This window comes from Pseudomonas sp. MF08875, assembly GCF_059862525.1.
This window is the reverse complement of the sequence record NZ_JCBCUW010000008.1, coordinates 1-56,560: the sequence shown is the minus strand read 5'-3', so window position 1 is coordinate 56,560 and position 56,560 is coordinate 1. Positions and strand designations below refer to the sequence as shown.

Annotated in this window: 51 protein-coding genes and 1 pseudogene (1 of these 52 cut by a window edge); 25 read left to right on the top strand and 27 right to left on the bottom strand. The window is 63.2% G+C overall.

Translation table 11 applies throughout. From position 1 onward, the window contains the following. A protein-coding gene (locus AC19YT_RS06480; protein ID WP_500609962.1) for a methyl-accepting chemotaxis protein crosses the window boundary here: on the top strand, positions 1–503 show its 3' end. 1,126 nt of this gene lie to the left of the window's left edge; 503 of the gene's 1,629 nt are visible here — the last part of the coding sequence; the start codon falls outside the window, past its left edge; its stop codon occupies positions 501–503. Here the strand turns inward: AC19YT_RS06480 and AC19YT_RS06475 are convergent. The 4 genes from AC19YT_RS06475 to AC19YT_RS06460 are packed head-to-tail and all read right to left on the bottom strand — an operon-like array spanning position 493 to position 4,010. Beyond that, on the bottom strand, positions 493–1,446 hold the full coding sequence (locus AC19YT_RS06475; protein ID WP_500609961.1) for a lysylphosphatidylglycerol synthase domain-containing protein: 954 nt from the start codon (positions 1,444–1,446) through the stop codon (positions 493–495). The two genes, AC19YT_RS06480 and AC19YT_RS06475, sit on opposite strands and share 11 nt — an antisense overlap. Next, positions 1,443–2,633, bottom strand: coding sequence for a cardiolipin synthase ClsB (gene clsB, locus AC19YT_RS06470; protein WP_095108271.1), 1,191 nt, complete (start codon positions 2,631–2,633; stop codon positions 1,443–1,445). Before clsB ends, AC19YT_RS06475 begins: the two co-directional genes overlap by 4 nt. Continuing rightward, positions 2,630–3,379, bottom strand: a complete 750-nt coding sequence (locus AC19YT_RS06465) for an endonuclease/exonuclease/phosphatase family protein (RefSeq protein WP_500609960.1) — start codon at positions 3,377–3,379, stop codon at positions 2,630–2,632. The genes clsB and AC19YT_RS06465 overlap by 4 nt, the downstream gene beginning before the upstream one ends. A gap of 16 nt (positions 3,380–3,395) precedes the next feature. Beyond that, complete coding sequence (locus AC19YT_RS06460) at positions 3,396–4,010, bottom strand: Yip1 family protein (RefSeq protein WP_095108272.1); 615 nt, start codon at positions 4,008–4,010, stop codon at positions 3,396–3,398. Positions 4,011–4,180: 170 nt separating this feature from the next. Here AC19YT_RS06460 and AC19YT_RS06455 point away from each other — a divergent pair, with 170 nt between their 5' ends. Next, positions 4,181–5,290: a DUF3182 family protein gene (locus tag AC19YT_RS06455; RefSeq protein WP_500609959.1), complete on the top strand. Its 1,110-nt coding sequence runs from the start codon at positions 4,181–4,183 to the stop codon at positions 5,288–5,290. Further along, positions 5,274–6,029, top strand: coding sequence for an alpha/beta hydrolase family protein (locus AC19YT_RS06450; protein WP_500609958.1), 756 nt, complete (start codon positions 5,274–5,276; stop codon positions 6,027–6,029). Before AC19YT_RS06455 ends, AC19YT_RS06450 begins: the two co-directional genes overlap by 17 nt. 89 nt (positions 6,030–6,118) lie before the next feature. Here AC19YT_RS06450 and AC19YT_RS06445 read toward each other — a convergent pair whose 3' ends face one another. From AC19YT_RS06445 to AC19YT_RS06425, 5 genes and pseudogenes are all read right to left on the bottom strand, one after another. Further along, on the bottom strand, positions 6,119–6,775 hold the full coding sequence (locus AC19YT_RS06445; RefSeq protein ID WP_095108275.1) for a glycosyltransferase family 2 protein: 657 nt from the start codon (positions 6,773–6,775) through the stop codon (positions 6,119–6,121). Beyond that, on the bottom strand, positions 6,772–7,371 hold the full coding sequence (locus AC19YT_RS06440; RefSeq protein WP_500609957.1) for a class I SAM-dependent methyltransferase: 600 nt from the start codon (positions 7,369–7,371) through the stop codon (positions 6,772–6,774). The genes AC19YT_RS06445 and AC19YT_RS06440 overlap by 4 nt, the downstream gene beginning before the upstream one ends. Further along, complete coding sequence (locus AC19YT_RS06435; protein WP_095108277.1) at positions 7,368–8,141, bottom strand: PIG-L deacetylase family protein; 774 nt, start codon at positions 8,139–8,141, stop codon at positions 7,368–7,370. The genes AC19YT_RS06440 and AC19YT_RS06435 overlap by 4 nt, the downstream gene beginning before the upstream one ends. Then, positions 8,138–9,181 (bottom strand): acyl-CoA dehydrogenase, encoded by a 1,044-nt coding sequence (locus AC19YT_RS06430; RefSeq protein ID WP_500609956.1) that lies wholly within the window; start codon positions 9,179–9,181, stop codon positions 8,138–8,140. Before AC19YT_RS06430 ends, AC19YT_RS06435 begins: the two co-directional genes overlap by 4 nt. Before the next feature lie 20 nt (positions 9,182–9,201). Then, positions 9,202–9,711, bottom strand: a pseudogene (locus tag AC19YT_RS06425) (DNA polymerase ligase N-terminal domain-containing protein); the annotation flags it as partial. Positions 9,712–9,988: 277 nt separating this feature from the next. Here AC19YT_RS06425 and AC19YT_RS06420 point away from each other — a divergent pair. After that, on the top strand, positions 9,989–10,261 hold the full coding sequence (locus tag AC19YT_RS06420) for a DUF1652 domain-containing protein (protein WP_095108280.1): 273 nt from the start codon (positions 9,989–9,991) through the stop codon (positions 10,259–10,261). A 71-nt stretch (positions 10,262–10,332) separates the two neighbouring features. Here the strand turns inward: AC19YT_RS06420 and AC19YT_RS06415 are convergent, their stop codons facing one another. Continuing rightward, positions 10,333–10,536: a hypothetical protein gene (locus AC19YT_RS06415; RefSeq protein ID WP_095108281.1), complete on the bottom strand. Its 204-nt coding sequence runs from the start codon at positions 10,534–10,536 to the stop codon at positions 10,333–10,335. A 1-nt stretch (position 10,537) separates the two neighbouring features. Then, the gene (locus tag AC19YT_RS06410; RefSeq protein WP_095108282.1) at positions 10,538–10,822 is read right to left on the bottom strand and encodes a hypothetical protein; all 285 of its coding nucleotides are present in this window, start codon (positions 10,820–10,822) and stop codon (positions 10,538–10,540) included. A gap of 376 nt (positions 10,823–11,198) precedes the next feature. On the opposite strand from AC19YT_RS06410, the gene AC19YT_RS06405 reads away from it, so the two are divergent. Together AC19YT_RS06405 and treS are read left to right on the top strand one after the other, a co-directional pair. Further along, positions 11,199–13,184 (top strand): alpha-1,4-glucan--maltose-1-phosphate maltosyltransferase, encoded by a 1,986-nt coding sequence (locus AC19YT_RS06405; RefSeq protein WP_500609955.1) that lies wholly within the window; start codon positions 11,199–11,201, stop codon positions 13,182–13,184. Positions 13,185–13,230: 46 nt separating this feature from the next. Continuing rightward, positions 13,231–16,521: a maltose alpha-D-glucosyltransferase gene (gene treS, locus AC19YT_RS06400; RefSeq protein WP_500609954.1), complete on the top strand. Its 3,291-nt coding sequence runs from the start codon at positions 13,231–13,233 to the stop codon at positions 16,519–16,521. 261 nt (positions 16,522–16,782) lie between these two features. On the opposite strand, the gene AC19YT_RS06395 is transcribed toward treS, so the two are convergent. Next, positions 16,783–19,518: a malto-oligosyltrehalose synthase gene (locus AC19YT_RS06395; protein ID WP_500609953.1), complete on the bottom strand. Its 2,736-nt coding sequence runs from the start codon at positions 19,516–19,518 to the stop codon at positions 16,783–16,785. Beyond that, the gene (gene treZ, locus AC19YT_RS06390; RefSeq protein ID WP_500609952.1) at positions 19,515–21,305 is read right to left on the bottom strand and encodes a malto-oligosyltrehalose trehalohydrolase; all 1,791 of its coding nucleotides are present in this window, start codon (positions 21,303–21,305) and stop codon (positions 19,515–19,517) included. Before treZ ends, AC19YT_RS06395 begins: the two co-directional genes overlap by 4 nt. 349 nt (positions 21,306–21,654) lie before the next feature. Here treZ and AC19YT_RS06385 point away from each other — a divergent pair, with 349 nt between their 5' ends. Further along, positions 21,655–22,839: a porin gene (locus AC19YT_RS06385; protein ID WP_095108287.1), complete on the top strand. Its 1,185-nt coding sequence runs from the start codon at positions 21,655–21,657 to the stop codon at positions 22,837–22,839. A gap of 104 nt (positions 22,840–22,943) precedes the next feature. Here the strand turns inward: AC19YT_RS06385 and AC19YT_RS06380 are convergent, their stop codons facing one another. From AC19YT_RS06380 to AC19YT_RS06365, 4 genes are all read right to left on the bottom strand, one after another. Next, positions 22,944–24,095 (bottom strand): acyl-CoA dehydrogenase family protein, encoded by a 1,152-nt coding sequence (locus AC19YT_RS06380; protein ID WP_095108288.1) that lies wholly within the window; start codon positions 24,093–24,095, stop codon positions 22,944–22,946. A gap of 3 nt (positions 24,096–24,098) precedes the next feature. Beyond that, the gene (locus tag AC19YT_RS06375) at positions 24,099–25,205 is read right to left on the bottom strand and encodes an enoyl-CoA hydratase/isomerase family protein (protein WP_500609951.1); all 1,107 of its coding nucleotides are present in this window, start codon (positions 25,203–25,205) and stop codon (positions 24,099–24,101) included. A 136-nt stretch (positions 25,206–25,341) separates the two neighbouring features. Next, positions 25,342–26,049: an HPP family protein gene (locus AC19YT_RS06370; protein ID WP_500609950.1), complete on the bottom strand. Its 708-nt coding sequence runs from the start codon at positions 26,047–26,049 to the stop codon at positions 25,342–25,344. A 183-nt stretch (positions 26,050–26,232) separates the two neighbouring features. Next, entirely contained in the window at positions 26,233–26,505 is a 273-nt protein-coding gene (locus AC19YT_RS06365; RefSeq protein ID WP_095108291.1) for a type VI secretion system contractile sheath small subunit, read from the bottom strand. Positions 26,506–26,860: 355 nt separating this feature from the next. Between AC19YT_RS06365 and AC19YT_RS06360 the strand changes: the two genes are divergently transcribed. The 12 genes from AC19YT_RS06360 to AC19YT_RS06305 all read left to right on the top strand — a co-directional run bounded on the left by AC19YT_RS06360 (position 26,861) and on the right by AC19YT_RS06305 (position 40,974). Continuing rightward, positions 26,861–27,808 (top strand): site-specific integrase, encoded by a 948-nt coding sequence (locus AC19YT_RS06360; RefSeq protein WP_500597873.1) that lies wholly within the window; start codon positions 26,861–26,863, stop codon positions 27,806–27,808. Between the two features lie 83 nt (positions 27,809–27,891). Beyond that, positions 27,892–29,619, top strand: coding sequence for a sensor histidine kinase (locus tag AC19YT_RS06355; RefSeq protein WP_500609949.1), 1,728 nt, complete (start codon positions 27,892–27,894; stop codon positions 29,617–29,619). A gap of 7 nt (positions 29,620–29,626) precedes the next feature. Next, positions 29,627–30,967, top strand: coding sequence for a sigma-54-dependent transcriptional regulator (locus AC19YT_RS06350; RefSeq protein ID WP_095108292.1), 1,341 nt, complete (start codon positions 29,627–29,629; stop codon positions 30,965–30,967). A 251-nt stretch (positions 30,968–31,218) separates the two neighbouring features. Then, complete coding sequence (locus AC19YT_RS06345; protein WP_095108293.1) at positions 31,219–32,550, top strand: ABC transporter substrate-binding protein; 1,332 nt, start codon at positions 31,219–31,221, stop codon at positions 32,548–32,550. Between the two features lie 36 nt (positions 32,551–32,586). Then, positions 32,587–33,909, top strand: a complete 1,323-nt coding sequence (locus AC19YT_RS06340) for an ABC transporter substrate-binding protein (RefSeq protein ID WP_095108600.1) — start codon at positions 32,587–32,589, stop codon at positions 33,907–33,909. Positions 33,910–33,981: 72 nt separating this feature from the next. Then, positions 33,982–34,881: a branched-chain amino acid ABC transporter permease gene (locus AC19YT_RS06335; protein WP_095108294.1), complete on the top strand. Its 900-nt coding sequence runs from the start codon at positions 33,982–33,984 to the stop codon at positions 34,879–34,881. Position 34,882: 1 nt separating this feature from the next. Beyond that, positions 34,883–35,827: a branched-chain amino acid ABC transporter permease gene (locus AC19YT_RS06330; protein ID WP_500597879.1), complete on the top strand. Its 945-nt coding sequence runs from the start codon at positions 34,883–34,885 to the stop codon at positions 35,825–35,827. Beyond that, positions 35,824–36,594 carry an ABC transporter ATP-binding protein gene (locus tag AC19YT_RS06325; RefSeq protein ID WP_095108296.1) on the top strand — a complete coding sequence of 257 codons (771 nt, stop codon included), beginning with the start codon at positions 35,824–35,826 and terminating at the stop codon, positions 36,592–36,594. Before AC19YT_RS06330 ends, AC19YT_RS06325 begins: the two co-directional genes overlap by 4 nt. Then, positions 36,591–37,238 (top strand): ABC transporter ATP-binding protein, encoded by a 648-nt coding sequence (locus AC19YT_RS06320; RefSeq protein ID WP_095108297.1) that lies wholly within the window; start codon positions 36,591–36,593, stop codon positions 37,236–37,238. The genes AC19YT_RS06325 and AC19YT_RS06320 overlap by 4 nt, the downstream gene beginning before the upstream one ends. Positions 37,239–37,247: 9 nt before the next feature. Next, positions 37,248–38,402, top strand: a complete 1,155-nt coding sequence (locus tag AC19YT_RS06315) for an iron-containing alcohol dehydrogenase (RefSeq protein ID WP_500609948.1) — start codon at positions 37,248–37,250, stop codon at positions 38,400–38,402. Positions 38,403–38,427: 25 nt separating this feature from the next. Beyond that, positions 38,428–39,582 carry an iron-containing alcohol dehydrogenase gene (locus tag AC19YT_RS06310; RefSeq protein WP_500609947.1) on the top strand — a complete coding sequence of 385 codons (1,155 nt, stop codon included), beginning with the start codon at positions 38,428–38,430 and terminating at the stop codon, positions 39,580–39,582. A gap of 129 nt (positions 39,583–39,711) precedes the next feature. Then, positions 39,712–40,974 (top strand): OprD family porin, encoded by a 1,263-nt coding sequence (locus AC19YT_RS06305; protein ID WP_500609946.1) that lies wholly within the window; start codon positions 39,712–39,714, stop codon positions 40,972–40,974. Between the two features lie 21 nt (positions 40,975–40,995). Here the strand turns inward: AC19YT_RS06305 and AC19YT_RS06300 are convergent, their stop codons facing one another. Continuing rightward, a complete protein-coding gene (locus AC19YT_RS06300) occupies positions 40,996–41,868 on the bottom strand; it encodes a phosphatase PAP2 family protein (RefSeq protein ID WP_500610001.1) in 873 nt (290 codons plus the stop codon). Positions 41,869–41,870: 2 nt separating this feature from the next. After that, positions 41,871–42,560 carry a lipopolysaccharide core heptose(II)-phosphate phosphatase PmrG gene (pmrG, locus tag AC19YT_RS06295; protein ID WP_256576547.1) on the bottom strand — a complete coding sequence of 230 codons (690 nt, stop codon included), beginning with the start codon at positions 42,558–42,560 and terminating at the stop codon, positions 41,871–41,873. Positions 42,561–42,926: 366 nt separating this feature from the next. Between pmrG and AC19YT_RS06290 the strand changes: the two genes are divergently transcribed. Further along, positions 42,927–43,505, top strand: coding sequence for a hypothetical protein (locus AC19YT_RS06290; RefSeq protein ID WP_500609945.1), 579 nt, complete (start codon positions 42,927–42,929; stop codon positions 43,503–43,505). 291 nt (positions 43,506–43,796) lie between these two features. Here the strand turns inward: AC19YT_RS06290 and AC19YT_RS06285 are convergent, their stop codons facing one another. Continuing rightward, on the bottom strand, positions 43,797–45,182 hold the full coding sequence (locus tag AC19YT_RS06285) for an MBL fold metallo-hydrolase RNA specificity domain-containing protein (RefSeq protein ID WP_095108359.1): 1,386 nt from the start codon (positions 45,180–45,182) through the stop codon (positions 43,797–43,799). 72 nt (positions 45,183–45,254) lie between these two features. Next, complete coding sequence (locus tag AC19YT_RS06280) at positions 45,255–46,202, bottom strand: universal stress protein (RefSeq protein WP_095108360.1); 948 nt, start codon at positions 46,200–46,202, stop codon at positions 45,255–45,257. Between the two features lie 322 nt (positions 46,203–46,524). On the opposite strand from AC19YT_RS06280, the gene AC19YT_RS06275 reads away from it, so the two are divergent. Continuing rightward, the gene (locus AC19YT_RS06275) at positions 46,525–46,950 is read left to right on the top strand and encodes a potassium channel family protein (protein ID WP_095108361.1); all 426 of its coding nucleotides are present in this window, start codon (positions 46,525–46,527) and stop codon (positions 46,948–46,950) included. Between the two features lie 63 nt (positions 46,951–47,013). Here the strand turns inward: AC19YT_RS06275 and AC19YT_RS06270 are convergent, their stop codons facing one another. Then, on the bottom strand, positions 47,014–47,898 hold the full coding sequence (locus AC19YT_RS06270; RefSeq protein WP_500609944.1) for a universal stress protein: 885 nt from the start codon (positions 47,896–47,898) through the stop codon (positions 47,014–47,016). Between the two features lie 325 nt (positions 47,899–48,223). Here AC19YT_RS06270 and AC19YT_RS06265 point away from each other — a divergent pair, with 325 nt between their 5' ends. Continuing rightward, on the top strand, positions 48,224–48,967 hold the full coding sequence (locus AC19YT_RS06265; protein WP_095108363.1) for a helix-turn-helix domain-containing protein: 744 nt from the start codon (positions 48,224–48,226) through the stop codon (positions 48,965–48,967). Positions 48,968–49,052: 85 nt separating this feature from the next. On the opposite strand, the gene AC19YT_RS06260 is transcribed toward AC19YT_RS06265, so the two are convergent. Further along, positions 49,053–49,964: a universal stress protein gene (locus AC19YT_RS06260; protein ID WP_095108364.1), complete on the bottom strand. Its 912-nt coding sequence runs from the start codon at positions 49,962–49,964 to the stop codon at positions 49,053–49,055. Between the two features lie 225 nt (positions 49,965–50,189). Here AC19YT_RS06260 and AC19YT_RS06255 point away from each other — a divergent pair, with 225 nt between their 5' ends. Continuing rightward, positions 50,190–50,753: a GNAT family N-acetyltransferase gene (locus tag AC19YT_RS06255; RefSeq protein ID WP_500609943.1), complete on the top strand. Its 564-nt coding sequence runs from the start codon at positions 50,190–50,192 to the stop codon at positions 50,751–50,753. Between the two features lie 54 nt (positions 50,754–50,807). Here AC19YT_RS06255 and AC19YT_RS06250 read toward each other — a convergent pair whose 3' ends face one another. From AC19YT_RS06250 to AC19YT_RS06235, 4 genes are all read right to left on the bottom strand, one after another. Next, entirely contained in the window at positions 50,808–51,731 is a 924-nt protein-coding gene (locus tag AC19YT_RS06250; protein ID WP_500609942.1) for a universal stress protein, read from the bottom strand. Between the two features lie 104 nt (positions 51,732–51,835). Further along, positions 51,836–53,074 carry an MgtC/SapB family protein gene (locus tag AC19YT_RS06245; protein ID WP_500600334.1) on the bottom strand — a complete coding sequence of 413 codons (1,239 nt, stop codon included), beginning with the start codon at positions 53,072–53,074 and terminating at the stop codon, positions 51,836–51,838. 45 nt (positions 53,075–53,119) lie between these two features. Beyond that, complete coding sequence (locus AC19YT_RS06240) at positions 53,120–53,362, bottom strand: hypothetical protein (RefSeq protein WP_095108368.1); 243 nt, start codon at positions 53,360–53,362, stop codon at positions 53,120–53,122. A gap of 38 nt (positions 53,363–53,400) precedes the next feature. Then, positions 53,401–54,474, bottom strand: a complete 1,074-nt coding sequence (locus AC19YT_RS06235; RefSeq protein WP_095108369.1) for an NAD(P)-dependent alcohol dehydrogenase — start codon at positions 54,472–54,474, stop codon at positions 53,401–53,403. A 266-nt stretch (positions 54,475–54,740) separates the two neighbouring features. On the opposite strand from AC19YT_RS06235, the gene AC19YT_RS06230 reads away from it, so the two are divergent. Together AC19YT_RS06230 and AC19YT_RS06225 are read left to right on the top strand one after the other, a co-directional pair. Further along, positions 54,741–55,661, top strand: coding sequence for a universal stress protein (locus AC19YT_RS06230; RefSeq protein ID WP_095108370.1), 921 nt, complete (start codon positions 54,741–54,743; stop codon positions 55,659–55,661). Between the two features lie 366 nt (positions 55,662–56,027). Further along, on the top strand, positions 56,028–56,474 hold the full coding sequence (locus AC19YT_RS06225) for a hypothetical protein (protein WP_500609941.1): 447 nt from the start codon (positions 56,028–56,030) through the stop codon (positions 56,472–56,474). Positions 56,475–56,560 lie beyond the last annotated feature (86 nt).

Genomic DNA, 56,560 nt, shown 5'->3' with positions numbered 1-56,560 from the left:
TGGAAGTGATCCGCAGCATCGCCGAGCAGACCAACCTGTTGGCCCTTAACGCCGCCATCGAAGCGGCCCGCGCCGGGGACGCCGGCCGTGGCTTCGCGGTGGTGGCCGATGAAGTGCGGGCCTTGGCCCATCGCACCCAGGTGTCCACCGCGGAAATCGAGCAGATGATCGGCAATATCCGCCTCGACACCGGCCACGCCGTGACCGCGATGCACGACAGCAGCCAACTGGTCCAGGCCACCTTGCAGATCGCCCGTCGCTCCGGCGAGGCGCTGGAGGAGATCACCCAGTCCATCTCGCAGATCAACGAGCGCAACCTGATGATTGCCAGCGCCACCGAAGAACAGGCCCTGGTGGCCCGCGAGGTGGACCGCAACCTGATGGGCATCCGCAGCCTGTCCGAGCAGGTATTGCTGGGCGCCCGTCACACCCAGGTGGCGGGGGATGAACTGGCGCAAATGGCCGGCGAACTGAACCAGACCGTCGCCCGCTTCAAGGTCTAGCCGTCGAATCCGCTTGCCGCTTCTCACTTGTCGCTTGGCGCTCCAAAACCAAATAGGTCAGGGTCGCCAGCGCCAGCGGCAGCAGGTAATACAGGGCGCGGTAGGCGATCAGCGCGGCGATGATGGCGCCCGTTTTCACCTCGCCGCGCAGCAGGGCGACGAACACCATTTCCAGCACCCCAAGGCCCGCCGGGATGTGGGTAATCAGCCCGGCCACGCTGCTTATCATCAGGGTCGCCAACACATTGGGGTAGGCCACGCCGGCCGGCAACAGCGTGTAGATCAGCAAGGCCATCAGCGCCCAGTTGCTGGCCCCCAACACCCCTTGCAGCAGGGCCAGGCGCCAGCTCGGTAAGGTCAGTTCCTGGCTGCGCCAGCGCCACGCGCGCCGCGTGGCGAAACGGCAGGCCATTAGGTACGCCAGGCCCAGCAGCAACAGCGCTACGCCTATCACCCGCAGCAGGGTGCTGCTCACCCCCCAACTGGCGGGTAAGCGCGGCAGGCCCAGGCAAAACAGCACCCCGGCCAGCAGCAGGTAGCCAAACCAGTTGGTTATCAGGCTCAAGGTCAGTACCCGGGTGATATCGGCGGTCTTCAGGCCCTGGCGCGAGTACAGCCGATAACGCAGGGCAATGGCACCGACCCAGGAACTCAGGTTGAGGTTGAACGCGTTGCAGACAAAGGCAATCGGGTACACCCGCCGCACCGGCAAGCCATGGCCCACGTGGTAGCGGCCCAGCACATCGAAACTGCTGAACACGGCGTAGCCCAAGGCACTGAGGCCCAGCCCCAGGAGCAGGGTGGCGGGGCGGTACTGCATCAGGGCCTGGCGCACCTGTTGCCAGTCCAGGGTTTTGATGAGCATGAACATCAGCCCGCACACCGCCACGAACAGGCCTAAGGTCAGGGCCCGGCGCACCCGGCGCCAGCGCTGGGGGCTCATGCTGAGGTGCGGTCCGCGCCGCGTCGGGCCCGTGGCCGGGCGAACAGGGATTTGAGCCGGGGCGAATGGGCCGGCAACCAGCCCACGAAGCGCGGGAAGTGGCGCAAAAAGTGAAAGCCGAGAAAGATCAGCGGCGCCCGCCACCAATAGCCCCGACGCGACAGCTTGCGGCTGACGGCGGTGCACTGCTCCTGGGCCAGTTCCTGCAAATGCGCGTAGAGGTGCTGGTTGAATGCGCCATCGCGGATCAGCACGTTGGCCTCCAGGTTCAACGACAGGCTCAACGGGTCGAGGTTGCTCGAACCCACAGTGGCCCATTGTTCGTCCACCAGGGCTACTTTGCCGTGCAACGGGCGCTGGCAGTATTCGTGGATCTGCACGCCTTCACGCAGCAGGTAGTCGTAGAGCAGGCGCGACAGCAGGCTGACCAGGGGCATGTCCGGCAGGCCCTGGAGGATCAGTTGCACCCGTACCCCGCGCCGGGCGGCGTTGCGCAATTCCCGCAACAAGCGATAGCCCGGGAAGAAGTAGGCATTAGCGATCACCAGCCGTCGCTGGGCGCTGCGAATGGCTTGCAGGTATTGCACCTCGATGGCGGTGCGCGCCCGTTCGTTATCGCGCAGCACCAGGCGCGCCGAAACGCCATCGGCTTGTGCCGGGGGCTCAGGGGCCGTAGCCCCGGCCTGTTGCAGCAGGGCCAGGCTGGCCTGGCGGATGTCGGCCACTACCGGGCCCTGGAGCTTGACCGCGTAATCCTGCTTGGCCATGCCGCCGCGTTCGGCGAGGTGGTCTTCGCCGTAATTGATGCCGCCGACAAAGGCCACTTGCCCGTCGACGACCACAATCTTGCGGTGCATGCGGCGGAACAGGTTGGTACGCATCCCCAGCAGGCGCGGGCGCGGGTCATACAAGTGCACCGTGACCCCGGCCTCGTTGAGGCGCGCCACGTAGTCGCGGCTCAGGTCGGTGCCGAAGCCGTCGACAATGATCTGCACCCGCACGCCACGCCGGGCCGCTGCCATCAGGGCGTGCTGCAACTGCTGGCCGACCTCGTCCTCGAAAATGATGAAGGTTTCCAGCAGCACCTCCGTGCGGGCCTGGCCGATGCTCTCGAACAGGCTGGGGAAATACGCCTCGCCATTGATAAGCAGGTGCACACGGTTGCCGTCGCGCCAGGGATAGCTCACAGGATCACCTCCACACTCAGCGGCAAATGGTCGGACAAATGCGACCACGGGCGTCGGCCCAGCACCCGTGGATCATGCAGTTGCAGGTGGCGCACATAGATGCGGTCCAGGCGCAGCAGCGGCCAGCGCGCCGGGAAGCTGCGGGCCGCAACGCCATGGGCCTGGACGAACGCTTCGCGCAGGCCACAGCAGCCCAGCACGGCGTCGGCCCGTTGGCGCCAGTCATTGAAGTCGCCGGCGACGATCACCGGTTCATTGGCCGGCAGGCTGTCGAGCAACGCGCACAACAGGTGCAGTTGCGCGGTGCGCTGGGTTTCGCTCAGGCCCAGGTGCACGCACACCGCGTGCAGCGGCCGGCCCACGTCCAGCAGCGCATGCAGCAGGCCGCGTTCTTCGCCGCCGGCACTGGAGATGTTCAGGTTGCGATGGCTGCGAATCGGGTATTTGGACAGCAGCGCATTGCCATGGTGGCCCGCCGGGTACACCGCGTTGCGCCCGTAGGCGAACTGCGGCCACACGGTGTCGGCGAGGAACTCGTACTGCGGCGTGCTCGGCCACTCGGGGTGGCGCCCGGCCCACTGGCGGTGCTCGCCGAGCACTTCCTGGAGGAACACCAGGTCCGCCGACACCTCGCGCACTGCGTCACGCAATTGCGGCAGCACGAAGCGCCGGTTGAACTGGCCAAACCCCTTATGGGTGTTGACCGTGAGGATACGCAGGCGCCCGGGCGCGGCCACGGCGTTCATCGCAGGCCCTTGCGGTTCATGGCTGCGTCACCGGGCGAATGTACTCAGGGTTGAGCACGTTGAACCAGAACAGGATCATCCCCACCAGAATGGTCACCAGCACCAACAGGCCCAGGCCCCACACTGAGGCAGCGTAGGGCAAGCCTCGGTCCTGATTGAGCCGCATGAACTTGGGCAAACCGACGAACAGCAGGTAAGTGGCATAGACGCTGGACACCAGCAACGCCGCCACTGCCAGCCAACGGCTGGGGTACAGGCCGCTGATGCCTGCGAGGAAGTAGGGCGTGGCGGTGTAGGCGGCAAAACCGATGCACTGGTTCAGGCTGGGGCGCGCCTCGAAGGCGCGCGACATCCAGCGGATGAAAGCGCCCATCAGCAAGGTCCCCACCAGGGTCGCCAAGTACAGCAGCACCGCCAGTTGCAAGGCGCTGCGCACGCTGACCCGCACGGTTTCGTCTTCGGCCAGGCTCCAGCCGACAAAGGCGATCCCCACGAACAGGCACGCTGCTGGCAGCAGCGCCCAGAGCAGCAGGTGCAGAAGGTAATGGCGCGGATGCTGTTCTTCTTCGGTACGGATTTGTGTCCAGGCTTGTTCGGGTTCGCTAAAGAGTCGAATTACGTGGGGTTTCATGGCTGCCTCCGCGTGTCGATGCCCATCAGGGCCTTAAGCCTATGGAGGGAGGCCGTTGGCAAGGGTTCAAGTTTTTTGCGCCAGCGGTGCGCCATTGATCGGCCTTGGCGAACCAACCGCGGCGCCGGGCGGTCGGCTGCTTTACTTGCCCCTGCAATGGAGTCATGCCCATGCCCCCGCATTCACCGCACAAACGGGTGGTGGCCTATAACGTCAACCCTGCCGCCGCCGAGCACGAAGTGCAAACCAACCTGGCCCAGGCCCGGTGGCTGGCCGAGATTCTCGGTTGGCCTTTCGACGGGCCCTGGCAACCGGCCGCGCAAGGGCACCCGGGCCTGTATTTCGTGCCCACTCAGACCCTCGTCGGCCCCCAGCGCGAACAACTGGCCATCGATGGCGCCGAGGACCTGCTGGGCGGTTATGTGCAGCACGGCTTCATTGCCACCAAGGCGATTTCCCACCCGTTGATAAGTGAAGGCACAGGCGTGCCGGCAGGCTGGAACCCGCAGTTTGCCGAGCGGGTGCGCGACGTGGTGCTGCCCGGGGTGACGGTGTTCGACCTGGGCGACGCCCGCCGCGCCGCCGCCGAGGGCCTGACTCGGGGTGTGCTGCGGGTCAAATTGGTCGAGGCCTGTGGCGGCGAGGGCCAGGCGCTGCTGCGCAATGGCCAGGACCTGAAGCAATGGTTAGCGGGGCTGAGCCCTGCCATCTGCGCCGCCGGTATCGTGCTGGAAGAGAATCTGGAGCAAGCGATCACCCACAGTGTCGGCCAGACCCTGGTGGACGGCCTGCTGATGACCTATTTCGGCGAGCAGTTCCAAACCCGCAACGGCCGCGGCGAGTGCGTCTACGCCGGTTCCAGACTGACTGTGGTGCGCGGCGACTACGTCGATCTGCTGGCTCGCGACCTGGCCGCCGACGTGCGCCGCGCCGTGGAATACGCCCGCACTTACGACACTGCCGCGGCTTTGAGCTTCCCTGGGTTTTTCGCCTCGCGGCGCAACTATGACGTGGTCCAGGGCATCGGCGCCGATGGCCAGCAGAAGGTCGGCGTACTCGAGCAATCCTGGCGCGTTGGCGGTGCCACGGGCGCGGAACTGGCGGCATTGCAGGCCTTTGTCGAGCAGCCAACGCGCAATACCCTGTGCGCCAGCACCCATGAAGTCCACACCGAACAGGACGCCCCCGCACAGGCTCGGGTGCTGTTCCGGGGCCGTGACACCCGTGGCGGCTTTCTTCTCAAATACGCCGAGGTGGATGCCGATGACCGCCAACAGTGAACCGGCCCGCATCCGGGTGGAGCAAGACACCATCGCCGGCACGTTTCTGAGCCCCAAGGCCAAGGTGCCGGGAGTGTTGTTCGTCCACGGCTGGGGCGGTAGCCAGGAGCGTGACCTGAACCGCGCCCGAGGTATCGCCGGCCTGGGCTGCGTATGCCTGACGTTCGATTTGCGCGGCCACGGCGCCTTCAACGACCGCCAGGCCAGCGTCACCCGCGAAGACAACCTGCGCGACCTGCTGGCCGCCTACGATCATTTGCTCTCGCACCCGGCCATCGACACCTCGGCCGTGGCGGTGGTGGGCACCAGCTATGGCGGCTACCTGGCCACGCTCCTGAGCCAGATGCGCAAGGTGCGCTGGTTGGCGTTGCGGGTGCCGGCCATTTACCGCGACGAGGATTGGCACCTGGCCAAGCGCGAACTCAACCGCGAGGATTTGATGCAGTACCGCGCCAGCCACATCGACGCCACCGGCAACCGCGCCTTGCGGGCCTGCGCAGCGTTTCGCGGGGATGTACTGATCGTAGAATCCGAGCACGACGAACACGTGCCCCACGCCACGATCATGAGTTACCGCGCCGCCTTCCAGCAGACTCACTCCCTGACCCACCGCATCATCGACGACGCCGACCACAGCCTCACCAACGAAGTCGCCCAAGAGGCCTACACCTCGATGCTGGTGGACTGGGTGACGGAGATGGTCGTGGGCGAACGGCTGAGCATCAACCCCGCGCCGTGAGCCGAGCTGGCTGATGCGGCACAACCCCCCAGTGGAGCTTGGCCGCTGCCGATTTCAAGACCGCCATCGCGGGCAAGCCAGGCCCACAACTACATTTGGGCCAGGGACTTGAGGTAGTCGCCAAACCCGCCTCGGGCACGGCAGTCGAGGCGGCTGCTGGTGCTCACGCTGTTGGCGGCGGTCCAGACGATGCGTGCCCCGGTCTTTTGCAGGGCCTGGACCAAGTGCACATCCTCATGGGCGGGCAGGGGCGCGAAGCCGCCGGCGCGGCGATAGGCCTTGGCGCACACGCCCAGGTTGGCGCCGTGGATATGGCGGTGGCCGTCTTTGTCGTGATACAGGCCCTGGTAGCGCTGGCGCACCGCCACCGAATGCTCGGCCTGCCACTCATCGACTCGCACCGTACCGCACACGGCGTCGGCCTTGAACGCCAGTTGGTGCAGCAACCAATCGGCGGGCACCGTGCTATCGGCATCGGTGCAGGCCAGCCAGCGGGCGCCGCGCTCGAGCATATAGGCGGCGCCCGCGCCCCGGGCGTAGCCGACGTTGCCACGCTGCACCTCCAGGGTCTGCACGCCACAGGCCAGGGCAATATCCCGGGAGCCGTCGCTACAGGCGTCCAGCACCACCAGTATCTGGACTTCTTCCCCGGCGTCTTCGGCGTGGCGGGCAGCGTTGTTCAAGGCCGCCAGGCAGGTGCCGAGCAGGGCTTGTTCGTTATGGGCAGGGACGACGACGCCGATCATAGGGTGTGCTCGTTCAGGTCGATGGCAGAGGGTTGGCGGCACCACAGTTCCAGCAGAAAGTCGGGTTCTTCATGGCGCACCACCCGGTGCAACGGTAAGTGGCGCGCGAGCAAGGCATGGACCTGGTGCCCGGTTTGCGGGCAATCGGCGATCGGGTGCAACCAGTGGCAGGCCAGCAGGGTCCCGTCCACCGCCAGGCTGGCCACCGCGTGCTCCAGGGTGCGGCGCCAGTGCTCGGTATCCAGGTAGTAGCCCACTTCACTGAGCACGATCAGGTCGAACTGCCCCGGCGGCCAGTCGTCCGGCAGGTAACCGTGGAGCACACGGCAATGGGGCAGGGCGTGCAGGCGCTGGCGGGTAAGGTCGACGGCGGTGGCGCTGGCGTCCAGGCACAGCAAGTGCTCGCTGCGCTCGGCCAGGGCCAAGCTCAGTTCGCCATTGGCGCAGGCCGGCTCGAATACCCGGGGGTAGCGCTGCTGCCCCAGGCTGGCCAGGCACAGGTCGCGTTTGCGCTTTTCGTACCAGCGTTGGCGAAAGGCCCAAGGGTCTGGGCTGTCGTTAAACAGTTGCTCGAAGTAGTCGGCGGGTAGGCTCATAGAAAGATCAGCTCGAAGGGTTGTAACAGGCGCGCCAGCGCCGCGGGGGATAAAACAGGTGCCGCGCCGGTGGTGGCGTCCGGGCTCAGTTGGCTGGTATGCGCCGCGATGGCGTGGCGCTTAAGGGCCAGGCATTGCGGGTCGAGCATCAACTTGCGGGCGCGCAGCCAGGGCAAGCGACGGTCCTCTGGCTCGGCCCAGTGCCAGGCCCATACGGGAATTTCCATTAGCCGCGCATCGCACCGCCGGGCGGCCTCGGCACAGGCGCGACCTACCGCGTCATGGTCGCAATGGGCGTCGTGGCGCCAGGTGGTGAGCACCCGGTCGCCGGGGCGCAACAGGCCTTGCAGTTGTTCGGTCAATGCACCCTCCAGGGCCGGTACCTGCGTATCGGGCAAGCCCAGGCGGCGCCAATCGAGGCCGGGCAGGTGCAGGCCCAGCCGCTCCAGGGCATGGGCACTTTCCAAGGGCCGGGCCTGGCGCAGACGGCTGGCGGGCCAGGTCAGCGAGCACGGGTGGCTGCCTTCGCCATCGGTCACCGAAACCAGCAACAGCTGCTCTTCCTGGCCGGCAAAGCGGCTGAGCAAGCCGCCACACATCAGCACCTCGTCATCGGGGTGCGGTGCAACCACCACCAGCCGCCCGTCGTGCGGCAACAGCAGTTGTGCGGTGATGGTTGGCACCGCTTGCAAGGCGCGCGAGGCCTGCCATTGCGCCAGCGATGTGCCGGGGCCGCGGATCGGGTTGTCCCGGGCGTTGACGCCGCTCATAGGTTCCAGCTCACAGCGCTGGGGCGGGCCTGCTGGCGGCCCAATTCGGCAAGGTCACGCTCGGCGTGGCTTTGGCGAATGAACACTGGCAAGTCGGCGCTCAAACGGGCGAAGTGCGGGTTGCGGCAGAAGGGCGTCGCCCCCAGGGCCCGGCCGACGTGCCGCTGCACCTGCTCGACGGCGCTTTCGACCTGGGCGCGGGTGCGGCGCACGATGAGCTCGGCGTCGGCTTGCGGATGGGCGTCGATCCACGCCGCGCACTCGCGCAATGCGGCGCCGGCACCGCAAAGGGCGGCATCCACGGCGCCCAGGTGCGCCTCGGCGTGGGCATCGGGGGAACGCCCGCCACAGGCTTTACGCAGGTATTCGGCCAGGGCTTGCGCCGCGCCGTACCAGCACGCAGCAATCCCCGCACCGCCATGCCAGAAGCCGCGCCGTTGCAGGTACTCGCCACTGGCGCCAACAGGCTGGCCGATGGCCCCTTGCAGGGCGACGTTGACGCTGGCGGTGCCGGCCATGCCGCGGGCCTGCCAGTCCAGGCTGTGCATGCTCAAGGCCGGTTGGTCGAGGGAAACGGCCACCAGTTGCGGGCGGTCGTCCTGATCCCAAGCGGTGAGCAGCGCGTGGTCGATTTGCAAGGCTCCGGAGCACCAGGCCTTCACGCCTTCGAGCATCACCCTGTCGCCGTCCGCACCGACGATACGCACCCGGGCGCTGGGTGGCTCGGCGGCCCACACGCCCCAGATCCCGGGCTTATCCACTGCGCGAGCGTGCAATTCGGCGAGGATCGCCTTGGCGTCGGTGTGGCCTTCAAAGAGCTTGGCCAGGGCCAGGTCAGTGCCGCCGATCCGCGCCAGGGCCCGCCAACGGGCGAGCGTGTGGCCGCGCCCGGGCAAGGGCAAATCGGCGTGGCCGCAGTCGACGCAGCTCTGCATCATGCGCTGTAACGGGGTGTCGAGCTCCAGGGGCACGGGGCGCGAGGCGAACGCTTCGAGGGAGGCCTGGAGGCGTGGTTCGTCGTCGGCCTGTAGCGAGGTCATCGGTCAATCTCCTTAAGGGCGGGTTGCAGCGCGCGGCCGCTGATAACGCTATTGGGGTGTGCGTGCAGCACATCGAATTCGCTGAGGGGGCGGGCGGCGGCGTCGCGGGCTTTGACCAACAGCCATTGCTCGCTGCTGCCGGGCAGACCGGTGCGGTAGAGGCGCCATTGGCCGGTCAACTTGAGGCCATGCAGGGTGAAGCGCAGTTGGCCTTGGGCGTAGGCGGTGAAGGGGTCGCCCTCGGGCTGCCAAGTGCCACGGTCCCAGACGATCACATCGCCGGCGCCGTACTGTCCGGGGGCGATGCGGCCTTCGAAATCGGCATAGCCCAGGTCGTGGTCAGGCACCTGTACCGCTAGCCGGCGCACGGTGGGGTCCAGGGCGGGGCCCTTGGGGATCGCCCAACTCTTGAGCGTACCGCCCAGCTCCAGGCGCAAGTCGTAATGCAACTGGCGGGCGCCGTGTTTCTGGATGCAGTAACGCAGCCTTTGCGCGGGGGTAGACATGAAAGACCTCGATGATGGACACGGCTCTTAAGCTCTGTGAGACGTGGCCGTTAGCGGAGTTCAATCGGATTCGTAGCAAGCGAGCCTGCCTGCGCAAGGGGGCATAGCGGTCGTCAAAAAGTCCAGGCGCCGCATTGCTGGAACGGGCGCTGCGCACCCAGCGCCGGCGAGCCCGCTTGCTACAGCAGGTGAAGCAGAGGGGCAGGATTTTTTCTGAACTAGTGCCGTTGCCCATGCACCTAAATGTCGTGAGCCTAAATTGTGCACATTGTGTTGTTTTCTGACCTTTTGGAGGGACGACATGACCCACCCTGGAATTTCCCAGTTGGAGTTGCGGCAAATCATCGAGTCGGCTTTTTTGCCCCAGCGTTGTGTGTGCACGTCGCCGGATAACCGCTCGTTCACAGTGCAGTTTTATGCCGAGGACGGCCATAGCGTGGTGTTGACGGTGACGGGGATTGCCATTGATTCATTAACCAGCCAACAGGCGCTGGCCGCGTTGGTGGCGGATTTACGCATGGATTTGAGCCAGCGCTCGGGCGATGAGGCGGGTATGCCGCTGCGCAGTCTTTAGCGCTGCCCTGTGGGAGCTAAGCCTGCTCGCGATGGCGATCTCAAGACCGCCATCGCTGGCACGCCAGGCGTCTACGGCTCCAAGCACCGCTTGCGCCGCTGGCGCAACTCCACCACTTGCCCCGCCGCCGCTGGCTCTTCCAACAACGCCGCCAACACGTGCAACTGCCCGTTAAGCCATTTGATCGAACCTTGCGGGTTGCCAATGTCGAACGGCATCTTGCCGCTGGCAATCAGGGCCATCGCCAGTTGCCAGGCTTTGCTCTGGGCATCCATCTCAAGCCTCCTGTGCAACGGCGCTGCGTTCGCGCAGTTGCACGGCGCGCATGCGCGGCGATTGTTGGATGAGGCGCAAGTGGTCGATGGCTTCGGCGAACTTCAGGTCGGCCTTGCGCCGCAGCGCTTGGTAGTGGGCGAACGCCTCGGCGTCGAGCGTGGGCGCGTCCAGCAGGTCCAGGGCGCACTGGCTCAGGGCGTTGGCCTGGTGGAAGAGGCGGTGGTTCTGTTCCAGGGCAAAGGCCCGGCAGGTGGGGGTGGTGAACAGCGCGTCGTGGGCAAGCATTGCATCCTCCTTACCTTTTCAAGATCCCTTCGCGTGGCGGTGCCAGGGGCGCTTTGGGCGGTGAGTACCGGGCGTTCGGTGCCACGGTTAAAGCTGTGACTGCGGCGGCGCGGGGCGGACTGCAAAAATTAACCTGTGAAAATTGGTTCGGTTGGCGCGGAATTTTCACTCAGTTGAATCGATTATTTCGATTGTTCGCCGGGCCCTGGCGCCATCCGGGCCTTGGCCTGCTAACTGCATCGCCAGGTTCCGCCTGGTCGGCCAAGGGCAATTGCGCTGAACTTTTAACGTGCGCACCGGTTCGGAACTTAGGCGGCTCGGCCAGCGCCTGCATAACCCACCCAAAGCGTCTGCGGGCGTGAAGGAGCGATGTTCGATGGCTGAAGATCAAGCACGTTTTGAACCCTTGTCCCTGTCCGAGGCCTTGTTGCTGCCGCGCATCGCTATCGAAAACGTGATGCCCACCCTGGACGGCGGCCACTTCGCCGCCAAGGCCGTGGCCGGGCAGGAGGTGCAGGTGAGCGCCACGGTATTCGCCGACGGCCATGAACAATTGGCAGTGGTGGTGCGCTGGTGTGGGCCGGGCGCGGGGCCGTGGCAGGGCGCAGCCCTGACGGAGCTGGGCAATAACGCCTGGCAGGGTGGCTTTGCGGTCGGCGAGCCTGGGCTGTACGGCTTTTATATAGAAGCCTGGATCGACCGTTACCTGAGCTTTTGCCATGAGTTGGAAAAAAAAGCCTTCGCCGGGGTGGCCGTGGATCTGGAGCTGCAAGAGGGGCGCGAACACCTGCGCCTGGCCCGGGAACGCAGCAGCGGCGAGGTGGCCGAGCAGTTGGCCAGCGTGCACCAGCGGCTCGGGCAGTCACCTGCCGATGAGCAAGTGGCCCTGCTGCTGCAACCGGCCACCCAAGCCCTGATGGCCCAGGCCGATGTGCAGGCGTACCTGAGCCGTAGCCCGCATTTCGCCTTGGATGTAGAGCGTGAGCGGGCGCAGTTCGCCAGTTGGTATGAGCTGTTTCCCCGCTCCAGCACCGACGACGCCCGCCGCCACGGCACCTTCAACGACGTGCAGCAACGCTTGCCGATGATTCGTGATATGGGCTTCGATGTGCTGTATTTTCCGCCCATCCACCCCATCGGCCGCCTTCACCGCAAAGGCCCGAACAACGCCCTCACGGCCGGCCCCGACGACCCCGGCAGCCCTTACGCCATTGGCAGCGCCGAGGGCGGGCACGAGGCGATCCACCCGCAACTGGGCAGCCGCGAGGATTTTCGCCGGTTGGTGGCCGCTGCCGCCGAGCATGGCCTGGAAATCGCCCTGGATTTCGCCATCCAGTGCTCCCAGGACCACCCCTGGCTCACCGAGCACCCGGGCTGGTTCAACTGGCGCCCGGACGGCAGCATCCGCTACGCCGAGAACCCGCCGAAAAAGTACCAGGACATCGTCAACGTCGACTTCTACGCCGCCGACGCCGTTCCCGGCCTGTGGTTGGCCCTGCGCGACATTGTACTGGGCTGGGTGGCCGAAGGGGTCACGCTGTTTCGCGTCGACAACCCCCACACCAAGCCGCTGCCGTTCTGGCAATGGCTGATCGCCGATGTGCGCGCCCGCGAGCCGCAGGTGATCTTCCTCGCCGAGGCCTTCACCACACCGGCAATGATGGCGCGCCTGGGCAAGGTCGGTTATTCCCAGAGCTACACCTACTTCACCTGGCGCAACACCAAGGCCGAGTTGGCGGCGTACTTCGAAGAGCTCAACCAGTCGCCATGGCGCGAGTGCTACCGGCCGAACTTTTTCGTCAACACCCCGGACATCAACCCGTTTTTCCTGCATGACAGTGGCCGCGCCGGGTTTCTCATCCGCGCCGCGCTGGCAACCATGGGGTCGGGGCTGTGGGGCATGTACAGCGGTTTCGAGCTGTGCGAGGCGGCGCCGGTGCCGGGCAAGGAGGAATACCTGGACTCGGAGAAATATCAGATCCGCCCCCGCGACTACAGTGCGCCGGGCAACATCATCGCCGAGATCGCCCAGCTCAACCGTATCCGCCGCCAGCACCCGGCGCTGCACACGCACCTGGGCCTGGAGCTGTTCAACGCCTGGAACGAGCAGATCCTGTATTTCGGCAAGCGCAGCCCCGACGGCAGCCACTACGTGCTGGTGGCCGTCAGCCTCGACCCGCACAACGCCCAGGAGGCGCATTTCGAGCTGCCGCTGTGGCGCCTGGGCCTGCCCGACGACGCCCACACCCGGGGCGTGGACCTGATGAACGGCCACACCTGGACCTGGTATGGCAAGACCCAGTGGATGCGCATCGAACCCTGGCACCAGCCGTTCGGTATCTGGCGCCTGGAAACCCTTTAGCCCTTCGCCCTCGCACGCTTTTTTCCCCGACCAGCAGGAGTCTTTCATGGCCAGGAAACCCCGTTCGGCAGCCTTTATCAACGACCCGCTCTGGTACAAGGACGCGGTGATCTACCAGGTTCACGTCAAGTCTTACTTCGATTCCAACAACGACGGCATCGGCGACTTCCCCGGGTTGATCGCCAAGCTCGACTACATTGCCGACCTGGGGGTGAACACCATCTGGCTGTTGCCGTTCTACCCCTCGCCACGGCGCGACGACGGCTACGACATCGCCGAATACCGCGGCGTGCACAGCGACTACGGAACCATGGCCGACGCCCGGCGCTTTATCGCCGAAGCCCACAAACGCGGCTTGCGCGTCATCACCGAGCTGGTCATCAACCACACCAGCGACCAGCACCCCTGGTTCCAGCGTGCGCGCAAGGCCAAGCCCGGCTCCAAGGCCCGCGACTTCTACGTGTGGTCCGACACCGACGACAAATACGACGGTACGCGGATCATTTTCCTCGACACAGAAAAGTCCAACTGGACCTGGGACCCGGTGGCCGGCCAGTACTTCTGGCACCGTTTCTATTCCCACCAACCGGACCTCAATTTCGACAACCCCCAGGTGCTCAAAGCCGTGCTGTCGGTGATGCACTACTGGCTGGACATGGGCATCGACGGCCTGCGCCTGGACGCCATTCCGTACCTGATCGAGCGCGACGGCACCCACAACGAAAACCTGCCCGAGACCCACCAGGTGCTCAAGCGCATCCGCGCCGAGATCGACGCCCATTACCCCGACCGCATGCTGCTGGCCGAGGCCAACCAGTGGCCGGAGGACACCCAGTTGTACTTCGGCGACGTCCACGGCGCTGATGGCGACGAATGCCACATGGCCTTCCACTTCCCACTGATGCCGCGCATGTACATGGCCCTGGCCCAGGAAGACCGCTTCCCCATCACCGACATCCTGCGCCAGACCCCGGAGATCCCGGCCAATTGCCAATGGGCGATTTTTTTGCGCAACCACGATGAGCTGACCCTGGAAATGGTCACCGACAAGGAGCGCGACTACCTGTGGAACTTCTACGCCGCCGACCGTCGCGCGCGGATCAACCTGGGCATCCGCCGGCGCCTGGCACCGCTGATGGAGCGTGACCGCCGGCGCATCGAGTTGCTCAACAGCCTGCTGCTGTCGATGCCCGGCACGCCGACTCTGTATTACGGCGATGAAATCGGCATGGGCGACAACATCTACCTGGGCGACCGCGACGGCGTGCGCACGCCGATGCAATGGTCCATCGACCGCAACGGCGGGTTCTCCCGCGCCGACCCGGCCAGCCTGGTGTTGCCGCCGATCATGGACCCGCTCTACGGCTATGCCTCGGTCAACGTCGAGACCCAGGCCGGCGACCCCCATTCGTTGCTCAACTGGACCCGCCGCCTGTTGGCCGTGCGCAAGCAGCAAAAGGCCTTTGGCCGGGGCAGCCTGCACATGCTTTCGCCGAGCAACCGGCGCATCCTCGCCTACACCCGCGAGTACACCGCGCCCGACGGCCACCACGAACTGATCCTGTGCGTGGCCAACGTCTCGCGCACGGCCCAGGCCGCCGAACTGGAACTGTCCGCCTACGCCGGGCGGGTGCCGGTGGAAATGATGGGGGGCAACGCCTTTCCGCCCATCGGCCAGTTGCCGTTCCTGTTGACCCTGGCGCCTTACGGCTTCTATTGGTTCCTGCTCGCCGACCAGTCACGCATGCCCAGTTGGCACGTGGAGCCGGCGCAAAGCCTGCCGGAGTTGCTGACCCTGGTGCTGAAAAAGCGCCTGGAGGAACTCCTCGACGCCCCGGCCCGCGACACCCTGGAGCAACAGGTGCTGCCCCAATGGTTGGCCAACCGGCGCTGGTTCGCCGGCAAGGACAGCGCGGTAGGCGCGGTGCGCATTGCCTACGGCGTGCGCTTCGGCGACCCGCACCACCCGGTGCTGCTCAGCGAAATCGAAGTGGGCGATGCCCGCTATCAACTGCCGTTCGGTTTGTTGGCCGAAGACCGGATCAACAGCGCCTTGCCCCAGCAACTGGCCTTGAGCCGGGTACGCCGTGGCCCGCAAGTGGGGCTGATTACCGATGCCTTTGCCCTGGACACCTTTGTTTTGGCGGTGATCCAAGCGTTGCAGGCGCGCACCGTGCTGACCCCCCAAGGCGCCGGGCAGATTGCGTTCGAGCCGGGGCCGGGGCTGGCTGAACTGGGCCTGGATGGCGAGGCCTCGGTGCGCTACCTCTCGGCGCAGCAGTCCAACAGCTCGGTGGTGGTGGGTGAATGCCTGGTGCTCAAACTGATCCGCCAGGTCAGCGCCGGGGTACATCCGGAGCTGGAGATGAGTGCGTTCCTCACGGCAGCAGGCTTTGCCCATATCTCGCCGCTGCTGGGCTCGGTGGTGCGCCGCGATGACCAGGGCCAGGAGCACTTGCTGATGATCGCCCAGGGTTACCTGAGCAATCAGGGCGACGCCTGGACCTGGACCCAGAACAACCTGGAGCGGGCGATCCGCGATGAGTTGGCCGACGCGGTGTCCGAGCACGAACAGCACTTCAACGCCTTGGGCGAACTGGCCGACTTTGCCGCGATGTTCGGCCAGCGCCTGGGGCAGATGCACAGCGTACTGGCGGCGCCCAGCGACAACCCGGACTTCACCGCCCGGCCCTTGAGCGCCAAGGACACCCAGGCCCTGGCCACTCAAGTGCGCCAGCAACTGGAACAGGCCTTGGACCTGCTGGAACAGCACCGCGACAGCCTGGAGGCGGCGGACCAAGCACGGGTCACGCGCCTGCTCAAGGGGCGCAAGGCGGCGTTGGCGCGCATCGACACACTGGCCCGGGCGGTCAAGGGCGGCCTCAGCCTGCGGGTGCACGGCGACCTGCACCTGGGGCAGGTCCTGGTGATTCACGGCGATGCCTACCTGATCGACTTCGAGGGCGAGCCAGCACGGCCACTGGCCGAACGCCGGGCGCGGCACAGCCCGTACAAGGACGTCAGCGGGGTGCTGCGTTCCTTCGACTACGCCGCGGCCATGGCCCTGAACAGTGTGCAGGGCGTGGATGCCTCACCGGCTGCCGAGACTGCCCGTGAGCGGGTGGCGCAGCGTTACCTCAAAGACTCGCAACAGGCCTTCCTCGACGCCTACCGCCTCGCTACCCAGGACCTGGCCCATGGCTGGGAAGCGGCAGGCGAAGACGCGGCCCTGGCCCTGTTCACCCTGGAAAAAGCCGCCTACGAAGTCACCTATGAAGCCCGCAACCGCCCCGACTGGCTCAGCGTTCCCCTGCGGGGGTTGGCCGCGTTGCTCTAAGTTTGGGCTGCCCGACACACCGCCATCGCGAGCAGGGCTCGCTCCCACGGGTTCTGCTGTGGCCAGTCCGCTGCCTTCCCTGTGGGAGCGGGCCTTGCCCGCGATGAGGCCAGTCCAGGCAATGCAGCTATCGCGGCTGGAATGCTGCCATCGCGAGCAGGGCTCGCTCCCACGGGTTCTGCTGTGGCCAGTCCGCTTCCACGTCTGGTGTGGCCGGCCCGCTGCTCCTGCAGGGGAGGGGGTATTGGGGGCAGCGGTTACTCAAACGGCGATCAACAGGTTCACCGGCATCTGCGTTAGCACCTGGCTGACCGGCAAAAGCTCGCCTTGGGCTATTAGGCGGGTGGCCCACAAGCCTTTCCAGCGCGAGTCCCGCAGGGCGGGCGGTAGGTGGATGCAGGTTTCGCCCCAACTCGCCGGCGGGATGTGGGGCTGATCGCCTAGCCACCCGGCCACCCAGCGTGGCACCACCACCAACGCCCATTGCCCTTGCCAGTGGCGGGCGAAGGCGACGATGTGTTCGGCGCGGGGGCCTTGCACCCTGAGAGGTTGGTAGTCGCCACGACGAAACAGTTCGCTGTAGTGCCGGCGCACACCCAGGCTTTGGGCGATCAGGGCCTGTTTGATGCCCCCGTCGCGCCAGTCGCGCAGCAGGGTGGTGATGTCCGCTGGCTGGGCGCTGGCCTGGCGACGCAGGGCGAAGTCCACTGGGCGGCGGTTGTCCGGGTCCACCAGGGAGAAATCCCAGCGCTCGTTACCCTGGTACAGGTCGGGCACGCCGGGGCAGGTGTTGCGCAACAGCACCTGGGCCAGGCCATTGACGGCCCCGGCCGGGGCGATGGTCTCAACGGCGCGGGCCAGCGCCTGGCGCAGCGGCGCGCCTTGGGGGCTGTGGAGCAGGGCATCGAGAAAGTCCTGGCAGGCCTGTTCATAGTCGGGGTTGGGGGCGTTCCAACTGCTGTGCAGTTTGGCTTCGCGCAGGGCCTTGATCTGCCATTGGCCGAGGCGCTCGCGGTAAGCGGCCACGGCGCGGGTGTCGGCCAGGTCCAGCTGCAGCGGCCAACTGCCCAGCAGCGTCTGGTAAAGCATCAGCTCATCGCCGGGCGCCGGGCCCAGTTCCGTGCGCAGGGGCGCGGCCAGCGTGCGCCAGTGGGCCAGTTGCTCGGCGTACCAGTCGCTGCGTTCACTGAGCACCGCCAAGCGGGCGCGGGTGTCTTCGCCGCGCTTGTGGTCGTGGGTGGCGCTGGTGAGCAGGCTGTCGGGGAACTGGTGCAGGCGCTGCTGGCAGGCCTGGTGAAAATCCTCAATCGAGGCGCTGAAGCGCTCGCTGGTGAAGCCCACGTCATTGCGCGACAGCAGCACCGCCGAGCGATAGAACGCGGTGTCTTCCACCGCCTTGGCGGCGGTGGGCGCGGTCAGTTGGGCAAACCGCACGCAGGCATGGCGCAGCAGCTTGCGCGAGCGGCCGGCCGGGCGCTCGCGCCAGGGCTGGCCGCCGAGCCAGTGCTCCAGGTAATCGAGCACCGGCCAGTCGCCTTCGCCGAGGGTCTGGCGCGCACCGTCCAGGGCCTGCTGGAAGAAACGTTGATCCTGGGCGCTACGGCCACGGGCGCTGACGTAGGGGCGGTACACGGTGTAATGCACGATCAGCGCCTGCAACGCCCGGCGGATCGCGCCCAGGGTCAGGTCGCGGCTCATCAGGTCGTCCCGGGCCACTTGCAGCAGGGCTTGGGCCACGCTCTCGAAGTCGCCGCCGAGGCTGCCATTGAGCACCTGTTGGCGGGCCAGTTGCACTTCTTCGGCAAAATCCGCCGCTCGCCCGCTGTGCTCGCTCCAGAGGCGGGCCAGGGGTTCGGCGCCCGCCGGGTGGTGTTGCAGCAGCGATAACTGGTTCATGAACTCATAACCGGTGGTGCCATCCACGCACCAATCCGCGGGTAGTTGTTCGTGGTCGCCAAGGATTTTTTCCACGTAGATCGGCACATGCCGCCCTGGCACCAGGGCATCGACGCGTCGGCGCAGTTTGCGGCAGTACCCGCGGGGGTCAGCGAGGCCGTCGATGTGGTCGATGCGCAGGCCATCGATCAAGCCTTCGCCGAGCAACTGGAACAGCTTGGCGTGGGTGGCCTCGAACACCGCCGGGCGCTCCACCCGCAGGCCGCCCAGTTCGTTGATGTCGAAAAACCGCCGCCAGTTGATGTCATCGGCGGCGGTGCGCCAACTGGCGAGGCGATAGTGCTGGCGTTCGAGCACGCGGTGCAGGCGCGCAAAGCCCTCGGGGGTGCGCGAATCGAAGCGTTGCAGGTGGCCGAGGATCGCCTCGGCGGCCGCCGGTGCGTGGGCGGCGTGGGCCAGTTCCTCGCGCAGTTGCGCGGCGCGGGCGTGGGCGTCGGGGTGCCCGGCCAGTGCCGCGAAAGCCTCGCCCAGGTGCGCCAGGGTGGCGGGTAACAGGGTGGGGTAGTCGTCGGGGCAGATGGGGAAGCGGTGCTGGTAATGGCTGACATAGAAACCGCCATTGGCGGGGTCGAAGCGCAGCACCACGTCCCCTTGCTGCAAGGCCGCACCGTAGTCGCTGCCCAGGAAGGGCACGAGCAATTGGCCGGAGAGCAAGGGGTCGGGGGAGTGCCACTGGATATCGAAGAATTCACTGTAGGGGCTGCGCCGGCCCCACTCCAGCAGGTCGAGCCACCAGGGGTTATCGGCACCGCCGACCGCCATGTGGTTGGAGACGATGTCCAGCACCAGGCCCATTTCATGCTCGCGCAGGGCGGCAACGAGGCGGCGCAACGCCGCTTCGCCCCCCAGGCGCGGATCGACCCGGGTCGGGTCGACCACGTCGTAGCCGTGCATGGACCCGGCCCTGGCGCTGAGCAAGGGTGAGGCATACACATGGCTGATGCCCAGGTCGGCGAAGTAGGGCACCAGCGCGGTGGCGTCGTCGAGTTGGAAGCCTTCATGAAATTGCAGGCGCACGGTGGCGCGCAGGGGCGTGTTCACCAGGTGGGGTCCTCCGGTAGCGGGGCGGCAAGGGTGGCGATGGCGCTGTGGGCGGGCAACTGCGCCAAGGGCGGTTGCGCGGTGCTGTGGGCCAGCACTCGGGCATGGGGGGCGCTGCGTCGGGTGACCGGCGCCACGCCCAGGTTAAGGTCGATTTGCAGCACGCTGCCGTCCCCCAGGCGCCAGCGCGCACTGACCGCGCCTGTGCCCAGTACCACCGCGCCCAGGGCCTGGGTGCCCGGCAGGTGCGGGGTCAGGTGCTGTTGGCGCACCTTGAGCAGGTGGTGGTGCCAGGCCAGCATGGCCTGTTGTTCGGCGCTGGCCGGCGCGCCGGGGCGCGACGCCTCGAACGTGGCACGGGCGTTGGGGTCGGGAATGGCGGCGCGGCGCTGGGGGTCGGCAAAGGCCGGGAACCCGGCGAACTCATTGCGCCGGCCGTCACGCACGGCGTCGGCCAGTTGCGCGTGGTGGTCGGTGAAAAACAGGAAGGGTTCGCTGGCGGCCCATTCATCGCCCATGAACAGCAAAGGGATCATCGGCGAGAGCAGCAGCAACAGGGTCGCCGCCCGCAATGCCGGTGGCGGGCACAGCTGTGAGAGGCGCTCGCCGAGGGCGCGGTTGCCGACCTGGTCGTGGTTCTGCAAGAACAGTACGAAGGCGCTGGGGGGCAGGTGCCCACTGGGTTCGCCCCGGGGCCGACCGTGGCGGTCGGGCTGGCCCTGGAAGGCGAAACCCTGGCTCAGGCAACGGGCCAGGTGTTCGGTGGGCCGTTCGGCAAAGTCGGCGTAGTAGGCCTCGGTTTCCCCGGTGAGCAGCACATGCAGGGCGTTGTGGCCATCGTCGTTCCATTGGCCGTCGAAGCTCAACGCTTGCAAGGTCGGGTCAAGCAGGCTGGCCTGGTTGAATTCGTTTTCCAGGGTCAGCCACACCTGGCGCGCCGGGTCCAGGTGCTGGCGTACCTCGCGCGCCAAGTCGTGCAGGAAAGTGCTGTCGTCGATGGCATGCACCGCGTCCAGGCGCAGGCCGTCGAAGCGGTAGTCCTGCAGCCACATGCGCGCGTTATCGATGAAAAACTCGCGCACCGGGCCTTGCCGGTAGTCGATGGCCGCGCCCCAAGGGGTGTGTTTGTCCTCGCGGAAAAACGCCTTGGCGTACTGGCCCAGGTAATTACCGTCGGGGCCGAAGTGGTTGTAGACCACATCCAGCAGCACCATCAGGCCATGGCCGTGGGCGGCGTCGATCAGGGCCTTGAGGTCGTCGGGGCTGCCGTAGGCGGCGTGGGGCGCGTAGAGCAGCACGCCGTCGTAGCCCCAATTGCGGGTGCCGGGAAATTGCGCCAAAGGCATCAGCTCAATAGCGGTCACGCCCAACGCGGCCAGGCGCGGCAGGTGTTCCACCACCGCGCCATAGCCACCGAGGGCGCCGACATGCAGCTCGTAGATCACCGCTTCATGCCAGGGCCGCCCGCGCCACTGCGGGTGCTGCCAGCGGTAGGCGTCAGGGTCGATTACCAGGCTGTAGCCGTGTACATCCGTGGCCTGGGCGCGGGCGGCAGGGTCAGGCACGGGGTGTTGCTCGTCGATCACAAAGCGGTAGCGGCTGCCCACACCCCAAGGTGCGTCCAGCTCATACCAGCCGTGGGCTGCGGGCAGCATCGGCAAGCGTTCGCCGCTGTCGCGTTGCAGGCTGACACTGCGGGCGTCGGGGGCCCAGAGGGCAAAACGGGTGTGGGTCGGGCTCAAGGGCCAGGCGCCATGGCGCGGGCCCTGGGGTGACCTTGATGGCATGGGTCGATACCTCCAGGTCGCAAGGGGCGGGGCGCTTGCCCCGTACCTTTAACCTGACCCGGAGGCTTTTCAGAAGTTTCGAGTTTTTCGGGCGGCCTAACCCTAGGCAAGGCCTGCGGGGGGTGTGTTGGCAACGCAGCGTAAGCAAAACCCCAGGCAAGGGTGCCTACACCCTACGACCCACCCAGCCTTACACCCAAAGTGGCGCCCCCGGTCTTACGCCGCTGTGGCCGCTCCACCCGCGCCAGGCCAAAGTAGCGGCCTTTCGCCGCCAAGGCAGCATGGGAGCCCCCTGCGGCCCTTCTGATAATTGCCTCCGACAACTCGTCCCCCGTTTGCGGAGCGCGCCATGTACAACAATAAGAAATTGCGGCACCCCATCTTGCCGGTGTTTATCGCCAGCCTGTCCACCCTGGGCCTGAGTTCGGCGGCGCACGCCGAAATCATGCTGTACGACAAAGACCAGACCACGTTTTCCACCGACGGCTACATCAACGCCTTTTACGTCAACAGCGACGTGGACCGCGCCGGCGAGCAGTACGACCGCCGTCAGTCACGGGTAAAAATGGGCTTTTTGCCCAACTACCTGGGCTTCAACATGGGCAAGCAGGTCGATGACCTCAAGCTCGGCGCACGGGCGTCTTTCTGGGTGACCATCAACGACAGCGAAACCAACGGCACCGACACCGCCATCGACGTGCGCCAGTTCTACGGCACCGTGGCCAATCCCGAATGGGGCGAGGTATTGATCGGTAAAGACTTTGGCCTGTTCGCCCGCTCCAACATCCTGCTCGACGAAATGCTCGCCGGCTACGGCCAGGTCAGCGACAGCCTGGGCCTGGTGGACGGCGGCGGGGTGTCGTTCGGCAACATCGGCACCGGTTACCCGTACCCGTTCCCCACCTCGCAAATCACCTACCGCACGCCAGTGATGCAAGGCCTGCGCGTGGCCGTGGGCATCATGGACCCGGTGGACACCAACGACGACAGCGCCCTGGGCAAGGCCTACCAGGAAAACCCGCGCACCGAGAGCGAGATCACGTACCAGTTCGACCTCGGCGGGGCGAAGATCTACAGCTGGCTCAACGGCAGCTACCAGACCTCTGACAACACCGACCCGAGCGTGCAGTCGGTCACCTCCAAAGGCGTCGGCTACGGCGTGCAGGCGAAAATGGGCGGCTTGTCCTTGACCGGTTCGGGGTTCCAGGCCAAGGGCATCAACCCGTTCTATACCAACAACGCTGGCGAGGCGACGCTGCGCGAGGTGGACAGCGACGGCTACCTGCTGCAAGGCTCGTACAAACTGGGCAAGAACCGCTTGGCGCTGTCTTACGGCAAGACCAAGGATGACGGCAACGGCGTGGTCGGCACCGGCGCCGACTACGAAACCCGCGGCATCGCGCTGTTCCACGAGATCAACGCCAACCTGCAACTGGTCGCCGAATACAACCAGTTTGAAATCAACGGCCACGACAACGACCTGCAAAACGAAGACACCGACACCTTCGCCGTAGGTGCCGTGCTGACCTGGTAAGCGCAACTGAACCGGCCCCGCCGTGCGCATCGCGGCGGGGCCGGTTTTTTTGTAGTGGAGGGGAAGCCACAAGCCACAAACTTGTAGCTCGCAGCTGTGCCCCCCTATATCGAGTAGTGGCGCAGTTCGCGCGCAATGACCATGCGCTGGATTTCGCTGGAGCCCTCGTAGATTTGGGTGATGCGGGCGTCGCGGTAGTAGCGCTCTACGGGGTAGTCCTCCAGGTAACCGTAGCCGCCGTGGATCTGCATCGCCGATGAGCAGACTTTTTCCGCCATTTCCGAGGCGAACAGTTTGGCTTGGGAGGCCTCGGACAGGCACGGCTGGCCGGCGCTGCGCAGGCGTGCGGCATGGAGGATCAGCAAGCGGGCGGCGTTGAGGCGGGTGTGCATGTCGGCCAATAGGTTGGCGATGCTCTGGTGTTCGATGATGGCTTTGTCGAACTGCACCCGTTGGCGCGAATAGGCCAGCGCGGCTTCAAAGGCTGCGCGGGCGATGCCCAGGGCCTGGGCGGCGATGCCGATGCGCCCGCCTTCAAGGTTGGACAGGGCAATGGCCAGGCCTTTGCCCCGTTCGCCCAGCAGGTTGGCTTCGGGGAGGGTGCAGTTGCTAAGAGTCACGGCGCAGGTGTCGGAGGCGCGGATGCCCATTTTGTGTTCGGTGCGGTCGACGATGAAGCCCGGGGTGTCGGTGGGCACGAGGAAGGCCGAGAGGCCTTTTTTACCCAACTCTGGGTCGGTGACGGCAAAGACGATGGCCAGTTTGGCGCGCTTGCCGTTGCTGACAAACTGCTTGGCGCCGTTGATGACCCACTGGCCGTCACGCAGTTCGGCGCGGGTGCGCAGGTTGTGGGCTTCGGAACCGGCCTGGGGCTCGGTGAGGCAGAAGCAGCCGATGGTCTGGCCGCTGGCCAGGCCGGGCAGCCAGGCTTCTTTCTGGGCTTGGCTGCCGTAGTTGAGCACCGGCCCGCAACCCACCGAGTTATGGATGCTCATCAGCGCTCCGGTGGCGCCATCACCGGCGGAGATTTCCTCCACCGCCAGGGCGTACGCCACGTAGTCAACGTAGGTGCCACCCCATTCCTCGGGCACCACCATGCCCAAAAGGCCCAGTTCGCCCATCTTCGCCACCAGGGCGTCATCGATCCACCCGGCCTTTTCCCAGGCCTGGGCATGGGGGGCGATTTCACCGCGGGCAAAGTCGCGGGCCATGTCGCGGATCATCACTTGTTCTTCGCTCAATTCCAGGTCGTGCATGGCTCAGCTCCCTCGTTGGTCAAAACCATGGAAGAACGCCGCCACCCGCTGGCCATCGAGGCCTTGCAAGGTGGGCGGGTTCCAGCGTGGGCGCTTGTCTTTGTCGATCAGCAGGGCGCGCACGCCTTCGATCAGGTCGCCGCGCTCGAACCATTGGCGGTCCAGGTGCAGTTCCAGGGCAAAGCAGTCTTCCAGGCTCAAATGGCGGCCACGACGCAGCATTTCCAGGGTCACGGCCATGGCCAGTGGCGAGCGGCTTTCCAGCAGGGTGGCGGTGGCCAGGGCCCACTCGTGGCTGTCGCCGACGGTGACGGCGCGCAGTTGCTCGACGATGGCGGGCATGTCGGGCAGGGCGAAGAAGTGGTCGATGGCGGTACGCAGCGCCAGCAGAGGCGCGTCGGGCAGGGTTTGCACCGCCAGGGTGGCGAGCAGGCCTTGCAGGTCTTTGAGGGGGTTGGCGTGCCAGATCAGGCTGTCGAGGCAGCCATCCAGCAGTTCCAGTTGGCTGCTTTGCAGGTACCAGTCAGCCAAACCGCAATACAAGGCGTCGGCGGCGCGGATCTGCACGCCGCTGACGCCCAGGTAAACACCCAGTTCACCGGGAATGCGCGGCAGGAAGTAGCTGCCGCCCACATCCGGGAAGTAGCCGATGGCCACTTCCGGCATCGCCAGGCGGCTGCGCTCGGTCACCACCCGCAGATCGGCGCCTTGCACCAAGCCCATACCGCCGCCCAGGACGAAACCGTCCATCAGGGCCAGGATGGGTTTGCAGTAGTGGTGGATCGCCAGGTCGAGGGCGTATTCCTCGACGAAAAAGTCTTCGTGCAGGGTGTCGCCCGCCTTGAAGCTGTCATACAGCGAACGGATATCGCCGCCGGCGCAAAAGGCCTTTTCGCCGGCGCCGCGCAGCACCACCGCGTACACGGCCGGGTCGTGGGCCCAGGCGTCGAGTTGGCGGTGCAGGCTGCGCACCATGTCCAGGGTGATGGCATTGAGGCCGGCGGGGCGGTTGAGGGTCAGGTGACCGATATGGTTGCGCACCTGCGCCAGTACCTGGGGTTGGGGGGTGTCCAGGGCTTCCCGGACCTGGGACGGAACCTCAGCAGTCATCACTAACTCCCTGCTTTTATTGTTTTTTATAGAAGTGTTCGCGGGCGAACGATCCCGGATCGTAACAGTGCAAATTTGCCTTGTACAACCGTGATAAGTGCAGGTCAGCTGTGCATTTTTGCAGGGTGAGCGGCGTTCAGAGGCGCTTGGCCAGCACCTCGCCGACGCTGCGCCGGCGGGCATGGCGCTCGCTGGCGTGGATCAGTTGCTCCAGGTCTTCGGGGGTGACGTCGAAGAATTCCTGCATGTCCTGCAGGGCGTTGTGCAGGTCGGCGGCGGTGATGGCGGCCGGGTCCACGGGCGCATGGTCGGCAGGCACCATGGCCACCGGTTCAGCGTGGCTTTTGGGATAGCGCACCCGCGTCAGGTTGTTGTAGGCCAGGGCGCTGAGCACCATGCACAGGGCACCAAGCATCACCGGGCCGAGGGCCAGCCAATCGAGGGCGACGGTGGCGGGGTCGGCCACCACCATAATCAGGCTCAGGGCACCGGCCGGCGGATGCAGGCAGCGCAGGGCACACATCAGCAGCAGCGCCAAGCCCGCGGCGAGGCAAGCGCTGCCCAGGCTGCGGCCCAACGCATGAGCAACCAACAACGCCACCACGCCGGCGCAGGCGTAGCCGCCCAGAATCGCCCAGGGCTGGGCCAACGCGCCGGACGACACGGCGAACAGCAGCACCGCCGAGGCGCCCAAGGGGCCGATCAGGTGCAGCGCCACGTCTGGGCCAAACACCTGGGCACAGGCCCAGACGCTGAACAGCGTACCCAAGGCCATGCCGATGGCGGCGCGGGTCCATTCGGTGGGGCGGGTGTTGAGGGCAGCGGGGAACCAACGAGCGAGCATGGCGAGGACGATCCGGTACACGGGGCAGGGCAAAAAAAGGGTTGCCAGGCAAACCGGGCAACCCTTGGGAAATGTTCCAACTATTGGGGGAGGAACGGCGCGCAGTGTGCCAATCTGCCGCACCTGTGACTAATTCATATTAATGCTGCTTAAGTGCAGTTTTTTTGCATTTGCGCCGTCGCTTCAACGGTAGACCGGCAGCGGCGGGGCGACTTGCTTGCCCAGCACTCGCTCGCGGCTCTCACTGCTCAGCAGCGCGCGCTCGAGGTTTTCGCGCAGTTCGGTACGTTCGCCCAAGGGCCCTTTGAGCGCCACCAGGGCGTCGCGCAGGGCACGCAGGCGCTGCAACTGTGGCAGGGGCACGCTGAGTTCCGTGTAGCCGTCCGCCAGCGCGGGCCGGTCCAAGGTCAGGGGAGAGGGATTTGCACAGCGATCGAGGAACAGTTCTTCAGACATTGGAGCGCCTACGTTTGACTGAGAAGGAACGGGCGGCAGACGGTATTCACAAAAAAGGCAACCTGGTTTTTTGTAAGTCGCTTTTGCCGGCCAATTATGGGCCGGTGAACAGCCACTCATAGATGGCAGTTACCGATATCCTCGTAAGATTTTTCTCTGAAGGATTAACCGCGTGGGAAACCTGCAAACTGTCTGGAATCACCGTCTGACAGGCATTTGGCGCGGCCCATAAAGTGTTGAAAAACGAATATGGATCAATACTTTGTTTACATAATCTGAAATGCTTACGGGTTCATTTACAGAGGCCGGGACCACGTATCACGGCCGCGCATTTTTCATTTAAGGCCTGCTCCGCTTGACTGACTTACTTCAACCCCACTGCCTCCCTGCCGGTGCCCACGAAGCCAACCCGCTGACGCTGTACCTGGCGCGCCTGGCGCCCTCGAGCCAACTGACCATGCGTTACGTGCTGCAAGACGCCGCTGATCGCTTGGGTTTTGATGAACTCAATATCGACGAAATCCCCTGGCACCAGTTGCAACCGGCGGATGTGGTCGCCCTGGTGGCGGCGCTGCGCGAGGACGGCTATGCGCCCAACACCTCGTCGCTGTACGTCAACGCCGTGCGCGGGGTGATGAACGAAGCCTGGCGCCTGAGCCTGATAAGCCAGGACCACCTGCTCAAGATGCGTTCGGTCAAGGCCATGGGTGGTACGCGCCTGGCCCAGGGGCGCAACCTCAAGCGCAGCCTGATCCAGGAACTGATGGCCGTGTGCGCCGCCGACCCGCGCCCCCAGGGCCTGCGCGATGCAGCGGTGATCGCGATCCTGTATGGCTCGGGCATGCGCAAGTCCGAATCGGTGAACCTGGAACTGGGCCAGCTCGATTTCAGCGAACGCAGCCTGCGGGTCACCGCCAAGGGCAACAAGCAACTGGTCAAGTACGCGCCCACCTGGGCCTTCGCCAAACTGACGGCGTGGCTGGAGTTTCGCCGCTCCCAACTGCCCGAGGGCCAGGCCGACGACCCCTTCCTGTTCAACCGTATCCGCCGGGGCAGCCACATCACCCGCGAGCGCATCACCAAACACGCGATCTACTACATCGCCCGCCAGCGCGGCGCCCAGGTGGGGGTGAAGATCATGCCCCACGACTTTCGCCGCTCGTTCATCACCCGGGTGATCGAGGAGCATGACCTGTCCATCGCGCAAAAACTGGCGCACCACACCAACATCCAGACCACCGCCAACTACGACGTGCGCGACGATAACGAACGGCGCCGGGCCATCGACCGTTTTGATCTGTAGGGTCCGCAACCGGGGATAGGCATGGACAGAGGCGAGCCGCCGTCCCTATGCTGGCGCGACTTTATAAAAACAATCAAAACGCCATGACTCGCATTTCTCTGCTTCACGGGCTCGGCCATTGGCTGGCCCGCCCCCATCGCAGCCTGGTAGCGCGCTACACCTTGCTCTCGGTACTGGTGATTAGCATCGCCCTGGTGACCCTGGCGGTGCTCTATGAACAACTGGCCAAGGACTTGCTCAACCGCTTGACCGGCGAGCGTCTCGACGCCCAGGCATTGTCCACGGCCAACCGCTTGTCGTCGTTCCTCGACGACCGCTTCTACCAGCTCTCGGCCTTGTCCAACCACCCGAACATGCCGGGTTTTATCGCCACGCCATCGGGCTCGGGCAGTGATGTGGAGTCGCTGCTCAAACTCGAAGCGGACTCCCCATTCCTCTACGGCGTGCTGTTTTTCGACGAGCATGACCGTTTGCTCAACGTACTGCCGGGGCAAGCGGCCTCCGGCGAGCCGTACTGGACGCGGCGCGACTGGTCGATCAGCGGCCTGCCGGTGGCGCGGGTCGGCGATGTCGAAGTGATCGGGCCCTTGCTGGCCGGCCCGGGGCGCTCCGGTGGCTTTCTGATCCGCAAGACCATCCGCAACGGCCGTACCGACCACCGCGTGCGCATTGCCTTGCACCTGCGCCTGGCCTCGCTGACCGAGTTGCTGGTGAGCGCCGGCATGAGCGGTGTGGTGGCACCCCTGCTGCGGGTGCCGGGCGGGGCGTTCATCGACCCCACCGGGCGCCAGGTGCAAGCGCCGAAGCAGTGGCGCGACGGCCCGCAGATCATTGCGGGCTGGCAACTGGTGTTCAGCGTGCAACCGGGGGCCATCCTCAAACCGCTGAACGATGCGCGCTGGTGGCTGTATTGGGTGGCGGCGGGCTTTATCGCCTTCATTGTGGTGGTGTTCTTTACCCTGTCGCGGCAGTTGCGCGCACGGGTCAGCACCCTGTTGCAGGGCGCCCAGCAGTTGTCCATGGGGGACCTGAGCTACCGCCTCGCCGAGCAACCGCGGGACGATGAAATCAGCCATGTGGCGCGGGCCTTCAATGTGATGGCCGAGCGCCTGGCCGATGTGCTGGACCGCACCGTGCGCACGGAAAACCTCGCGGTGCTCGGCACCTTCGCCACCGGCGTGGCCCATGAAGTGCGTAACCCCTTGGCCACCATGAAAACCACCGTACAAGCCTTGCTACGCCGCGAGGAAGAACCGGAGCGGCGCCACTTGCTGACGGATTTGGGCAAGGAAATCGACCGTTTGAGCCACGTCACCAGCGACCTGCTGGAATATGGCCGGCCACACCCGGCCCAGCCCCGGGCTGTTGCGGTTGAACCCCTGTTCGAGCAGGTGGCGCGGCGGGTGGCGGCCGACATGCAGGCCCGCGGCGTGACCCTGCACTGTCGCGCCGAGGCGGGCCTTGAGCTGTATGTGGACCCAGACCAAGTCCAGCAGATTTTGCTCAACCTGTGCCTCAACGCCTTGCAGGCCAGCCAGCCCGGCGACGGCGTGCAATTGCACGCCCAGGCGCGGGGCGAGCGGGTGCGGGTCACGGTGATCGACCAGGGCTGCGGCATCCCGGCGGGCGACTTGCAACAGATCCGCCAACCGTTTTTCACTTCCAAGGCGCGCGGCACCGGGCTGGGGCTGAGCATCTGCCAGCAACTACTGGAGGCCAACGGTGCGCCCATGGACATTATCAGCACACTGGGCGCGGGCACTGCGGTGACCCTGGATTTCTGCGCCCCACCTGGGAAAGAGGCGAAGTGACCCCCCGATGTCTGACATTCACGTACTAATCGTCGACGACGAAGAAGCGCTGGTGCGCTCCTTGAGCTACGCCCTGCGCGCCGAAGGTATGCGCATCAGTGCCGCCAACAGCGGCGAGGCGGCCCTGGAGTTGCTCAGCGGCGAGCACACTGATATCGATATCGTCCTGCTGGACTTGGGCCTGCCGGGCATCGATGGCATCGCCACCCTCGAAGGCCTGCGCCAACGCCACGCGCACCTGCCGGTCATCATGATCTCGGCCCATGGCGATACCCGCGCTGCCGTGCAAGCGGTGAAAAGCGGCGCCACCGATTACCTGACCAAACCTTTCGAGCTCGATGAGCTGCTGGCGGTGATCGCCACCACCCTGGCCCTGGTGCACGTGCCAGCAGCCCCCGGGCAGGGCGAAGCCAGCGCTGAACTGGCCGCCGGCCTGCTCGGCCACAGCCCGGCGATGCGCGCGCTCCATGAGGCGGTGCAGCGCATCGCGCGCAGTTCGGCCACGCGCATCCTGCTGCTGGGGGAGTCGGGCACCGGCAAGACCCTGGTGGCCCAGGCCCTGCACAACCACAGCGCGCGGGCCGCCCAGGGTTTTGTCGAGGTTAACTGCGCGGCGCTGCCGGAGCAGTTGATCGAGGCCGAGTTGTTCGGTTCGGAAAAGGGCGCCTACACCGGCGCCCATCAAAAGCGCGCCGGGCTGGTCAGCCAGGCCAATGGCGGCACCTTGTTTCTCGATGAAATCGGCGAGTTGCCCCTGGCCCTGCAAGCCAAGCTGCTGCACTTTCTGGAGAACGGCAGTTACCGCGCCGTAGGCGCCAACGCCGCCAGCCACGCCGATGTGCGGGTGGTGGCAGCGACCAACCGTGACCTGGCCGAGGACGTGCGCCTGGGGCGGTTTCGCGAAGACCTGTTCTACCGCTTGAACGTCATCACCCTGGACATTCCCGCCCTGCGCGAGCGCGGCGAGGATGTGCTGCTACTGGCCCAGCACTTTGCCCGCCGCCAGGCTGCGGAGGAGGGCGTGGAGCCGATCCGCTTCGCCGCCGACAGCGCCACCGCGCTGGTGCACCACCGCTGGCCGGGCAACGTGCGTGAGCTGAAAAACCTGGTGGAGCGCCTGACGATCCTCAGCCCCGGGCAGCTCATCAGCCCCGACCTGCTGCCGCTGCCCCCGCTGGGCGCCCAGGACGCCCCCCAAGTGTTGGGCGACCAACTGGAGCGCGCCGAGCGCGACCTGGTCAGCGATGCCCTGAGCCGCACCGCCGGCCACAAGGGCCTGGCCGCCAACCTGCTGGGGATTTCCCGGCACGCCCTCAAGCGCCGCTTGCAGCGCCTGGGCCTGGGTTGAGCGCAAACCGCTCAACCGCGCGCAAGGGTTGAGCGCTTAGCGCTCAACGGCGTGCTCGCGTGGCCATAAACCTCTGTGGCAGCGAGCCTGCTCGCGATCGGGAACATCACCCCCCACAGCCCTGATGCCCTCGCGAGCGGGCTCGCTCCCCCCGGCCGTCATGGCTGTGCCAGCATCCTGGCACAGCCCTTGCTCTATCCCTTCCTGCTAGCTAACAAGAGGCGTCGCGAACGCCCTAAAGGAAAAGCCTTATGTCCCTGCCACGTCCATGGTTTCACTGCGCCCTTGCCCTGGGCGGCCTGTTGCTGAGCGTTGCCTCGGTGGCCCAGGTCGGCCGGGTTGAGCTGGGCGCGGCCGCGTCCCAGGCCGACTTGACCATGGGTTGCCTATACCCGATGACCGAGCGCGCAGCGATCTACGGCCAGGACAGCATCGCCGGGGTGCAAGTGGCGTTGATCGAATTGCAGGCCATGCGCGAGGCGGGCGACAAGGTGCCGCGCCTGCGGGTGATTATCGATGACGACCAGTCCAAGGCCTCCTATGGCGTAGGCCTGGCGAAGAACTTCATCCACCAGGATGGCGTGCAAGTGTTGTGCGGCATGGTGTCGTCGGGCGTGGGCCTGGCGGTCAGCGAGTTGGCCAAGCGCGAGCAGGTGCTGATGATTGGCACTGACCACGCGTCCTCGCGCATGACCCTGGAAAACGGCCACCCCTGGTATTTTCGCGTCACCAACGACACTTGGACCTCCATGGCCGCCGGCGCCCGCTACCTGCAGGCCCTGCAAAAGGAAACCGGGTGGAAACGCCTGGCCTTTATCGGCCCCGACTACGAATACGGTCACGTCTCGCGCGACGACCTGCACGAAGCCTTCGCCCGACTCGGCGTGGCGTTCGAGGACGTCACCGAGCTGTGGCCGCGCCTGTATGAGCCGGATTACTCGGCCTACATTGCCGCCCTCGAGCAGGCCAAGCCCGACGTGATCGTCTCGGCCCTGTGGGGCGGGGATTTCCACGCCTTTGTCACGCAAGCAGCGGGCACGCGGCTATTCGAGACCTCGCGCCTGGCCAACTTCGATACGGGCGGCAACTACGATTTTCTCGTCTCGCTGGGCGACAAGGCGCCGCCGGGGCTGATCCTCTCGGCCCGCCACCACAACAACTGGCCCGACACGCCGCGCAACCGCTCCTTCGTCCAGCGCTTCCAGGCCCTCAACGGCCGCTACCCGACCTACGCCGCCCAAGGCGCCTACACCGGTGTGATGGTGTTGGCCAAAGCCTTCGAGAAGGCCGGTGGTAGCACCGACACCCAGGCCCTGATCCACGCCCTCGAAGGCCTGGAAATCGCCTTGCCGGAAGACCCGCCCGGGTTCGTCTCACGCATCGACCCGCGCACCCACCAGCTCCAGCAAACCCAAGCCATCGGCACCCCGGTGGCCAACAGCCAGTTCCCCCCGGCCCAGGTCATGCTGGGCAACTGGGCCGTGTATTCGGCGCAAGAGCTGCAAATGGACAGCGCCACGATCAACCGCCGCTTGGCCACGCACGCCGCTGGCAAGCCGCGCCCCGAGGGCCGAGCCCCTTAACCACCCCTGTGTCTTGAATCGAGAATGGAAAAAGCCATGCACAACTATAAAAAAAGCGCACGCAAACACCCCTTGGCCCTGGCGATCACCGCCGCTGGCCTGGCCTTGAGCCTGAGCACCACGGCCCTGGCCGCGGAAAACGGCAAGTTCCGCATCGGCGTCGTGACCTTCCTGTCCGGCCCGGCGGCGGGGCCGTTCGGCGAGCCGTCGGCCAACGCGGCAAAAATCCTCGTGGAAGGGCTGAACCAGGGCAAGTTGCCCGCGCCCTACAACACCCTGGGCATCAATGGCGCCGAAATCGAAGTGGTGCTGATCGACGAAGCGGGCGGGGCGGCCAAGCAGGTAGAGGAATTCCGCAACCTGGTGCAGCGCCAGAAGGTCGATGCGGTGGTGGGCTACATCTCGTCCGGCGATTGCCTGGCCATCGCCCCAGTGGCTGAAGAATTGGGGGCGATGACCGTGTTCTACGATTGCGGCACTTCCCAGTTGTTCAAGGAGGACAAGACCCCGCAATTCGTCTTCCGTACCAGCCTTGATGCTGCCGTGGACAACATTGGCGCCGCCCGTTACCTGACCAAGACCCGCCCTGACGCGCAGAAAGTCGCCGGCATCCAGCAGAACTACGCCTGGGGCCAGGACAGCTGGAACGACTTCACCCACTCCATGGAGCAGTTGATGCCCAAGGCCAAGGTGGTCGAATCGCAAATGCCGAAAGTCTTCCAGGGCCAGTACGGCGCCGAGATTTCCGCGTTGTCGGTCAAGCGCCCGGACATCATCCACTCCAGCTTCTGGGGCGGCGACATGGAAGCCTTGGTGCTGCAAGCCAACGCCCGTGGCCTGCTGGAAGACGCCACCGCCGTGCTCACCTGCGGTGAGTCGGCCCTGGCGCGCTACAAGGACCAGGCCCCGGACGGCATGATTATCGGCGGCCGTGGCCCGTTCGGTGCCTTCGCCCCGGAAAACGACCTCAACCGCTGGTTCAAGGACAAGTACCAGGCCACCTACAACACCGCGCCGACCTACCCGGCGAGCAAAATGGCCCAGGCCATCCTTGGCCTCAAACACGCCGCGGAAAACGCCAAGGCGCAGCCGGGCAAGGTGCCAGCACCGCTGGAAATCGCCAAGGCGTTCAAGGGCGCGACCTTTGAGTCGGTGTCCGGCACCGTGCAAATGGCCCGCGCCGGTGGCCACCAGGCCATGCAAGGTATCGCCTACGGCGAATACCACTACGACAAGGCCGCCAAGCAGGGCAGCGTGCAGAACGTCATCGCCTTCTCCGGCGAGTGCGTGACCCCGCCAGACGGCACCACCGCGCTGGAATGGATCAAGGCCGGGTTCCCGGGCGCGCAGTGCAACTGAACCGCCCCGCGTGATTGAGCCACTGTGGCGGGCCTGCGGGCGCCGCCACCTTTTTGCCAAGGTAGGACCTCTATGATGAGTCTCTTCGCGGTGCTGATCGACGGCACCATCTATGCCTCGTGGCTGTTTCTGGTCGCGGCCGGGCTCACGGTGATTTACGGGGTCATGCGCATCCTGAACATGGCCCACGGCAGCTTCTACGCCATTGGCGCCTACACCGCCGCCTCGCTGGTGGGCTGGTATTTCAACAATGGCATCGGCCCGGTGTGGGCCGGTTACCTGTTGATGCTCGGCTGCGCCCTGGTGGCAGGCCTGATCGTGGGCCTGATTATCGAGCGCGGCCTGCTCAAGTTCATGTATGGCCGCGATGAAGTACTGATGGTCATCATCACCTACGCGCTGCTGCTGGTGTTGGAAGACACCATGAAGATGATCTGGGGCGTGAACCCCTATTTCGCCTACCAGCCCTACGCCGAAATGGGCCGCAGCGCCCTGGCCGGGCTCAAGGTGTCCAATTACGACCTGATGCTGGTGGGCGTCTCGGCGGTGCTGGGCCTGGGCCTGTGGCTGTGGCTGGAACGCACGCACCAGGGCAAGGTTTTGCGGGCGGTGATCCACGACCGTGAAGTGGCCATGGCCATGGGCGTGAACGTGCGGCGCATGTTCACCCTGGTGTTTGTGCTGGGCACCATGCTCGGCACCCTGGCCGGCGCCTTGACCGCCCCGGCGATTTCCGTGGTGCCGGGCATTGGCGTGGAAATCATCGTGCTGGCCTTCGCCGTGGTCGTGGTCGGCGGCATGGGCAGTATCGAAGGCGCGGCCGTGGGCGCGTTGCTGGTGGGCTTGAGCCGGGCGGCGGCGGTGCATTACGCCCCCGAGTTCGAGCTCTTTGTGATTTACGGCGTCATGGCGCTGGTGCTGGCGGTACGCCCCCAGGGCCTGTTCGGCCGCGTCGTTGCGAGGAAGATCTGATATGCGCCTGGATAAAACCGAACTGATTTTGCTGGGCGTTGCCGTGGCCCTGGCCGCCGGCGGCTGGATCGCGCCGCAGTGGCTGGTGTTTTTGCTGACCATGGCGCTGGCCAAGGCCATGGTGGTGCAGGGCGTGGTGATGCAGATGCGCGCCGGCCTGGTGACCTTTGGCCAGGGCCTGTTCTTTTGCGTCGGCGGCTACGCCGTGGGCATGAGCGGGCACTTCTTGAACATCAGCGACCTGGCCGTGCTGCTGGCCATCGGCGTGGGGGCGGCGGTGTTGCTGGCCATGCTCCTGGGCCTGTTGATGACCCGCTACCGCGAGATCTTCTTTGCCATGCTGTCGCTGGCATTCTCGATGATTCTCTACGGCGTGCTGGTCAAGAGCTCGGGCCTGGGCAGCACCGACGGCTTCAACGTCAAGGCCTGGACCCTGTTCGGCTGGTCGCCGGCCCATGGCCAGGCGCCTTTGGCGCTGTTCGTCATCATCGTCGCCACCTCCGCGGTGCTCGCGGTGTTGCTGCACCGCTATGGCCGCAGCAGTGCCGGGATGATGTGCGAAGCGATCCGCGAGAACGAAGTGCGGGTCGAATACCTGGGCCAGTCGCCCCGCTGGGTGCTGTACATGAACTACGTCGCCGCGGCCGCGGTGTCGGCCCTGGGCGGTGGCTTCATGGCCCTGTCGGCCGGGCATATCGACCCGGAAATGGCGTACTGGATCACCTCCGGCGAGTTCGTCTTCATTGCCTTGCTCGGCGGCACCGCCCACGTGGCGGCACCCTTTATCGCCGCCATCGTGTTCGCGGTGGTGCGTACCTACGCCATCGAACTGGTGCCCCATAGCTGGCAGATGATTCTGGGCTTCACCCTGCTGGCCATCATTGTCTTTCTGCCCAAGGGCTTATGGAGCCTGTTTACCGGTCAAGCCAGGAGGGCCAAGGCATGAACTGCATTCTTGAAACGCGGGGCCTGTGCAAGTCGTTCGGCGCCGTCACGGCGGCCAAGGACGTCAACGTGCGCATCACCCAGGGCGAAGTGGTGGGGGTGATCGGCTCTAACGGCGCCGGCAAAACCACCTTCATCAACATGGTCACCGGCTACCTCAAACCCAGCGGTGGCGAGATCCTGTTCAACGGCGATTCGATCATCGGCCGCACGCCCCGGGCCATCACCCGCGCCGGCATGGCGCGCTCGTTCCAAGTGGCGCAGTTGTTCCCGCAACTGAGCGTGCTGGACAACCTGTTGATTGCCGTGTCCGCCGCCGAGAGCCCGTTCCCGGCCTTGCTTGCGCCGATGCGCAGCGCACCGCGCATTGCCCGCGCCGACGCGATCCTCGCCGAGTTCGGCATCAGCCAGTGGCGCGACACCCTGGTCACTGCGGTGCCGCAAGGGGTGCGCAAGCTGATCGACATCGCCATGGCGCTGATCGGCGACCCGCAAATGCTGCTGCTGGACGAGCCCACCAGCGGCGTCAGCGCCGAAGAAAAAACCGCGCTGATGGACACCGTGATGAAAGTGGTGGCCGAGCACCGGGTGACGGTGTTGTTCGTCGAACACGATATGGACGTGGTACGCCGCTATGTCTCGCGCATCCTCGCCTTCTACAGCGGCGAAGTGCTGGCCGACGGCGCCCCCGAAGAGGTGCTGGCCAACGCGCGGGTGCAGGAATTCGTCACTGGCGGCCCCAAGGCCCACAAGGAGGTGCAGCAATGAGCCTGGAAATCCGCAACCTGAACGTGGCCATCGACGGGGTGCCGATCCTGCACGACGTGTCGCTGTACGTGGGCCCGGGGCAAATGGTCGGCCTGATCGGCCATAACGGCGCCGGCAAGACCACCCTGATCCGCGCCATCATGGGGCTGCTGCCCGCCGATTCGGGGTCGATCTTCTTCAATTGGCAGGATTTGTGCGCGCAACCGGCGTTTACCCGCGCCACCGCCGGCATCAGCTACCTGCCCGAAGACCGTCGCCTGATCCCGTCGCTGACGGTGGAGGAAAACATCCTGCTGCCGGTGTGGGCCAACAAGTTGGCCGACAGCGCGCAGCGCCTGGAATGGGTCTATAGCTTGATTCCCGAGATCGCCCAGTTCCGCGACCGCAAGGCCATGCAACTGTCGGGCGGCCAGCAGAAACTGGTGGCCCTGGCGCGGGCTTTGATGCCGGGCAACAAGCTGTTGATCCTGGACGAGCCTTTCGAGGGCGTGGCGCCGGTGCTGTCCCGGCGCTTGAGCGAGGTGATCGCCAAACTGGGCCAAGAGGGCCTGTGTGTGCTGATCTCCGAATCCGATGACACTCACTCTGCCGACCTGGTCGATGCCGTGTTTCGCATCGAACGCGGCAGCGTAACCGCAGGGTAGGGCGCAAGCATGTCGACATTTAACTTTGAAACCACGCCCCGGGTGATTTGCGAAATCGACGGCGCCTTGCGCCTCGGTACGCTGTGCCGGGAACTCAAGGCCGAGCGGGTGCTGCTGGTGAGCGACCCGGGCCTGCTGCGCGCCGGTTTGCTCGACGCGCCGTTGCAGGCGCTGTGTGAGGCCGGCGTGGAGGCAACGCTGTACAGCGACGTACAAGCCGACCCGCCCGCGGCCTCGGTGCAGGATGCCGTGGACGCGGCGCGCAACTGCCGCGCCCAAGCGGTGATCGGCTTGGGCGGCGGCAGCTCCCTGGACACCGCCAAACTCGTCGCCCTGCTGTGTGGCCGCGAGCAGGCACTGGAGGCGATCTACGGCATCAACCTGGCCCAAGGCCCGCGCTTGCCGCTGATCCAGGTGCCGACCACGGCGGGCACCGGCTCGGAGGTCACGGCGGTGGCGATCGTCACCACCCCCAGCCACGAGAAAAAAGGCGTGGTTAGCCCCTTGCTGTACCCGGACATCGCCTTGCTCGATGCGCGCCTGACCGTGGGCCTGCCGGCCGCCGTGAGCGCCATGACCGGGGTGGACGCCATGGTCCACGCCATTGAGGCGTACACCAGCGTGCACAAGAAAAACGTGCTTTCCGATGGCCTCGCCGTGCAGGCCCTGCGCCTGCTGGCGGGCAACCTCGACCGGGTGCTGGCCGAGCCCGGCGACCTGGCGGCACGCTCGGACATGCTCCTGGGCTCGATGCTGGCGGGCATGGCGTTCGCCAACTCGCCGGTGGCGGCGGTGCATGCCCTGGCTTATCCGCTGGGCGGGCAGTTCCATGTGCCCCACGGCCTGAGCAACGCCCTGGTGCTGGTGCCGGTACTCAATTTCAACCGGCCGGCGGCCGAGGCGTTGTACGCCGAGCTGGCCACGGCGGTGTTGCCGGGCCAGCGCTTCGCCAGCCCGGCCCTGGCCTGCGACGCCTTTATCGGCTTTATCACCGCACTGGTGGCGCGCATGCCGTTTGCCCAGCGTTTGCAGGAGGTGGGCGTGAGCGCCGAGGACCTGGATCGCCTGACCGACGACGCGATGAAGGTCGAGCGCTTGCTCATCAACAACCCGCGCCCGGTGCGCCGCGAAGACGCCCGCGCCATCTACGCCTCGGTGTTGTGACCCCAGGCCCTTGAGAGGAATGAGCATGAATTACGAATTCAGAAGCGTGCCCCGTGTGGTCTGCGAGGCCGGTGCGTTAAGTAGCGTCGGCACCCTGCTAGCGGGCCTCGGCGCGCAACGGGTGATGTTGGTGTGCGACCCGGGCATCGTCGCCCTGGGCTTTGCCGCCCAGGCGCAAACGGCGCTGGCCGCGGCCGGTTGTGCGGTGACGGTGTACGACCAAGTCGTGCCGGACCCTTCGGCCACGGTGGTCAAGCAAGCCGCCGAGCAAGCGCGCTCGTTCCAGGCCGATGCGGTGCTGGGCCTGGGTGGCGGCAGTTCCCTGGACGCGGCCAAACTGGTGGCCTTGCTGATCCGCAGCGAGCAACCCCTGGAAGACCTTTACGGCACCGACAAGGCCCTGGGCCAACGGGTGCCGCTGGTGCTGGTGCCAACCACGGCGGGCACCGGTTCGGAAGTGACCTGGGTGTCGGTCATCACTGACGAGCAGCAACGTAAACAAGCGGTGTATTCGCCGCAATTGATGCCCGACATCGCCGTGCTCGACCCCGAGCTGACTCTCGGCCTGCCGCCCAAAGTCACCGCGGCCACGGGCCTGGACGCCATGGTCCACGCCATCGAGGCCTACACCAGCCGCACCCGCAAGAACCCCATCGCCGATGGTTTGGCCATAGCCGCTTTGGCGCTGCTGGGCGCCAACCTGCGCAAGGTGTTGGCCGATGGCCGCGACGTCGCCGCGCGCACCGCGATGCTGCAAGGCTCGCTGATGGCCGGCATGGCATTCGTCAATGCCTCGGTGGCGGCGATCCACGGTTTGGCTTATCCGCTGGGCGCGCGCTTCCACATTCCCCACGGCCACGCCAATGCCCTGGTGATGGCGCCGGTGTTGCGCTTCAACCTGCACGCGGCCCAGCGCCAATATGCCGAATTGGCGGCGTACCTGTTGCCCGGGGAGCATTTCGAGCATGAAGCGCACGCGGCGCTCGCTTTTGTCCAGGCCATCGAGGCCCTGGTGGCCGACAGTGGCCTGGAGCTGCGCCTGTCCAACCTTGGCGTGGACGAAGCGGCGTTGCCGCTGATGGCCACCGAGGTGGTGGTGGGCATCCGCCGCCTTATCGACAGCAACCCCACGGACATGACCGAGCACGATGTAGAAGCCATCTACCGCGGCATCTACTGACCCACGCTATGGCGCCCGCGCCGCAACGCGGTACGCGGGCGTATCGGCTTTACCCCTGGCTTTTTACGGATCGTCCGCAACTGCGCAGGGCAGGGTTTTACCTGCGTTTTAACCAAGAGAATAAAAACAATGAAAGGTCGTACCTGCTCCAACGCTCAACTGGCCCTCAGCAGCCTGGCCCTGGCCATCACGGCACTGCCCGCCGCGGCCCAGGAAAGCGCCGGGTTCTTCGAGGACGCCAAGGCCAGCCTCACGGCGCGCAATTTCTACATCAACCGTAATTTCACCAACCCGGCGTATTCCCAGGGCAAGGCCGAGGAATGGACCCAGAGTTTCATCCTCGACGCCAAGTCCGGCTTCACCCAGGGCACCGTGGGTTTTGGCGTGGATGTGCTAGGCCTGTACGCCCTCAAGCTCGACGGCGGGCGGGGCACCACCAACACCCATTTACTGCCGGTACACGACGACGGCCGTCCGGCCGATGACTTCGGGCGCCTTGGAGTGGCGCTCAAGGCGCGGCTGTCCAAGACCGAGCTGAAAGTCGGCGAGTGGATGCCGGTGCTGCCGATCCTGCGTTCCGACGACGGCCGCTCCCTGCCGCAGACCATGCGCGGGGCACAGGTTACGTCCCAGGAAATCGACGGCTTGACCCTTTACGGTGGCCAGTTCCGTGGCAACAGCCCGCGCAACGACGCGAGCATGGACGATATGTCGATGACCGGTTTGGGCGGGGTCACCTCCGATCGCTTCAATTTCGCCGGTGGTGAATACACGTTCAACGACAAACGCACGATGCTCGGCCTGTGGAATGCCGAGCTAAAAGACATCTACAACCAACAGTTCATCAACCTGGTGCACAGCCAAGCCGTCGGTGCCTGGACCCTGGGCGCCAACCTGGGCTACTTCATCGGCAAGGAAAGCGGCAGCGAGCGGGCAGGGGAGTTGGACAACAAAACCGCCTCGGCCATGCTCTCGGCCAAGTACGGTAGCAGCACCTTCTATGTGGGCTTGCAAAAGGTCAGTGGCGACAACGCCTGGATGCGTGTCAACGGCACCAGCGGCGGCACCCTGGCCAACGACAGCTACAACTCAAGCTACGACAACGCCAAAGAACGCTCCTGGCAATTGCGCCACGACTACAACTTCGCCGGCGTCGGCGTGCCGGGCCTGACCCTGATGAACCGCTACATCAGCGGCGACAACGTGCACACTGCCACCGTCAGCGACGGCAAGGAGTGGGGCCGGGAGAGTGAACTGGCCTACGTGATCCAAAGCGGCAGCCTGAAAAACCTCACGCTGAAATGGCGCAACAGCACGTTGCGCCGCGATTACAGCAGCCTGGAGTTCGACGAAAACCGCCTGATCGTCAGCTACGCCTTCTCGGCGCTCTGATACTGCACGCCCGCATCCGCTTCAGTTCTTGGCACTGAGGCGGGTGCGGGGGCACGACTCAGCCCAGCCATTGAGAAGGTGGTTGTTTTTCAGGGCGAAGCAGGGCGTGCCTGGAACACTTCGCATAGGCGCTTGCAATGCCAACCGCCCATAGAAAAACAGCGCCGTCAGCCAGGTGGTCAACCAAACGAAAAACCCCGCCCAAAAGGTGTGGGACATGTAGTGCCAACCTTGCAGTACCCGGGTGGTGCCGTAAAAAAAGCCCAGTAGCAGCACCGCCATTAGCAACTTGCGCGCATGGGCCCAGCGGTGGCGCAGGGCAACGAAATACAGGGCCAGCAAGGTAAACCCGCTGGACGCATGGCCGCCCGGCCAGCAGCGACCAGCCCCGGCCTTGTCCAACCACGTGAAATTCTCGAACCATTCCTTGCGCAACTCAGTGCCACCGTAGAGCGTGGTTTCCACCGGGCAGTACACGCTGGTGTGGCTTTTGAGGTAATGGATAACCAGGGTGCACAGGGCAAAAGCGACGACGACGAACAGCAAGTCGCGGCGGTGCCGGGTGGTAAAGCGCAGCAACGGGGCGATGCGGGTTTTCTCCAGAAAGCGGCTGGGCCGACGGCTGGCAAGGCGTGGCCAGACAAACGACAGCAACGAACCGATCAGCGCCCATTCGCCGGTCCAATCCGGCAGGACCCTGGGCCATTTATGGGTGACGATCTCGAACCAACGGCTTTGGCGCATCAGGAATTGGCCACTGGCAGGGTCAACCAACAGGTTGCTGATAGCGCGGTCCAACTCCGTCAGGTCAAACACTAGGAACACCGCCATCGCCAGCAACATCGGCAGGCCCAGGTTGAATAGATAGAAGCGCGAACGGGACGGTGCCTGCATGTTCATTGCCCGGCGCCGGCGGCAAGTGTGCGCCACTGGTTGGCGTTCATCTGGCCGAGGATGCGCGCTTTGCCCTGGCTGCCCATGGAGATGAACAGGGCGCTGGCATAGGCGCTTGAACGCTCGCCGCCAGGGACGTTCAACTGACGCTCGACATAGTCGATGCAACCACTGTGGGTCACCAGCACCAGGTTGTGGCCTTCGGTTTTGTGCTTGAAAGCCGTGTCGGCGAAATCCCGGTCGCATCGGTTCAACCAGTCCTGGGTGGCAACGGCATCGCCGAACATAAAATGCGCCGTCTGCTGCGTGCGCACCGTAGGGCTGCTCAGCACTTGCGCCTGCTCCAGGCCCAAGCGCTGAATGCCTTGGCCTACGTCGGCCGCGGCCTGACTTCCTTCGACTGTAATACCACCGGGGTCGCCCAGGCAGGGGTTCGGCGAGCGGTCGCAACGCTCGGCATGGCGGATCAGGACAATCACCGCACCTTTGGCCCAATCGGCGTAAATCCCGCGGCTGAGCATTTGCTGTTCATTGCCCACATTCATGATGAGAGTCCTCGACGAAAGCCAGGTGGTCAGCGCGACCAGGGCCAGCAGGGTAAACAGGCCAATGGCCAGCGCTTTTGCGCCGGGCCGGCGGCGCCACTTAGGGCGGGATGCAAACACGGGGGTTTCGATAGCGCCTTGCAGCATGCTGTCACTCCGACAGGCAGGACGGGAATGTGAGCACTGTAGGAGCGGGGGTGTGGGGGGAGGGTGAAGGGGAAGTGAAAAAAACCTTATGGAGCGGGGGTTGTTGCAGTGTCTATTTATAACTCAACTAAAGAACCATTTAGTTTAGTTATAATCATCAGCTATTAAGGAGGAGGGTAGCGCATTAAATGAACTAGGGGTCGTTCATCCTTGGTCGCTATCTTCCAAGCATGTGCGTTATCTTGCAAAGCTGCAGCAGACACGTGTAATCGGTAACAAGCCACGTAAATCAAGGGCTCCAGCGTTGCGAAGCTCCTGGCTTTGGTGTCTAAGAACTGAACAAAAATGAGTGAAAGGACTGTTGTAATGACAAATTTGTCGCCCTGGATGGTTGAAAGCGCTTATCGCTATTTGAAGGCTGCGAAGCACCTTAGACGTGGCCATGACATGCTGGACATTGCGCAGATCAATGCTGCAATTGGCATGGAAATCCTGCTCAAAAGCTTCGTATCAAAGCCCAATGGCAACCTTGGCCAGGTCAATGAAACTTACGAACTGGACATGGGCGCAATAAAAACTGCGCATGAGCATTTGAAAGCGACAGACAGAATTCCGGCTTATCGGAAAGACAAAGGGCCTAATAAGCACGATCTGCTTACGTTGTTTCATGCGATACCTGAACCGATCAGGCAACGTATCCGGCTTGATCGTCACGAGCATTGGATCGAGAAGGATCGGGAAGTTTTCACTAATGCGCGTTATCGATATGAAGCCGGAGCTCCTGGAGGTTACGACGATATTTTGATCGGTGTCTTGGACGAACTGATTGAGGACGTTGTGCATTGGTATCGTGAGCTGGGTAGCAAAGATGTGTTCATCGTGTGTTACGGAATGACGCCGGCCGATTTTCAGCCCAAGCCAGGCAAGGAGCCTAAACCGTCATGAGCCTGGCTTCAAATCTGACCGCCAGAGCCCCCCAGCTCCGCATAGGATGGTTCGCATAATGTATATTATGTTAAACCATATGCTATGTCAGATATGTTCATAAGCCTCCTAAGCTGCTGATTCGACAAACCCGTGTAATGAGGTGGCCGCCAATGAAGCTGGTTCAATGTCGTTTCTCGTCCGGTCAGCGCGTGCCACTGCTTGTGCAGGATGGTCCAGCGGCGCCATTGCCCATACTCATTCCGTTCATCTACGTCCAACTCAAACTCAGACATCGCGCTTACAGCACTGCTACGGCTCATCTACGCGCGATTCAATGCTGGAGAGTTCGACGCTATCGCGATACTCCGGCACTGAAACCGACCACCCCAACTCCAGACTGATACGCCGGCGCAGCACATCCGACGCGTTAGGTTCCCCGTGGACGACAAAGGTATGTTTTGGAGGTCGCTTGAACCCACGCAGCCACTGCATGATTTCATCGGCGTCGGCGTGTGCGGACAGTGTTTGCATTGGAACTACCTCGGCACCGATTGGCACTTCTTTGCCGTGGATACGAACCGAAGACGCTCCCGCAACAATTTGCGCGCCACGGGTGCCACCGGCTTGGAAGCCAGGCATCAGCAGCGTGTTAATCGGATTGGGAGCCAGTGCCTTGAGGTGATGGACCACCCGCCCTCCTGTCGCCATGCCGCTGGCGGCGATAATCACCGCTGGGGTGCGTTGCTGATCAAGCGCTCTCGAATCATCTACGGTGCGTACGAATTGCGCCACATGGCACATACCTTCGCAGTCTTCCATGGATAATCTGTGCTCGCTCCGAAAGCGCTGGTACAGAATCGTGACATCAGTGGCCATCGGGCTGTTGAGGTAGATTGGGATATCGGGAATCGCCCGTTTGCGCTTCAACTGATACAGGTGATACATCAGCAACTGAGCGCGCCCAACCGCGAACGATGGTACGAGGGTGATCCCTCGGCGTAGCGCCGTGCGGGTGATGACCTCGGCCAATTGCGCCTGTGGCGACTCGTCCGGATGTTGGCGATCACCGTAGGTAGACTCCACCAACAGATAATCCGCTTGTTCTACAGCTTCCGGAGCGAACATCAAAGGATCGTCAGGCCGCCCCAAATCCCCTGAAAACACCAACGTCTGGCCGCCAGCAATCACCTCCACCGTCGCGGCCCCCAGGATATGCCCGGCACAACGAAGTTGAATGGTCATATCCGAGGCAATTTTCAACTTGTGGTGCAACTCCACCGGCCGCAACAGTTTTAGTGCTCGCTCGGCATCTTGCTCAGTGTAAAGCGGCAACGCCGGGCTGTGCTTTGAGAAGCCATGCCGATTGGCAAACTCAGCCTCCTCTTCCTGCAGTCGGCCACTGTCCAGCAGCAGAATTTTCACCAGCTCACAGGTAGCGGGCGTGGCGTAGACCGGGCCGCGATACCCATTGCGCACCAGGACAGGTAAATAGCCGCTGTGGTCGAGATGGGCATGGGTCAGGACAATGGCGTCGAGATCGCTGACCGGAAGCTGGAACGGGTCCCGATTGTGTAATCGCAGTTGTTTGTAGCCTTGGAACAGACCGCAATCGATCAGCACATGTTGGTTGCGATGGTCCAGCAAGTACTTGCTACCCGTCACCGTACCCGCGGCACCTAGAAATGTGATTCGCATGGCCGTTTTCCTTGCGCATTCAGGGGGAGCGCTATTGATCGCTCCTTTTGGCTCACGGCAAGTTGATTTTTATCAACTGCAAGCTCTACGGCGTTGCTTTAAATCGGGCAAGGCTAATGGCTTGACGATCATCAAGCTGCACGGTGCCCGGTTCAACACGCTTTCGGCGGTATCGCCGATAAACCGCTCAGGCCCATGGTGATAAGCCGTGCCCAGCACTACCATGTCGAAAGCATGCTGTTGAGCGAACAGTGCAATAACCTTGTCGGGGGAGCCCGTCAATAAATGTCGGTGGGCATCCTTGATGCAGTAGCGCTCGGCAAGCACATCGAAAGCCTCTTGTTGGGCATCCTCGATAGCGTCTCTCAAATTCTCATCAAGACTGCCTGTCGGTACACTCATCGGCGCATCGCCTATCTCTGACCAACGACTGACGTTAAGCAAGTGCAACTGCGCACCGCAACTGGCCGCCAGAGTAGAGGCCAGGTCGAGTATTCGGTCATTCAATCCCTGAGTGAGCTCCTCCAGATGGGACAGATCGATCGCCGCGAGAATTTTCAAGGGCTTGGGATTTTGGGCGCTGGTCACCAGGTGCAGGTGGGTCGGACACTCGCGTAGCAATCGCCAGTCCACAGGCCGATGAAAGGCGCGGTCCAGAGCCGGCACATAATGGGTGTCCTTGATCACCAGGTCCGGAAGAAAGTCGTTCACGTATTCCAGCAGGTTTGTCAGGTTCGACCTGGCCCAGACCACTTCGGTGGTCACCTGTATGCCGCTGCATCGTTGAAACCGGGCCTGCTGCTCCAGCCAATGACGGTGAACCTGCAGATAGCCTTCTCGTGCCTGTGCCATCGCGTCATGGTCAAGCAGACCGGCTACCGCCAGGGCCTGGACATAATCGAACGCGACAATGTGCAATAAGGCACCGGTTGCACCCGCCAAGGCATGTGCACGCTCAAACGCCGGGGTCAGGGTCATTTCGCTGGGGGCTATCAATAGAATGCGTTTGAGTTTGAGCATCACATACCTCGCCCTGAAACCTGCCTGAGTGCAAACCCGCCTGGTTGTCGAGCCTTGGGTCAAACGTTTGTTACTCGAGCGAACTCATGACTGCAGCCAGCAACAAGTCCTGTCGACTTGTTGCGACCGGAAAGCGGCAGTTCGATTATTTGGCGTTATGCCGAGGGGGGATCTGACTTTTATCAACTATTCAACAGCTATCGTTAACGGAGCGACTGGCTTTCGATGACTTAAACCCTTGTTGATTCAGCTCAACGATTTTCCGGCTTCCTCGCGCAGAACTACGCAGATGCACTGCCTCCCCTATCGCTGGAGATTTGCCATGCTGGCAGTCACGCTGATCAATACGCTGGTGGTGGTCATCGCCGTAGTGATCCACTACGAATGCCTGTTACGCCTGAATGACTGGCTGCCCCGGCTCAAGGTGTGGAACCGCTTCAGAATCGTGGTTGGCGTATTCGGCGCCCTCCTGGCCCACGCCATAGAGGTCTGGTGCTTTGCGCTGGTCTATTACCTGATGGTGCACTCAGGGGGATGGGGCAGCCTGACGGGCAACTTCGACGGTTCGCTGATGGACTGCGTTTACTTTTCCTTTACGACGTACACGACCATCGGCTTCGGCGATATTTCGCCTGTGGGCAACCTCAAATACTTGACCGGCCTGCAAGCCCTTACCGGGCTGGTGCTCATCACATGGACCGCATCCTTCCTGTTTCTGGAAATGCAAAAGTACTGGAAGCGCAAATAATCCCCTTTCTGACTCGTATCAGACTCAACTGACGGTCTGGATCAAGTCTGGTACGCACAGGATCTAGACCGCCAGAACGCAGCAGGGCACCTGATACAGAATATGCTCTGTCGTGCTGCCCAGAAGCTTGTCCACACCATGGGACTGGACTCTGCCCATCACGATCACATCCACATTGTGTTCATCGGCAAACTCACTCAACGCCTTCACCGGGTTTCCCTCAATGAAATGCCGACGATCGGAGGGCACTCCGAACCGATCTGCCAACTCAATGAACGACGTTTCCAGGTCTCTGCGAAGCGCGTGGGTCAGGTCAGCGAGGGTCAGGCCGCCTATGTCCGCCAGAAAAGCGGCCGAGATATCGCAGGCATACAGCAAATGCAGCTCGGCGTTGCACTGCATCGCAAGGCTGCAAGCCTGCTTGATGATTCGGTCGTTCAGTTCATTGTCGGTAGACTCGACATCCGATACCTCGACCGCTGCTACTACCTTGCGAGGCAAAACGAAGCTGCTCCCGCCCACCAGAAACACCGGCACTGGACAGTGACGCAACAAATGCCAATCCAACGGGGTGAAGAAGGCCCGCTTGAGCGCGGACTCATGCTGAACCTCCTTGACCAACACGTCGGGTTGCATGTCCGTGACGTGTTCAATGATGTCTTGCTTGATGTCCTCGGCCCAGGCCACCTCGGTGGTCACCTCTATCCCCCTGCCACGCAAATTTTCGGCCTGAGCCTCAAGCCAGCCGCGATGGTCCTGCAGGTACCGCTCCCGACCCGATTCTCGATCGCCCTCTTCAAGCAGCGATAACCATTTGGACGAAGGGCTCAGCGCCGCGATATGCAAACTTGCACCGCTGGCCTTGGCCAGCGCCGCTGCATGATTAATGGCTGAGGAATGGCGCAACGCCGGGTTGATGATCAGTAACAGGCGTTGATACTGGCTCATGAAAAATCTCCCGTGGGGTGGATATTCGGCTCAGCCTGGACGTCATGTGCCTGCAGTTGCTCGGCACTCAGATAATCGCTCATGAACTTCTCCTCTAGAGGATCAGGCCACCAACAGGTTTTTTCGATTCTGAGCGCCTGCAGCGCTCATGACTTGATTTGCATCAAATCTCAAAGACTGCATATGAATTGAATTGCGCATGGGAGCCAGCCGACAGAACGGTTTTCTACCCGTTTGTCTGTTACGTCCACAATAGGTCGGAAAAAACAGTGGTTTGGGCTATTAGCACCTATGCTAAGCCCATCCATACGGGGGCATTTAGATCATGTCTGAAGCCAGGCCGTTTCAAAGTCAAAACCTAAAGTCTGCATGTTCCAACTGCAGCGTCTTGGAGCTGTGCCTGCCGCTTGGCCTGACCGGTCCGGAAATCGAACGTCTCGACACACTGATCGTGCAACGATTCAAGGTCAAAAAGGGCGCGGCGCTTTATCGCGCAGGCGACCCGTTGCGTTCGCTGTATGCGGTGCGAATCGGTTCGTTCAAGACTAGCGTGCTGTCGGTCGATGGTCGCGAGCAAGTCACGGGGTTCCAGATCCCCGGCGAAACGCTTGGTCTGGACGCCATCAGCACCGATCTGCATGCGTGTAATGCCGTTGCTTTGGAAGATAGCGAGGTCTGCCCCATCCATTTTGCTCACCTGGAAAAACTTGCCCGAGAACTGCCTTCGTTGCAGCACAACCTGAACAAAATCCTCAGCCGGGAAATCGTTCGCGATCACGACATGCTGATGATGCTGGGCAACATGAACTCGGATGAACGCCTGGCCGCTTTTCTCCTCAATTGGTCGCAGCGCTTGAAGGCCCGTGGTTATTCGTCCAGCAGTTTTGTGCTGAAAATGCGTCGGGAGGAAATTGGCTCCTATCTGGGCCTGCGCCTGGAAACCATCTGTCGAGGCATTGCGCACCTGCGTGACCAGGGACTGGTGGAAATAAGCGGCCGCGACGTCAACATCCTGAACATGGGCGGGCTCAAGCAACTGATCGTGGGCTGCAATCGCAACCTCCGTTGACACCTCCAACCTGGAGAATCTACATGCGTGCCATGGTTCTGGATGGCGCTGTTGCGCACAGGTCAGTTCAACGACGCGACAATGCTCATTCCCTGACACGCGACCTGACCACCAACAGACTGCCCGGCACAGAGTACAACGCCCGCTCTGTATTGCTGCCGATCAACCGATCGAGCCCCACCCGATGCGCAGTACCCATCACCACGACATCGGCCAGGTATTGCTCGACAAACTCACTGATCACCGGCACCGGCAGTCCCATGACGAAATGCCGTCGCTCCGGTGGCACCCCGTGACGCTCCGCCAGTGCAACAAACGCCTGGTGCAAGGATTGACGCAGTTCTTCGCTCAGATCCACGCCCCAACCGCCCCCGGCCAATGGCGCGTCGCTGTTGAAAGCAGGCGATAGGTCATAGGCGTAAAGCAGGTGCAACGGCGTATCGCATTGCAGGGCCAGGACGTTGGCCGTCTGAATGATGGTGTCGTTCAAACCGCTCAATTGTGTCGACGGATCGAACGGATCCACTGCCGCCACGATTCGGTGCGGCAAGCTGTAACGAACGTGGTTGACCAGATGCACGGGGATCGGGCATTCACGCAACAAGTGACAATCGAGCGGGGTGATGAACACTCGCTTGAGCACAGGTTCAAGGGTTACATCCTTGATCAACAGGTCGGGTTTGAGATCCTCGACCGTCTTCAAGATATCCAGCAGTGCATGGGTGGTGAAGACGGCCTTGACCGTCACCTCCAGCCCCAGGTCGCTGAGTCGATCGAGCTCTTCGGCCTCCCAGCGGCGGTAGCGACGCAAATACCGCTGTTGCTCTGCGTCATCGACTTTTTCTTGCCATAAATGCACCACCGGTGCCGGTTCGACAAAGGCCCGCACATCCAGTACGGCCCCGGCTGCCTTGGCCAAGGCGACGGCACGTAGCTGGGCGGGAGATTGATGCAGGGTTTGGTCAGCGATCAGCAGAAAACGTTGATATTGCCCCATCACACACCTCCGTCCGACTCCGGTCGTACAGTGCCGGGATGTTTTCAAGACTGCGCTCTATCAGCTGGCGCGGTTTGATTTACATCAAGCCCACGCAAACCGGTGCCGCCGGCACAGCTGTCTGATCCAGATCAGATTCAAACGTGGCCAGCGGAGTAGAAAAGAACTCAAACGCGAATTTTTTGCCGCATGCCAATCTTGCAAACCGCACTGGAGGAACACCCCATGCTTACCGTCAAAGACCACAACGATCGGGCCGCGGCCACCTATGCCGCGGTCGACGGCCAATACTGGATAGAAGCGCTCAGGGACGGTCGCCACGTTTTGATCCGACCACTGGCGCAGAAGGATCGCGACCGTGAATACGCCTTCATCAAACGGCTGTCTCCCGAATCCAGTCATATGCGCTTTCTCGCGCAGATCAGCGAACCCGGCGCTGCGATGCTCAATCAGTTGATGGACACGGACAACAAACAGCGTGTGGCCTACATCGCCCTGGTCCATGACAACGGGCAACTGGTCGAGATCGGTATCAGCCGTTACGCGGCCACCCGTGAGCAGGAGTGTGAATGTGCCGTCACGGTCGCCGATGAATGGACGCAGCTGGGTCTGGGCGCATTGCTGATGGACCACCTGATCAAGGCAGCCCGCAAAAACGGCTTTCGCCAGATGTATTCAGTGGACTCGTCCAGCAATGCCCCCATGCGCGACCTGGCCAAGGCGCTCGGATTCGAAACGCACAATGATCCCGACGACAGCCATCAGGTGATTCATCGACTTTACCTGTAGAAAATCGCCCCCGCGATGTTCCCGCCAATGGCTCATCGCGGGGCGATCCAGCCCTCAGGATTGCAGCTTTCTTCCTGGCTTGATCGCCAGCACACTGCACGGCGCCCGATGCAGGAGTTGCTCGGCGGTGGTTCCGATTAATTTGCTCAAGCCCCTGTGCTGCACCGTGCCCATGACAACGACATCGGTACGGTGGTCCGAGACGAATTCACAGATACTCGGCACGGGTACCCCCTCAATGAACTGACGACGTTCCGGAGGCACGCCGTGACGTTCAGCGATGGAGGCAAATGTCTCATGCTGTGCCGTTCCCCGCATCTCATAAACGCCGGTGGCCAGCGGCAATGCGCCAAAGCCCATGTCTTGGACGTATATAGCCGTCCAGTCATACACATGCAGCAACTCAAGACTGGCATCACAGACCGCCGCCAGTTTCGCCGCTGCCTCGATAATCTGGTCGTTGAACACACGGTCCTGATCTTCATCGCGCAACACATCAATGATGGCCAGCACGTTGCGTGGTCGGGCATTCAACGCAGTCGTCACCAGATGCACCGGTACAGGACAATCGCGTAGCAGCTGCCAATCCAGCGGAGTAAAAAATACTCGCTTGAACGCTGACTCTTCCTGGGCGTCCTTGATGATCAACATCAGCGGCATCTCATTGATGAAGTTCAGAATCTCCTCATAAGGATGCTGTACCCACACCACCTCGCTGGTGACCTCGACACCCTGCTTGCTCATCAATCCAGCCTGCTCCACAAGCCATTGGCGATGGGTTTGCAAATAGCCGTCCCGAGCTCGCTTGAATTGTTCCGGGGCGAACAGCCCGGCCACCGCCAGGGCCTGGGAATAGTCGAACGCCACGATATGCAACGGAAATTGCATCGCGAGCGCCAGCGCAGCAGCCCGGTCAAATGCCGGTGTCCGAGCCATGGCTGAAGGAGCGATCAAGAGTAAACGTTGAGATTGCGACATGGGGCACCTCAGCACACGGCCATTTCAATCCGAGAGTAGAACCACAGATTGATTACTCCTTGTTCCGACCACTTGATTTTTATCAGTTGCGCGCGCGATATCCATCAGAACAGCCCCATTCCTGCCCATAACGCCAGGGTCAGCAACACCTGGCCCGGGATCACGTAAGCGGCGAAGCGGCGCCCGCCGCTGACCCACGCCACCACGCATTTGCTGACGGAGTTGCTGCTGATCGCAATCAGTACAGGCCCGACAATGGCATCAAAGGGTAACTGACCAGACTTGGCCAAGGTGGCAATCGACGCTGTGGAAGCATGTGCGTCGGCAAATCCGCTGAACGTTGCCGTCAACATTACCCCCAGCTGGCCGAAATGGCTGAGCATCACAGACGAAACAAAGGTAATGCCGGTCATGGTCAATGTGACGATCAGGGCCAGCTTGAGGTTGAACGCCCCACCGACTTTAATCGGCTGGTTGGCCTCGATCGCTGACTTGGGAAACATCAGGCATCCCCCATACAACACCGTGGCGGCGGCTCCCGACATCAATGGCCCCCACATATGGCGCAGCAAACCGGGATCGACCGCCCCCAGGATCAAGCCGACCTGCGTAACGGTGGCCATATTGGACAGGATCGCGGCCGCGCTCAGAACCTTGATATTGTTGGGCTGCCGGGCGACGAGATGACCCATGGCAGCGATCGTCACAGTGCTGGAAGCGAAACCGGAGGCAATGGCGCTGATCGCATATCCGTAGCGGGTCCCCAGGGCCCGAACGGCGATATGCCCAACTGCCCCCACTGCCATCAGCAATACGGTCAGACTGCAAATAGTGCGTAGATTGATGGCCGCGTAGGGACCGATAAAACGGTCCGGTGCCAAGGGGAGCACGACAAGCGCAGCCGTCAGCAGGATAAGGCCGTTGCCTAACTCCGCATCAGTCAATTGGCTGCGGGCAAAGTAGTGAAGCTTCTCCCGATAGGTCAGCAATCCTGCCATCACCACACCGACAGCAATCGCCAGCTCGGGGTTTGTGGCACACAACGCCCCCAATACCAACACCGTAAATAATGCTGCTTCGCTAGTCACCCCGGGGTCGTTGCTCAGGCTTCGCCAATAAGCCACGGTGACGAGCAACCCCAGAGCGATGGCCAGGATGCCCACCAGCAAACCACCACCGACCTGCATCGCCACATAACCCAGCAACGCCGTAATGGCGAACGTCCGTAAACCGGCACAAGCGCGGGTTTCACCCTGATCCTTGTGCCGTTCGCGCTCAAGACCGATGAGCATGCCAATCCCCAGCGCTGCGGCTGCTCCTGTCAGCCCAATGGCTCCGTTCATTGGATCGTCAACTGGTTGAACTGCGCCCCACACTGGTCCACGTTGTTACTCCACGCGGTCGACGTAGACACGCTTGCCATTGAAGTAAGCCGTTTGACGGTCAGGCATCGGTCTTGTGTCGTCTGCCCGGCCGGTACCACTTGGCCAGACATGTGGCGCCTCGATACGCGCCTTGAGTTGGCCAACAAACGCCGGTGCTTCTCCCAGCGTGTAGACGTTCACTTGCAAGGCATCCATGCACACGACCCAGCAATGGCTTGCCGGTCTCTCCTTGATATCAATGATCATAGAGACCTCCGTACAGCTTCGAGTAAACGAGGACACCCTCACGGGGTGATCGCGACCTTCATCACGCCATCCCGTTGGTGCGCAAACAATTCATAAGCCGCTTCAATATCATCGAGTTTGAAACGGTGGGTCACCAGCGGCGACAGGTCCACTCCACCGCTTTGCACCACTGCCATCAAGCGACGCATGCGCTCTTTCCCGCCCGGACACAGAGTGGTGACAATGCTGTAGTCCCCCAGCCCTGCAGCAAAGGCGTCCAGGGGAATGCGCAGATCGCTGGAGTAAACACCGAGGCTGGACAGTCGACCACCCGGACGTAGTACGCGCAGGGCAGATTCGAAAGTACCCTGGGTACCCAGCGCCTCGATGGACACATCGACACCGCGGCCATCAGTAAGCGCCATGATCTGCTCGACTACGTTACCGTCCTTGAAGTTGACCACATGGGTCGCACCCAATTGTCGTGCGACAGTCATCCGCTCGGCCACGGCATCCACGCCGATGATCGTCGTCGCGCCTTTGAGGCGCGCACCCGCGACCGCACACAGGCCGATGGGGCCAAGGGCAAACACGGCAACGGTATCGCCGATATTCACCTCACCTCGTTCGGCCCCCGAAAACCCGGTAGACATGATGTCCGGGCACATCAGAACTTGCTCGTCACTGAGTTCATCAGGAATCGGGCATAAATTGGCAAGGGCGTCCGGCACCAGCACGTACTCGGCCTGGCAGCCATCGATGATGTTGCCGAACTTCCAGCCGCCGGTTGCGCGAAAGCCATGGCGGGTGTCTGGTCCTTCCTGGGAGCCGCAGCCACACAGGCAGGCATAACTTTGCCCGCTGGGCGTGATGGCACCGGCAATCACCCGTTGCCCTTCGATAAAACCGCGCACCTGCGATCCCAGCCGCTCAATGACGCCCACCGGCTCGTGGCCCACGGTCAACCCTTTGGCCACAGGGTATTCACCGCGCAAGATGTGTACGTCAGTGCCACAAATAGTTGTGGTGGTGATACGGATCAATGCGTCCAGCGGTCCGACTTCAGGGACGGGCTTGTCTTCCAGTACGATTCGGTTCTTTTCGACAAAAACAGCCGCTCTCATGGTTGCCATGGTGACCCCTCCTTTTACTTATGTAAGCCAAAGTCTGCAGGAGCCCAAAGACTGCGCCTGGGTATCGGACGAAAGATTGATAATGGTCAACAATTTCGTCACTGGACGAAGCCGGGACAACCGCACGTCGGGCAACACCCTCCATTCCCTTCCATTTGACAAAGATCAAACCCGGCGCCCTGAACAGCGGCAGGCTAGATTCAAGGCTTCACTGCCCAATAACACCGCAGCCATCGGGGCAAGCGATTACCTACCGGAGATCTGTCATGTCCGATCAATTACGCTTCATGCTGGTCGTTTCGCCGTTGATGGAAAACAGCCCCGCCTTCGACCGGGCCGCTGCCTTGGCCAAGGCCTCAGGTGCTGCCCTGCACATCGTGGCGTTCGATTATCTTGAAGGGCTGGCGACTGCAGGATTGGTCAATGGACAGGCACTGGAACAGATGCGGCTGGGCTATGTCGAGCGCCATCGTCAGTGGCTCGAAGACCAGGCCCGCCCCCTGCGCAAGATCGGTGTGCACGTCACCACGGAAGTCGTCTGGGTCGAAAGGCCTTTGCAGGAAATCCTCATACATCTCAAAGAACAGCCGATGGCCGTATTGATCAAGGCACTGGAACACGAATCGCTGTTGTCACGCCTGATGTTTACGCCATTGGATATCCACCTGCTACGTGAATGCCCGGTGCCCCTGCATTTTGTCAGTCATTCGCACAACACTTTACCGCGCAAGATCGTCGCCGCCGTTGACCCTTTTCATTCTGATGAGCAATACGAAGGCTTCAACGACCGTATTCTGCGCGAGGCCTCCAAACTGGCGAGCACCTGTAATGCAGAACTGGACGTGATCTACGCCCATGACCTTTCCAGCATCAGTGCGGACGAGTTCGGTTTCAGCAATGGATCGGCGTTTTTCTCCTCGGGAAAAGCCAAGTCGCTGTTCAAGGCGCAGGCTGATGCGTTTCGCGACCTTTCTGAACGCAATGGTATCCCGCCGGAACACCAGCACATGATCATGGGCAATCCGGCCAAGGTGCTGTCCAGCTATGCGCAGGCCTATGACACCGATGTGATTGTAATGGGACGCGTTGGACACCGCAGCATGGAGCGGTTGGTTGGCAGTACGGTAGAACATCTGCTGTACAAGTTACCCTGCAGCGTGTGGGTAGTTTCCCCGGAAAAAATCTGAACGATGGATAAAGCGCGTTTCAACAAAATAGGTAACGGGAGAATGAGGAATGAACGCTCAAATGACCGGGGTTACCTATTGACTCTGAGGAGGGTGTGGGCTAGGAAATGCGGGGCTTTCGGGGGGATCGGTTTTCAAGGGCTGGTCACAATCGCCGACTGTCGGCGTTGATAATATCTCTGATAAAGCGGCGCGCCGCCGCCGGCATTCCCAAAGGCGAGTTTTATTGGCCGGCGGTGGAAGCCCCCACCCCCGGGCGTCCTGCCGTATGAACAAAAACCCCACAAGTCGCAGTCTGTATCGACAGCAGATACAATCCGCCGCCTGCAGCTGAACGCAAACCCTACACGCCGAACTGAGGAAGCTATGAAGATTGGTCAAATAACACCGAGTAGAGCCGCGCCCTTCCTGGCTCTGATTGCGATATGGATGTTGCTGGGGTTGTTTATCCACTCTTTCGCTGGTGGTAGCCCATCAAAACCGCACTGGAGTCAAAGATGGTGGAATGATGAAGTGGTTCTTCACTCGGCAGGCATACTGTGTCGATATAGAGCCTTTCCAATCAGCGAACATTGGTTCTCACTAAGTGCACCAGGGATGGAGTGCAATGACCAAGAAAAACCAAACACGGTGAGCGACCTTGCAGATCAGCCCAATCTTCCGATTGTTTCATCTGAAACATTAGGCGGACAATCCGTTTACACGTCATTCCCGCCTGGAGCATTTATCATTGCTTCAGCATTCGTAAATCCTATCGCAAAATTTATGACAGGGCGGTTGCAGGATCTGAGTGCAACACGGTTATTGAATTGAAGCGGGAGCATCATGCCGCATCACCACGGCTTCTTGCATCACTTCGCCCATCACCTCGATCGGGCATTTGAAGTCGAAGCGTTTGC

Excerpts from the sequence above, each read along its gene's own strand:
- AC19YT_RS06475 (WP_500609961.1), bottom strand. The coding sequence starts at position 1,446 with ATGAGCCCCCAGCGCTGGCGCCGGGTGCGCCGGGCCCTGACCTTAGGC.
- AC19YT_RS06465 (WP_500609960.1), bottom strand. The coding sequence starts at position 3,379 with ATGAACGCCGTGGCCGCGCCCGGGCGCCTGCGTATCCTCACGGTCAAC.
- AC19YT_RS06460 (WP_095108272.1), bottom strand. The coding sequence starts at position 4,010 with ATGAAACCCCACGTAATTCGACTCTTTAGCGAACCCGAACAAGCCTGG.
- AC19YT_RS06455 (WP_500609959.1), top strand. The coding sequence starts at position 4,181 with ATGCCCCCGCATTCACCGCACAAACGGGTGGTGGCCTATAACGTCAAC.
- AC19YT_RS06450 (WP_500609958.1), top strand. The coding sequence starts at position 5,274 with ATGACCGCCAACAGTGAACCGGCCCGCATCCGGGTGGAGCAAGACACC.
- AC19YT_RS06445 (WP_095108275.1), bottom strand. The coding sequence starts at position 6,775 with ATGATCGGCGTCGTCGTCCCTGCCCATAACGAACAAGCCCTGCTCGGC.
- AC19YT_RS06440 (WP_500609957.1), bottom strand. The coding sequence starts at position 7,371 with ATGAGCCTACCCGCCGACTACTTCGAGCAACTGTTTAACGACAGCCCA.
- AC19YT_RS06435 (WP_095108277.1), bottom strand. The coding sequence starts at position 8,141 with ATGAGCGGCGTCAACGCCCGGGACAACCCGATCCGCGGCCCCGGCACA.
- AC19YT_RS06430 (WP_500609956.1), bottom strand. The coding sequence starts at position 9,181 with ATGACCTCGCTACAGGCCGACGACGAACCACGCCTCCAGGCCTCCCTC.
- AC19YT_RS06420 (WP_095108280.1), top strand. The coding sequence starts at position 9,989 with ATGACCCACCCTGGAATTTCCCAGTTGGAGTTGCGGCAAATCATCGAG.
- AC19YT_RS06415 (WP_095108281.1), bottom strand. The coding sequence starts at position 10,536 with ATGGATGCCCAGAGCAAAGCCTGGCAACTGGCGATGGCCCTGATTGCC.
- AC19YT_RS06410 (WP_095108282.1), bottom strand. The coding sequence starts at position 10,822 with ATGCTTGCCCACGACGCGCTGTTCACCACCCCCACCTGCCGGGCCTTT.
- AC19YT_RS06405 (WP_500609955.1), top strand. The coding sequence starts at position 11,199 with ATGGCTGAAGATCAAGCACGTTTTGAACCCTTGTCCCTGTCCGAGGCC.
- treS (WP_500609954.1), top strand. The coding sequence starts at position 13,231 with ATGGCCAGGAAACCCCGTTCGGCAGCCTTTATCAACGACCCGCTCTGG.
- treZ (WP_500609952.1), bottom strand. The coding sequence starts at position 21,305 with ATGCCATCAAGGTCACCCCAGGGCCCGCGCCATGGCGCCTGGCCCTTG.
- AC19YT_RS06385 (WP_095108287.1), top strand. The coding sequence starts at position 21,655 with ATGTACAACAATAAGAAATTGCGGCACCCCATCTTGCCGGTGTTTATC.
- AC19YT_RS06380 (WP_095108288.1), bottom strand. The coding sequence starts at position 24,095 with ATGCACGACCTGGAATTGAGCGAAGAACAAGTGATGATCCGCGACATG.
- AC19YT_RS06375 (WP_500609951.1), bottom strand. The coding sequence starts at position 25,205 with ATGACTGCTGAGGTTCCGTCCCAGGTCCGGGAAGCCCTGGACACCCCC.
- AC19YT_RS06370 (WP_500609950.1), bottom strand. The coding sequence starts at position 26,049 with ATGCTCGCTCGTTGGTTCCCCGCTGCCCTCAACACCCGCCCCACCGAA.
- AC19YT_RS06365 (WP_095108291.1), bottom strand. The coding sequence starts at position 26,505 with ATGTCTGAAGAACTGTTCCTCGATCGCTGTGCAAATCCCTCTCCCCTG.
- AC19YT_RS06355 (WP_500609949.1), top strand. The coding sequence starts at position 27,892 with ATGACTCGCATTTCTCTGCTTCACGGGCTCGGCCATTGGCTGGCCCGC.
- AC19YT_RS06350 (WP_095108292.1), top strand. The coding sequence starts at position 29,627 with ATGTCTGACATTCACGTACTAATCGTCGACGACGAAGAAGCGCTGGTG.
- AC19YT_RS06345 (WP_095108293.1), top strand. The coding sequence starts at position 31,219 with ATGTCCCTGCCACGTCCATGGTTTCACTGCGCCCTTGCCCTGGGCGGC.
- AC19YT_RS06340 (WP_095108600.1), top strand. The coding sequence starts at position 32,587 with ATGCACAACTATAAAAAAAGCGCACGCAAACACCCCTTGGCCCTGGCG.
- AC19YT_RS06335 (WP_095108294.1), top strand. The coding sequence starts at position 33,982 with ATGATGAGTCTCTTCGCGGTGCTGATCGACGGCACCATCTATGCCTCG.
- AC19YT_RS06330 (WP_500597879.1), top strand. The coding sequence starts at position 34,883 with ATGCGCCTGGATAAAACCGAACTGATTTTGCTGGGCGTTGCCGTGGCC.
- AC19YT_RS06325 (WP_095108296.1), top strand. The coding sequence starts at position 35,824 with ATGAACTGCATTCTTGAAACGCGGGGCCTGTGCAAGTCGTTCGGCGCC.
- AC19YT_RS06320 (WP_095108297.1), top strand. The coding sequence starts at position 36,591 with ATGAGCCTGGAAATCCGCAACCTGAACGTGGCCATCGACGGGGTGCCG.
- AC19YT_RS06315 (WP_500609948.1), top strand. The coding sequence starts at position 37,248 with ATGTCGACATTTAACTTTGAAACCACGCCCCGGGTGATTTGCGAAATC.
- AC19YT_RS06310 (WP_500609947.1), top strand. The coding sequence starts at position 38,428 with ATGAATTACGAATTCAGAAGCGTGCCCCGTGTGGTCTGCGAGGCCGGT.
- AC19YT_RS06305 (WP_500609946.1), top strand. The coding sequence starts at position 39,712 with ATGAAAGGTCGTACCTGCTCCAACGCTCAACTGGCCCTCAGCAGCCTG.
- AC19YT_RS06300 (WP_500610001.1), bottom strand. The coding sequence starts at position 41,868 with ATGCAGGCACCGTCCCGTTCGCGCTTCTATCTATTCAACCTGGGCCTG.
- pmrG (WP_256576547.1), bottom strand. The coding sequence starts at position 42,560 with ATGCTGCAAGGCGCTATCGAAACCCCCGTGTTTGCATCCCGCCCTAAG.
- AC19YT_RS06290 (WP_500609945.1), top strand. The coding sequence starts at position 42,927 with ATGACAAATTTGTCGCCCTGGATGGTTGAAAGCGCTTATCGCTATTTG.
- AC19YT_RS06285 (WP_095108359.1), bottom strand. The coding sequence starts at position 45,182 with ATGCGAATCACATTTCTAGGTGCCGCGGGTACGGTGACGGGTAGCAAG.
- AC19YT_RS06280 (WP_095108360.1), bottom strand. The coding sequence starts at position 46,202 with ATGCTCAAACTCAAACGCATTCTATTGATAGCCCCCAGCGAAATGACC.
- AC19YT_RS06275 (WP_095108361.1), top strand. The coding sequence starts at position 46,525 with ATGCTGGCAGTCACGCTGATCAATACGCTGGTGGTGGTCATCGCCGTA.
- AC19YT_RS06270 (WP_500609944.1), bottom strand. The coding sequence starts at position 47,898 with ATGAGCCAGTATCAACGCCTGTTACTGATCATCAACCCGGCGTTGCGC.
- AC19YT_RS06265 (WP_095108363.1), top strand. The coding sequence starts at position 48,224 with ATGTCTGAAGCCAGGCCGTTTCAAAGTCAAAACCTAAAGTCTGCATGT.
- AC19YT_RS06260 (WP_095108364.1), bottom strand. The coding sequence starts at position 49,964 with ATGGGGCAATATCAACGTTTTCTGCTGATCGCTGACCAAACCCTGCAT.
- AC19YT_RS06255 (WP_500609943.1), top strand. The coding sequence starts at position 50,190 with ATGCTTACCGTCAAAGACCACAACGATCGGGCCGCGGCCACCTATGCC.
- AC19YT_RS06250 (WP_500609942.1), bottom strand. The coding sequence starts at position 51,731 with ATGTCGCAATCTCAACGTTTACTCTTGATCGCTCCTTCAGCCATGGCT.
- AC19YT_RS06245 (WP_500600334.1), bottom strand. The coding sequence starts at position 53,074 with ATGAACGGAGCCATTGGGCTGACAGGAGCAGCCGCAGCGCTGGGGATT.
- AC19YT_RS06240 (WP_095108368.1), bottom strand. The coding sequence starts at position 53,362 with ATGATCATTGATATCAAGGAGAGACCGGCAAGCCATTGCTGGGTCGTG.
- AC19YT_RS06235 (WP_095108369.1), bottom strand. The coding sequence starts at position 54,474 with ATGGCAACCATGAGAGCGGCTGTTTTTGTCGAAAAGAACCGAATCGTA.
- AC19YT_RS06230 (WP_095108370.1), top strand. The coding sequence starts at position 54,741 with ATGTCCGATCAATTACGCTTCATGCTGGTCGTTTCGCCGTTGATGGAA.
- AC19YT_RS06225 (WP_500609941.1), top strand. The coding sequence starts at position 56,028 with ATGAAGATTGGTCAAATAACACCGAGTAGAGCCGCGCCCTTCCTGGCT.